The following is a 57,364-nucleotide window of genomic DNA, read 5'->3' as shown; positions in this document are numbered from 1 at the left end:
CGTTACCGCCTCCGACGACGACCCACTCGAGGCGACCGTCGTCAACGGAAACCAGCTTGCCATCGAGTACGACGGGCCCCCCGACGTCGAACCCGGTGACGAGATCGAACTCGAGGTTCGAACGAGCGACGGCGAGAAGATAGACGGCGGGACACTCCCTCTCGAAGCAGATATCCGGGCCGTCGACGGTCAGCTCGCCGTCTGGCACCCGCTGCTCGGCGGAGAGGAGTACGACGTGGACGTAGAGGGCGCCGATACTACCGAACGGCTCCGACCAGGCGTGTACGGACTCGATTCGCTGTCACCCGGCGACAGCGTTTCGATCACCGTGACCAACTCCGACGACGAAACCGTCGTCGAAGAGGACAATCTCGAGTACCCCGGTCCGTTCGCACTCACGGCGTCCGTCGACGGGAACACACTCGAGTTCCAGCAGGGTGTCGCCGGACTCGAGGTCACGTCTGTCGTCCCCGAACCGGTCGAGGGTCAGAACTACACGTACGCCGGCGGCGAGATCGGCGAGAACGGACAGCTCGAACTCGAGATCGAGGGAAAGGATGCCGGCGACGAACTTCTGCTACAGACTGCGGCGGGCGTCGCGACGGTCGAGACGTCCGAACTCGACGACGGACTGTCACTGCCGTCCATCGAGGAACTAGCGCTCGTCGCACCGTTGGTCCTCTCGCTGGTTATCGGAACCAGCCTGGGTGCCGTCGGCAGCAAATTCAGGGCTGCAACGGCAGTGAATCTCGCACTTTTCGCAGTCATCGGCCTCTGTCTGACGGCTGCGGCGACGATCAGTGTCTTCTACCTGAACGATATTTCACTGGATCCGATCAACGACTTCTCTATCGAGCACCTCCTCGGCGGGATCGCCGTCCTCCTCGGAACGATCGTCGCGCCAGCGACCTACCGGCGGTTCGGCTCGAGTCCGGAGCCCGAAGAGCCGGGATTCACGGCAACCGTCACGATCACCGACGGAACCCGGGATATCGACGAAGACGTGACAGTCAAGTACGAACACGCGAGCGATAGCAGCCTCGGCGGTAAGGAACGCGTCGAGAACGGAAGCGGACCGGTTCCGCTCCCGGAACGGGGCGTGTGGAAGCTGTGGGCGACGGACGGCTCCCATTCGTCCGAGCCCGTCGAAGTGAGTCACCGTAGCTCGTCCGCCACCCTCGCGATCACCTCTCCGACGACGGTTACTATCGTCGACGAGTCGACAACCCGCAAGTCGAAAAAACAGAAGACGATTCCCGAAGCAACCGTCGACGTCGTTGGCGAACCAGATACGGAACTAAAGCAACACGGCGACGGCACTGTCACGGTCGAGCCGACGGAGGACGGCTCGAGCGTCGAGGTCGAGGTCAGCCACGAGAAGTACGAGAGTCGAACGGAGACCGTTCGGTTCGGTCGTAACGAAGATTCGACGGTCGCACTCCCGTCCCGAACGGGGCGGGTTCGGGTCACTTCGCGGATCGACGGCGTTCCGAACGAATGGCTGTCACTCCGACTCGTCCCGAACGAGAACGAGCCGTTTCCGGATCATCGCGCCAACGATATTCCAGTCGAACCCGACAGCAACGGCGTCGTTGAAGGTGACGTACTGATCGGCAACTATCGGGCCGAGATTCCAGCACCGGACGGCTACCACGAGGTATTCGACGACGACGAAGCACCGCTCACAGTCACGGAAGACGATACCGTGGACGCGTCGGTAAACGCTCAGTTCACCTGGACGCTCTCGAGCGGGAAAGACGACCAGGCCGTCCGGATCGACCGCATCCGGCAGGATCTCGAGTCGCTGACCGTCCACTCCGGGCGCGATACGGCTATCCCGGCGTACTACGCGTCGGTCGTCGAATCGATGCTCGAGGCCGTCGAGTCGATTCCCGACTCCGGTCACCTGTTCGTGGACAGCGACGTCGACGTCGATCCGGACGTGCTCGCCAACGCGATTCTCGAGACCGCCGCGAGGACGACGGATGCGATCAACGATGCGATGACGACGAAGCGAACTATCGACCTCTTTGCTGCCTGTGCGGACATGCCCGATCCCGGCGTTCGCTGGCGCGGCGAGTACGAACTCGAGGAACTGTTCGAGCTGTTCGAGCGGCTCGAGGCGGAGCCGAAGGAGCAACGGAGAGAACTCAAAGAACGGTACAACGCAGTCGGAGAACGGATCGAAGACGCCCGGCAGGACGTCTCCGAGACCGCGCCGGCACGGGAGATGCACCAGCGTGCCTGGGAACTCTTCGACGATACCGACCGCGAACGCGAAGCGGTCGTGGCCCTTTATGCGTCCCTGGTGGTGTTCGATGCGGTCGAACGGCTGTTCGAGCACGACGCCCTCCGCGAGCGACTTTCACGGACGGTGTTCTGACGCATGGAAAGAAAGATCCCAGACAGCACTCGCATAGGATTGCTCGTCGTCATGGTCGTCGCAGTCGTCGTGACGGTACCGCTGTTCGCCACGGCCGTCGTCGCCGACGAACCGCGGACGGCCGACGACTACTTCGACGAGTTCCGCACGATGGAAGGTACCGACGCCTACGAGGAGTACGACGAGTTCGAGACGATCCGGACGTTCGCCGTCACCCAGGTCCAGGATACTGGATCGCTCGACGCCAGCGAGCGCGCGGAGTTCGAAGCCATCCACGAGACGATGATGGCATTCGAGCAGGCCTACGACTACGCCGAGGCCGGCGAGTACGAGCGGAGCCTCGAGTACGCCGAACGGACGGACGACCGAATCGACGACCTCGAGTCGACTCAGGCGACGCTCGCGGATCTCGCGCTGACGCGGTTCTACGAGGGACTGGCCGGCGGCCTCCACGACGAGGCTGACGCCGCCGAACGGACGCCCGACCGGATCGAGTACCTCTCGATGACCGCGACGGCCTACGAGCGAGCGAACATGCCCGACGAGGCGGCGGAGTTCAACGTTCAGGTCGAACAGGAGACCGCAGCCTACGAGTCGTCACTCGAGCAGATCGACGAGGCCGAAGAAGACGCCGAGGCGTTCCTCGACCGCTGTGCGGACTGTGAGAGCGTCGGGAACACCGTCGCCGGCGTCCCGGGTTCCCTCGAGACGTTCGAGAACTACCAGCAGGTTCGAACGGTCAGCGCCGAGATCAGTGCTGCCGAAAGCGAAGCGGCGGCACACGGCCTCGAGGACCGCGAGGAAGAGATCGCCGCGGTCGGGGGCGAGGTCTGGGGTACACAGCTGTCGCTCGCAGTCGCTTCGGTGACAGTGCTCGTCGGCTACGGGGTCGTCGTCGGCCTACTAGGAACGATTCTCCTGCGACGGATCTTCGCCTGGCAGCGGACCTACGAGCGGGCACAGGTCGGCTCGGTCGTAACGGTGGGTGATAGCGATGTCTAGGCGAGGACTCGTAGTGCTCGCGGTGTTGCTGGCGTTCGGGTTAGCGATAGTGCCGGCTGCACAGGCCACCGAGGTGACCAGTGGCCCATCGGACGTAGACGTGGTCGCTGGTGGTGATACCGAAACATCGCTTACGGTCGAGAACACTGGAGATAGCGAAGAGACGGTCAGTATCGATATTACGAGCACTCCGGATGGAGTGAGCGTGTCGCCCCATCAGGGTTCCGTCACAGTCGCTCCCGGTGAGGAAGAGAGTGTCGGGCTCACTGTCAGTGCGGGCACAGATGCGAAAACGGGTTCGGTAGATGGGGCAGCCGGTGGTGACGGATTCGGCTTCCACGTCGAAGTCCAGCCAGCAGCGGGCTTCGAGGAGGAGCCGCTGGATCTCGGTGACGTTCTCGTCGGCGACTCCGAGTCCGGAGAGGCCAGCATCGAACAGATCGGCAGCGAGGGTTCGATCGGCAACGTCGACGTCTCGGTCGTCAGTTCCGATTCCGACGGCACGCTCGAAATGAGCAGTTCGGGCTCGAGCGCCAGTTGGGAAGTGACCGCCGACGACGACGCCTCCCAACACGAGACGCTGTCGTGGACGGTCGAACTCGAGACGGAAGATGGCGTTACTCGCCAGACGACCGCTGAGGCTCGAGTCATCTACCCCGGTTACTTCGGCGAACTCGCGTTCGGCGATCCGATGGTCTTCGACGAACCGAAAGACCAGGGTGAGATCACCAAGACGATCGAACTGGCGGTTCCCAACGACGGCGACCAGCCGCTCGAGGTCAGCAGCGTGTCGGCATCGTCTTCCAGCTGGGACATCGACGTCGACGTCGATGACGACGACGTTCCCGACGAGATCGAGGGGCAGTCCACGGAAGTAGTCGACGTCGAAGTGACCGCGGATACCGAACTCTCGGAGGGCGAGTACGACTTCTCCGCGTCGGCGAGTTCGCCCGACGTCGACGGCACCAGCTACGACGAGGACATAGAGATCGTCCACGGCACCGAACTCGTCGTAAACGGCATCTCGTTCGGCGACGTTCCGACCGGGGAGTACGAGGAGGCGTCGACCACCCTCGAGGAGGAACTCGGCTACAACGACGTCGACGGCGTCGAGATGACCCTCGTGGACGGCCCCGACGACTGGCTCACCGTCCGGAGCGGACCCTCGGACCTGCAGGCTGGCGGGTCCGACACCGTCTCGTTCGCGCTCGAGTTCGACACCGAGGCGGAACTGGGAGAGACCTACGAGTGGACGTACAGAATCGAGGGCAACGACGACGAAAGAGAACGACTACGAGTCGTCGCGTCGCCGGTCCCACTCGATCTCGATCCGATCCAGAACGACCTCGCCGGTCACTCCGGCACCGTTCCCGACGGCACCCTCTCGATCGTCGAGACGATGGACGACGAGATGCGCGCGGGCGATGCGGACGGCGACGACGTCTCGACCGTGCTCGCCTTCGGGAGCGCGTCGGTGCTGTACCTCGAGGCGACCGACGACGCGACCGACCTGCTCGAAGAGGGCGAACACGACGAGGCTCAGGCAAGTATCGTCCAGGCCTCCGCCGCGTACAACACGATGGGGATGTACGCAGACCAGCTCGAGGGTAACCAGCTTCGCAGCGAAAGCAGGGACGTTCTCGGAGCCGCAGAGGAGGATCTCGAGACGCTGATCGACGAACAGGAAGCCCACTACGAGCAGCGCCTCGAGGACGGCGAGCTATCGCTGATCGAGGAGGCGACGATCCAGCGTGAACTGGCGCGGGTTGCTGTCCTCCAGGGCGACGAACAGCGCGCTGCGGAACTCGAGAGCGAGGCCGACGCAGCGTTCGAGGAGTACTCCGAGACGGTCGCCGAGGGTGCAGGTGCCGCGCAGGAGGCCGACGACGTCTGGGAGTCGATGGAGTCCGAGCAGTTCGTGACGGTGCTGGGCCAGCCGCTGCTGTTGAATCCGGCGGAGTACGATACGGTTACCGATAGAACGGCGGAGCTACACGACTCGTACGACGATGCAGTCGCGGCGTTCGAGAACGCGGGTGAATCGAACCGTGCCGAAACGGTGGCCGCCGAACACGAGGATCGCGCTACCGCGTTGAGTACGGCCCGAATCTCGCTGTTCCTCGCGATCGGCGTCTACGGAATCGTCGCGGCAGGGATCGTTACACGGACCGCTCGCCGGATGTACTGGTACGTCCAGGACGCTCACGAGTCCGTTACTGGCGACTTCCTGATGTAAGCGTCCCGTAATTTTCTTCGATTTCCCTCGAGGACAGCAACTCCTTACCGCGTACGGAACGGCGTCGCCAGTGACGGCGGGAGCGTCGGCACGGACGGCGTCGACGACGTCGACTCGTCGATCCGGTCGACCGACCACGCGGCCAGGTGATCGTCGGTCCAGTCGTCCTCGTCTGCGACTGCTGGCCCCGACGCACGAACGGTGTACTCTCGCTCGACGTCCTCGAGCGCGTACTCCACCGTCGCCTCGAACGTCGGGTCGTCGACACCTGCCTCGAGGTCGACGAAGTGTTCGATCCAGTCGCCTGCTTCGAGCACCTCACGGTGGGCCGCCGAGTAGAACGTCTCGTCGATGGGGTCGCCGGTCGCCGACACCGAGACGTTCGAAAGCGTTCGGTCGCTCCCATTTTCGAAGACGAGGACGACTGACCCGTACTCGCCTGCTGCCCGCGTCTCCGAGCCGATTTCGGTCGTGAGCAGCGCGTCTTCCGAACCCGACTCGGTAGCGGCCGATCCCGACTCGAGCGCGACGACCGCTGCCAGCGCATCGATCGTCTCCTCCTCGCCGTCGGCGTACCGGATCGGAAGCGACAGCGCGGCAGTGTCGCCCTCGAGCGCCCGGCGTCGATCCGCGTCGGGTCCGATAGACACGGTCGTCGTCTCGCCGGCAGCGAGCCGTTCGCCGACCGACTCGGCACCCTGTTCGGCGAGTTCGACGCCGAGTACTCGACAGTCCCGATCGGTTCGGTTCGCGAGGTCGGCGACGATCCGTCCGTCGGCCGGATCGACCGCCGCTCTGACGGCGACACCCGACCTGGCGACGTCGAGTCGGTGCTCGGAGAGTCGGTCGACGGTCCGCCCGTCTGCCTCGAGCGTCGCTCGCGGCAGGACGATCCCGTCGCTCGAAACGCCACTGACGATCCGCTCGAGCGCGGTCGACTCGCCGGGCGCTAGCGGGCCGACCTCGAGGCGGTCGCCGTCGACGGTGAGGGAGACGTCCGCCGCGGTGTCGCCCTCGTTTTCGACGACGAGTCGGTCGCGGACGGCGTGACCGAGTACTGGCGAGTCGTCGGAGACGCGTCGGTGTACGGCAAGTCCCGGGTCGGTTCCAGCGTCGGGCGACCCACGGTCGGCACGCGGAGCCGAGTCGTTCGCTGGCGACTCCCGCGTCTCGTCACGTTCGGTCCGGACTCGGTTCTGACTACGCGGGTCGCTCGAGTCCGCCGGCGTCGCGAACGGACCCGAACCGGACAGCCGTATCCGTTCGTCGACGTCGATGGCGTCGAAGCCGATGCGTGCGGTTCCGCCGTCGTACCGCGGGACGACCAGCAGAAGGTCCTCGCCGTCGATCGTCACCGGCGACTGGACGCGGTCGACACCGGGCACCTCGAGTACCAGCCGATCGGAGACGGCGACCTCACCCGCTACCGCGACCGTTGCACGCAAAACGTCGCCGTTCGCCTCGAGGTCGATCGTCGGTGCCGGCGGAAGCGAACACGTCGGGGCGTACTCCCGGCGACGGTCACCGCGTACCACCTCGAGCCCCACCGACACGCGTCGATCGGGCTCGTAGGGTTGCGGTACCGTCGTCGTCCACGTCTCGTCGGGTGCCATCTCGTCGGAACTGTCGCCCGTCTCGAGGAGCCGAACCGAGTCGAGTGCGACGTCACCGACGTTCTCGACGGTCACCGCGAGTTCGACGACCCCATCTTCGATTCCGATCGGCTCGAGGTCGGTCTCGACGGCCACTTCGCCGCTTGTGGCGTCCTCGAGCGCGATCGTCTCCCGGAGGGTGACCGAGCCGTCGACGGCGACCTCGAGGGCAGCGTGCCCCTCCGACTGCACGGCTGCGACCGGGAACTCGGCGAGTACGGTTTCGTCCGGAGCGACGGTGACGGTCCGGTCGCTCGGCGAGAGCGAACAACCCGCGGCGTCGACGGCGAGCGAGACTGTCCGTTCACGATCCGTCGGGTTCGTCACCTCGACGTCGATCGTTCCGCCCGCGCCGACGGTGTCGGTCGCGACCGCGAGGGAAAGTCGGTCCCCGCCGTGGACGTGGATCGATACCGTGCCGTCGTGGACCGAACAGACGGTCGTTCCGTCGGCCGTCGCGTAGACGTCACCGTCGGGGATATCGCCGACCGGTTCGGTCGTCCCCTCCGGATCGACCGCTCGGATTCCGTCGGCCGTCCGCACGAGGACCGCTCCCTCGCCGACGGGTGCGACGTGGGTCGCCTCGAGTTCGGTTCGCCACCGAAGTTCCCCGGTACCGGCCTGGATACCGACGACCTGATCGCTCTGGAGTGTCGCGACGATCGCGTCCTCACAGCGGCCGACGCTTCGGACGACCGCGGAGAGGTCGCGGTCGAAGTCCACCTCGCCGTCGGCGTCGACGTGCGTGAGAAACGACCAGGTCGCGATCAGAAATCCCGTGGGAACGGCGAGCAAGTCGTCGTCGGAACCGCCCGGCCGCGATCGCTCGACGTCGAACCGTTCGCGGCCGGTAGCGACGTCGACGGCGCGGAACCGGTCGGGGCCGAGGATACCACAGAGTCCGCGGTCGGTGATGGCCGCAATCGCGTGGGCGTCCTCGAGTTCCTGACTCCAGAGCCGGTCGCCGTCCCTGGAGTACGTCGTCAGTTCGGCCGGCGAGAGCACGAGTATTCGGTCGGCGACCGCGACGTCGACGACTCGCTCGCCGTGGTCGATTTCGACCGAACGGCTTCCGTCGACGACCTCGACGCAGTCCTCGAGACCGATCGCGATTATCTCGTCGCCGACGCCGACGGCCGCGACGCGCCCGCTCTCGAAGGAGCCGACCTGCCTGTAGCGATCAGCCATCGTCGCCACCACCGTCGTCGCTACAGTCACTGCCGTTTCCACCGCTACCGTCGTCGCCACCGTCACCGTCGCCGAAGTCGAAGCCGCCGTCGGTGTCGCCGTCGGCAGCGTCGGGTTCGTCCGTCTCGGCCCCACTGCCGGCGAGCAGCCGCTCGAGCGACGACGGCTCGTTGCCCAGTTGCATCCCCAGCCGGTCGGCCTGATCCTCGACGTATCGGCGCAGTTCCGGATACCCCTCGAGGTCGTCGATCTGGGTCCGGACGCTGGCGACGTACTGGCGGATCGTCTTCGGATCGGTCTCCTCGAGTCGCTCGAGGAAGTAGTCCGTATCGGGGTCGATGGGCTCTCTGTCGGGCTGGTAGACGCTCTCGACGAACTCCCGCTGGAGTTCGCTGCCGAGCACGCGGTCGGCGATTTCGGCCGGCGTGTACCCTTCCGAGGCACCGCCGAGGCGTTCGTAGTCGATCTCCTCGGTGGCGTTCATCTCGGAGAGGTGTTTGCGCCAGACTCCGGCCATCACCTCCCGGTCGGGCTGGGGGATGAACTGCTGGATCGGGAACCGTCTCGTCGCGGCCGGATCGATGGTGAAGGGCATGTTCGTCGCGCCGATCACGAGCAGGTTGTCCTCGATCTCGTTCATCTCCTGGAGGAAGGCGTTGGTCAGTGACCGCTCGTGACGCTGCAGCGAGTCGTCTCCGCGATCCGGGATGAGAGTGTCGACCTCGTCGAAAAAGAGGACGGCAAACCCCTCCTGTGCGATCCCGTGGGCCTTCTCGAAGATCGCCTCGACGCGTTTCTCGGACTCGCCGGAGTACTTCGAGAGGACGTCACTGCCCTTGATCTCTAAGAACTTCACCTCGCCGTAGCTGTCCTCGATGTTCGAGTTGTACTTGGCCTCGTAAGCGATCGCTTCGGAGATGAGCGTCTTCCCACAGCCCGGCGGCCCGTACAGCAGCATGCTGTTACCGCGGGAGGCGAACTCGTCGCCGTAGCGTTCGACCACCTCGTCGCGAACGTCGGGATCGAACAGCGCAAGCAGGTTTTCGGCCGTCCGCTTGACCTCCGGCAGCCCCGCGACGTCCTCTTCGAAGCTGACGGTCGGCTTCTTGGGCTCGAGAGTGACCTGGATCTCGTCCTCGTCCGCGCCCTCCTCACCGGGACCGGCACCGGGGCCGCCGCGACCTGCTGCGTTCCGCGTCGCGCGAAGTTCCCGGAGTTCGCCGGCGTCGATGAACTCGAACTCCGTCCCCTCGGTTACCCGGAGCGTGTTGTATCCAGTCGGCTCCATCGCGGCGACCTCGAACGTCGCCAGGTCGTCGCCTTTCGGGACGACTTCTTCCATCGGATGCAACAGGTAGTCGTTCTCCCGGAGGAACGGCGCGAGGTCGTCCGGCGAGATTTCGCTCGTGTGGATCTTCGCGGACGAACACTCCACGACGTCGCGCTTGCTCGCGTCGGAATCGACGAGAAAGTCCTTGCCCCGGTCGATTCCGCCGAACACCGTCGTGACGTTCTGGTGCATCCGGACCTTGTTCCCGATCCCGTCGACGATCGAGTCCTCGATCGGTTCGACGTAGAAGAAGGCCCGCCTCCCGTTGTGGCGTATTTCGACGGTCTCCGCGTTCGGTCCGACTTTCTTTGCCCCGATCTTGATTCGGGACGTCGGCTGATCTCGTTTCAGTATTGGCGTTAGATTATCCATCGTCGTTCCCTCGTAGCTGCGCTGTCGCGTTCTCGATCGTCGCTAGCAATTCCCCCTGACGCTGGTCCGTCCGGTTCGAGACGTACCTGGAATCGGCGTCGGCTCGCCTGACGACCAGCGAGAGCGTCTCGAGCATATCGACGACCGTCTCACAGCCCGTCGCGAGCGAGTGATCGATTCCAGCGACCCGGACACGCCGCGAAACCCGTCTGAAATCCTCGAGAACGCCCTCGAGACGGTCGAGGAGCGTCTCGACGACCGGCCACCAGTTTCGGGCGTACGGCGCGGTCGACGAGAGCGGCACCAGCACCCACGAACCGACGGTTTCGAGGCGGTCGTCGGCCGCGATCCGATCTGCGAGTGCCGGTTCGAAGTCGTCGATCCTCGCCCCGCCTCGCTCGTAACTGTGCTCGAGGACGCCGAGGACGAGATCGGTCGATCGCGCCCGATCGGTTTCGGCTGTCGTCGACGATCCGGCTGGAGAGGCGTCGAAATCGGCCCGTCTAATCGTCGTATCCCCCACCCGCGGCGGAAACGGAGCGCCAGTCCGGAGCAGTTCTGCGAGGTCGCCGAGCGTCGCCGTCGCGACGTCGATCCGCCGCGACGGTTCGGGCCCCGAAAACGTCCGCAGCGAGAGGAGACGCTCCCCCTGATCGTCGACCCGGCGGACACTCTGCAACAACGAATCGGCACGCATCCTACGACATCTCGAGGCCGCTGGTCTCCGTCTCCGCTTCCGTCTCTTCGACCTCCTCGCCGGCCGTCTGCTGGGCGGTCTCGCCGAGGGAGCCGATGTCGTTGAGGATGTCGTCCGCTATCGAGTCGAGTTCGTGGTCCTCCGTGTTCTCTAGCTCTTCCTCGAACCCACCCACGCCGGCGAGCTGGGTCGTGAGTTCGCCCATGTTGTCGACGATGTTCATCGCCTCGTCCGGGAACGTCTGTTTCTTCAGCGCCTGGGTCCGGACCTGCTCGCGTTTGTTTGCAAGCGTCGTCTTGGCCGACTCGAGCATCTCGATGTTGTCGGCGAGCCTGGCGGTCCCGCTCTCGACCTTGTCGGCCAGGTTCTCCTGGTCCGCCTCCTTCATCTTCTTGTGGTAGATCAGCTTCCGTTTGAGCTGCTGGAACCGCTCCTGCTCGTCTTTCGGGAGCGTCGAGGGGTCCTCCGGAACGCCGGGACCGTCGCCCAGACTCTTGAGTTCCTGAGCCGTCTCTTCCAGGTGCTCGTCGATCTTGCCCGAGTCCTGGTCGAGGTCGTCGATCCGGTTCTCGAGTTTCGCCTTCGCGCTGTCGACCCGGTCGATCGTCTCGGAGATCTTCTCGACGCAGGCGTCGATCGCGGCCGCCCAGTTGAGGATCATCCGGCCGTTTACCTCCTCGGCGTTCTCGCTCGGGTTACGAAGCATCACGACATCGCCGCCCTGTAGCTCGAGGATGTCCTCGTGAGCGAAGAACTCGAGCAGGGCTTCGGCCTGCTGGTCGCTGGTGACGATGTCGCCTTCCTCGTCGCTGGCTTCGGTCAGCGTCTCGATCGCCTGCCGGCGGTCGATCCGACCGTTGCCCTCCTTGAGTTCCATCGATCCCAGCAGATCGGTCTTGATGATCGCCCGGACCGCTCGTTCCCACTCGCCTTCGACGTCGTCGCCCTCGACCCACTCGGCCTCGAGACGCACCGGGTCGTCGGTCTGGTTGACCGGGTCGGCAATCACGTACTCCCGTCCGTCGCTTTCGATCCGTTCGAATTCGTATTTTTGAGGCATTGATTAGTACACCTGGTTGGTATCCGTGTTCACTCCGCCATCCCGCCGAACTCTTCGTCGTTGACGAGACTCCGGTACCGGCTTCGGACCGCGTCGCGAACGTGCTCGTTGACCGGTTCGGCGTTGCTGACCTGTAACTCCTCGAAGTGTTCCTCGGCCAGTTCGACCCACTCCGGCAGCGTCCCCGGAAGCTGGTCCTGTTCTGCTTTCATATCGGTGAGAATCCGTCTGGCGTGATCCTCGACGACGTCCTCGAACGGATCGACCATCTCGATCATCTCCCGACCCTCGTCGAGTCCGAGCCGTTCGACCAGCGTCGAACGGGTTTCCTCGAGGATCTCTCGGCGGACGCTACGGGCCTTCGAGAGGACGTCGAACCGGACGTCGATCTCGTTCTCGACGACCTGCTCGAACTCGTCGGTCCGGAGCACGTAACTCGACTCCTCGAACTCCGCCTCGATCGCTTCATCGATCTCTTCTGTGAGGTAGCGACCGTACTCGTCGATCGCCTCCTGGACGAGGTACTCCCCGTCGAGGTCGACGATGTACCCTTCGCGGTCGAGATACCGGATCACGTCGGACGTCGCGTCGACGTCGATGACCCGCTCGAGGTCGCTGTGAGCGATCTTGCCGTTCGAGGCCTCCCGCTCGAGACGGGAGTCGAGTCCGACGTCGTCGGCGTGTTCCTTGAGCTGTGGGCCGATCGTGTAGTAGTCGCGTTTGCCTGCCGTGATTCGGCGAACGTAGTCCCGATCGGCGAGTTCGTCCGCGAAGAATTCGATGTCGTCGATCGCGAGCGAGAACCGCGAGCGAAGCGTCTCGCCGGTAACGACCAGCCGCTGGCCGAACAGATTCGTCAACTCGCGAGTGATGTTCATGTTCCCCTTGACGCCGAACGGGTCGACGTAGAAGACGCCGTCCCGGAGCTGTTCGAGGTCGATGAACTCGTCTGCCGCCATCTCGGTCAGCGCCTTGCGCATGTCGCTTGCGGACAGCGACTTCGCGTTCGTAAGCCCCACGTCGGCGCTCTCGTAGGCGGACTTGATCTCCCCCTTCTGATCGGAGACGTAGATAAATCCGTAGTTGTCTTGAGCGATGTCCCGGCACACATCTTCCAGGACGTCGGTGTCGACCGGTAAGAGCGTCATTGTAGAGTGAGTTATATGCTCGCATACTAAACCTTGCGCTCACAGACTTCGTTTCCCGGTTACGGCCGCTATTTCAACCGTTCCTCCGGGAGTTACGTGTGAGCCAGTAGTGACAGCGGAGCTATGAATCGATCGGTAGCCGACCGTCACGTAGCCGCGTCCAGAACTCGCTCGCGCAACGCCACCGGCGAATCGACGACGACGTCGGCCGGCGAGCGGTCGATGTCGCCGTGGGCGTCGATCCGGTAGGCGACGACGTACGTTCCCGCTCGCGCGGCCGCCTCGATTCCGTTCTCGGAGTCCTCGACGACGACACACTCCTCGGCCGCGTACTCGAAGACGTTCAGGAGCGCAGCGGCGAGACCGTCCGGGACGTGATGTCGACCAATCTCGTGACCGTCTCGCCCGAGACCGAGGCGACGACGGCGCTCGACACGCTCCAGCGCGAGGGCATCGGTCGGATTCTCGTCACGGAGTCGGACGGCTCGCTGGCCGGCCTGATCTCGCGGGCCGATCTCATGACGATCCTCGAGATCGACCCGATCCGCGACCGCCCTGGCACGTTTGATCGAAGGCTGATTCGCTGGGGTTGCCCGTCCGGCGGGCGAACACGGGCTACCCGCACTTCGACAAGTCTCAAGCGAAACTGGAACGGTATATGACTCTCAGGCGAAAGAGGAAAGAAGACGCGAAATTATATCGGAAAATTATTAGCTGACTCTGAAGTAATGAGAAGTAATGGAGACGATTTTTAGAAGATCACTTCTTTGTGGTGGGCTTATGAGTCTATGTGCAGGGTGCATGCTGTCATCTAACAAGGCTATCGAACTTGGGACGGTCGTGCTAGAAAACCCAACCGATGAACCACAGCGTATCGAGCTCGAAGTGTTCGAAAACGGTACGAGAGTACACTCATCCATCCATGAATTAACAGAACCAGAAGGAGGCGATACCACTTACAGTCTCCCCGATTGTGACTGGTCAGCAAGCCGAAGTCAATTTGAGATTAAAGCCCGCCGAGAAAATAGTGAATGGGAGTCATTTGATGTCCCACATATCGACCACGAAAATTGTGTGGCGGTCCGTATCAGACCCTCACCCTCGTGGAGCAATGAAGATGTCGAATTTTCACCCCATCCATGTGACGAGATAGTCGAGTCAATGAACTGTGAACGGTAAACACACATCTTTCTCTTGAATTTGTATCTTTTCGATGGGTCGCGATGGATTCAGTTACCGCGGCTGCTGGCCTGCTCGACTGGCGCGCGTTCTTCCCGCACCTGAACAGCGGTGTCGTGCTCATCCTTGCGGTCGGCGTCCGCGGACTGTTGTTCTTCATGGACGGCTACGTCAGCGGAGAGCACAGAACGTGAACGGTGGGCTCGTACCGGCTCACCTCGATCCAATGCCAATTGATATCGACTCAGTCGGTCAGTTTCAGAATTGTCTCCCGAATTCCGTCCGGTGCGTCGACGACGGCATCCGCTGGCGAGCGGTCGATGTCGCCGTGGGCGTCGATCCGGTAGGCGACGACGTACGTCCCCGCTCGCGCGGCCGCCTCGATTCCGTTCTCGGAGTCCTCGACGACGACACACTCCTCGGCCGGAACCCCGACCTCCCCGGCCGCATACTCGAAGACGTCCGGCGCCGGTTTGCTCGCCGCCTCGATGTCGTCGGCGCTGATCACGTGATCGAACTCGTCCTCGAGGTCGAACCGCTCGAGTACCATGCCGATCCAGTCGTGGGGTGACGAGGAGACGACCGCCGTGGGAACGTCCCGCTCGTCGAGTCGCTCGAGCAGGTCGCGCGTCCCGTCCAGCAGCGCCACTCGCTCGGTGTAGATCTCCTCGGCGGCCTCGGTGAACCGCTCGACGAACTCCTCGCGCGTGATCGCGGTTCCGTACTCGGCCTCGAGATAGTCGTAGATATCGCGGTAGTTCATCCCGCTGAGTTCGGCGAGGTCGACGTCGTCGTCCGGGACTGCGGCCGGCAGGATCTCCTCGCGTTCGAACTGAACCCAGTAGTCTTCGCTGTCGACGAGAACGCCGTCCATGTCGAACAGGACTGCGGACATCGATCAGCCGAACACCTCGCCGCGTCGCTCGTGAACCATCCGCTCGGAGACCGCGTCCGCGACGTCCTCGCCGAACTCCCGTTCCAGAATCCACAGCGCCAGGTCGATCCCCGACGTGACGCCGCCCGCGGTGAGCACGTCGCCATCGTCGACAACACGTTCGTCGACCACGTTCGCGTCCGTGTCTGCGAGGTCGTCGACCGCGACGTGGTGGGTGGCGGCCGGTCGGCCCTCGAGCAGGCCCGCTTCCGAGAGGATCATCCCGCCGGTACAGACCGACGCGACGGTCGCGCCGGCCGTGTAACACTCGTCGACGGCCGCCGGAATCGAACCGTCCTCGACGACCGCCCGAACGCCACCCTCCGTCGTCCACCCACCGCCGGGGACGACGAGCAGGTCCGGTTCGCCCAGCGTCCCTTCGGGTTCGACGCGGAGTCCGTGACTCGCGGTGACGAGTCCGTCCTCGTCCGTGTCGCCCTCGAGGGTGACGAGTCGCGTCTCGAGGTCGGCACCCAGTTCGGCCCCGTTCTCGAGAACTTCGTATGGACCGATGGCGTCGAGTTCGTCGAAGCCGTCGAACAGTACGATCTCGGCAGTCGTCTCGCTCATAGTCGATGATCTCTCTCCCGGCGGACAAACCGCTTGTGCCTACCGACGTTCGGTGGCAGGCACGGGGCAGCGATCCGTCGCGTTAGGTTGGCCTACCGGCGGCGATAGCTGGCCCTAACGCCGGTAGTGACGGCCTTCGAATGGTTTCTCGCGATGAATAGTAACGATAGTCGAGTGAACTATATGTAGCGGATCGTCCATGGCATAGGCGTGACCCTCGAGACGCTGCTCCACCGGTCGCTGTCGGTACTGGGGTATCCGACCGCGGCCCACGAACTCGTCAACCGGTACTCGGAGTCGACCCGACTCGACGTCGATCCGACCGCCCGGATTTCGGTCGGCTGTCTGCTCCGGGGAGCGGTCGACCTGGGGCCGTACGTGCGGTTGAGCCGTGGCTGTGTCGTCGGGGGCGACGTCAGTATTGGGCGACGAACCAACCTCGAACCCGACTGCGACGTCGTCGGCGACGTCGAGTTCGGCAACTACTGTGCGATCGCCAGGGAGAGCACGTTCCAGCAGACCAACCACAAGACGACCCAGCCCTCCCAACAGATGAAGCTGTACAGCGAGGTGTTAGACAGCGAACTACCGCCGACCGACGACGGGCCGATCACGGTCGGCAACGACGTCTGGATCGGTGCCGGGACGACCGTCCTCACCGGCGTGACGATCGGCGACGGCGCGATCGTGGGTGCCGGTTCCGTCGTCACCGGCGACGTGGAGCCGTACTCCGTCGTTGCTGGCGTCCCGGCCGAACACATCAAGTGGCGATTCCCCGAAGCGGTCCGAGAGCGACTGCTCGAACTCGAGTGGTGGGAGTGGGACGAGGAGACGATCCTCGAGCACCGCGAGTTCTTCGAACGCGAACTCTCGGATCTCGACGCGGACGACCTCGACGCGATCGGCCCCATCGAAGAGACGGTCGAGAGCGAGCAGCAACCGGCAGTCACGTCGCCACCGATGGCCGAAGACGACTAGGCGTGCTCGAGGGCGATTTCCCGGACAGCGTCGAAGACGGCGTCGTTTCCGGCGGCGACGAACCACTCGTCACCGGCGGCCGTCCGGAGGCCACTCTCCGCCGAAAACAGCTCCCCGAGTAACTGTTCCTCCCGATCCGGCCGATAGCAGACGATGCCGTCGAGCCGACCGCGCGCGAGCAGCCCCCAGTGGACCGTCGGACTCCAGCTCTCGAGGCGACGTTTACACCGGTCCTCGATCGATCGGTTGATCGCTGCCGAGACCGCCGCGTGCTCGGGGTCTCGTTTCACGTCGTGGCCGATGACCGAGACGATCGTCGCGGCGGCCGGCTCGAGGTCGCTGTCGGCTGTAACCGGCTGACCGTCGTGACGGACGCCGCGACCGCGACGCCCGACGTAGAGGTCGTCGCTGACGGGGGCGTAGACGACGCCGAGGACGGGTTCAGGGTCGTTGTCGTCTTTCAGGTCGAGTACCGTGATCCCCGTCGCGAACGACGGCAGTCCGGCCTCGAAGTTGTTCGTTCCGTCGAGCGGATCGACGAGCCATCGGTATCGACCGCTTCCCTCGTGGATGCCGGACTCTTCGGCCTCGAGCGGGTGATCCGGGAACCGATCGCGGATCACCGCGAGGATACGCTCCTCGGCGGCCGTATCCGCGCTCGACTTGACGTCGTGTTCCCCGGCATCGGCGGTCGTGTTCCCGGATCGGTAGGCATCACGCAGGTACGTGCCGCCGGCTTTGCAGGCTTCGATGGCGGTCGTCTCGACTGCATCGAGAGCGGGCGTGGGCATGGTACATCGATCCGAGGCGAGGATAGTGTGGATTTCGAAACAGTTTCCGGATCGACGCGCTACCGAGAGATATGGACGACGCACAACGTCAGGTGGCGGAGTTCGTGGACGAGTACGACCTCGAGACGCCGCCCGCGTTCAGGTTACTCGATCTGGTCTCCGAGGTCGGCGAACTCGCCAAGGACGCGAACGTCTCGACCGGCTACGGCGACGACCCGGCCGACCTCGAGATCGCACCCGACGAGGTCGGCGACGCGCTGTTCGCCTTACTTGCCGTCGCGGACTCCCTCGAGATCGACGCGGAGGACGCACTCGAGGAAGCCCTCGAGAAGTACGAGAAACGACTGGATAACGGGGCAGACGCGCCCGGTTCGGGCGAGTAATCAGGGCGTGGCAGACGGCTCTACCTCGAGGACGGTCGCGGCAGCCTCGCGAACCGACTCGAGAGCGTCTTCGGGCGCGTAGACCCCGAGCCGCCAGATTTCGCGCGCACAAGCGTCCAGTCCCGCGACGAGTGAAGAGCGTTCCTCGAGTCGACGCAGGTCGCCGTCGACGACGATTCGAGCGCGGGATTCGGGCGAACTGGGTTCTCCCGGGCTGTCGAGAACGACGTGTTCGGGGTCGACGCCGGCTATCTCGGCGATCTCCCGCTCGAGGTCGCGCGTCCGGTCGTACTCGAGTCCCCTGAACTCGTCGGGGACCTCGCCGCGTCGCGCCCAGATCGCTCGCTTGTAGAGGTTCCGTTCGCGGATCCGGTCGGCGAACTCGGCCGTCGGTTCGTGCTCCTCGAGCGTCGCGAGCAGTTCCGAATCGGTCAGGCGCGCGAATCGTTCGGGGTCGACGTCCCCATCCGAGAGGAGTCGCTCGCTCGCCCGGTCGAGCATCGAGCCCGCGATCCGCGAGACGTGGTGGCGGTAGACGGTCGCGTTCATCAGCGTCCGGGCGATCAGCGCGCTCTCTGCCGTCGCGACGTTACCGTCCGCGAGCGCGAGTTCGCCGTCGACGATCTCGAGGGCGTACAGCAGGCGCGCGTGGTCGATCGTGCCGTAGGGGACGCCGGTGTGGTGGGCGTCCCGCACGAGGTAGTCCATCCGGTCGACGTCGAGCGTACCAGCGACGAGTTCGCCCAGCGGCCCGCGCCCGTCGACCGTCGCCGCGACCGCCTCGGGGTCGAGACCGTGGTCCTCGAGGACCGTTCCCAGTTCGGTCTCCTCGAGCAGCCAGCCGATCTCGTCGTGGTGACGCCCGAGGTGGCGTTCGATCGCCGCCTCGGTCTGGTGGCCGAACGGACCGTGGCCGACGTCGTGGACGAGCGCGGCGATACGGAGTCGCCGCGCGAGGTCGTCGTCGATCGGGAGCCGGTCGACGGCCTCGGACGCGAGGTGGTAGACGCCCAAACTGTGCTCGAACCGGGTGTGGTTCGCGGAGGGATAGACGAGCTGGACCGTACTCAGCTGGCGAACGTACCGGAGTCGCTGCATCGGCGCGGTATCGAGCAGCGCCTCCGCAGTGGGCTCGAGTTCGATGTAGTCGTGGACGCTGTCCTTGATCGTCGTCATGGCGTGTACACTCGCGAGCGGAACCTTAGCCGCGGTGGTCTCGGACGCCGTCGGTACCGACTCCCGTGGCAACCGTTACAGAAGGGTACGGTCGATCTGCCGATACGTTTCCTCGAGCGAACCCGAGTTGTCGATCACCGCGTGGTCGCGTTCGATCGGTTCGAACGACTCCCTGAGCTGCAGGTGTTGCTCGAACTCGGCGTCGCTGACGGTCTCCGTTCGGTTCTCGATGCGGTCCCGGACGACGTCGACGTCACAGGTCACGTGGACGTACTCCACGTCGGCCTCGAGGTCACTGGCGACCGCAGCCGCCCGGTCGCGGAACCGTTTCGTCCGGAACGTCGCGTCGAGGACGACGTCCCGTTCGGACTCGAGTTCGGATCGCGCGTGCGAGAGCAGTTCCTCGTAGGTTGCGACGGTCTCCTCGTCCGTGTACTCGGGGTCGGGAAACAGCCGTTTCCGAACCTCGTCGCTCCGGTATCGTTCGGCGGGCAACTGCTCTGCGGTGTAGGCGGACGCGACGGATTTGCCCACTCCCGGCAGTCCACAGTAGACGATCAGCGTTGGGCGAGACACGATCGTTCATGCACAGGAAGCGTACTAAACCGAACCGATTCCACGGCAAACGAGAGAAAAAACAGCGAGGTCGTTACCGCAGGAGCGAGTCGGCCATCCGGTTCGGGAACCCGGCGATGAGTTCCTGAATGCTCTGTTTCTCCTCGTCGGATCGAAGCCGGGCGCGTAGCCGCTGGCTGAACAGTTCGACGAGGAAGATGAGCACGAAGATGACGAACAGCGTCGCCATCATGTTGTCGAACGCCATCATCGCCTCCTGCGAGGCGACGACCGCACCGAGTCCACCGGCACCGATGACGCCGACGGTCACGGCCGACCGGACGTTGATCTCGAAGATGTACAGCGTCCAGGCGATAAACGAGGTCTTCACCTGACTCAACATCCCGAAGAAGACGAGCTGGGGCTTGTTCGCACCAGTCGTCTGCATCGCCTCGATCGGGCCCTCCTCGAGTTCCTCGAGTTCTTCGACGAACAGGCGGCCGAGGTTCCCGATCGTGTTGAGCGCGATCGCGAGCGTCGCTGCAGCGGCACCGAGGCCGACGAGCGCGACGAAGATGAGCGCCCAGATGATCGCCGGAATCGCGCGGATAAAGGACATGATCCCCCGGAAGATGAAGTTGATCGGGAACGGCGTCACCCGCTCGGAGCCGAGCACGCTGAACAGTAACGCGAGCGGGAAGCCGAGGATAGTCCCGACGAGCCCCATCGCGAGCGTCGTCCCGGCCTCACCGAAGAGCGTGAACATGCCAAGCTCTTCGAAGAAGAACGCGTAAATATCGCCGAGATACGGCGGGAACTGGAAGATCAGGCTACCGACCTCGGGATCGTAGATCAGATCGTTCGCCTGAACGAACTCCCAGTAACTGCCGAGGTCGAGGAACGGAACGCCGACATCCGGGAGCGGGATTGTGACGTCGAGAAACGGGATGCCGATATCCGGGAGCGATGCGGAGTACTCCGTCACCGGAAAGTAATCGCTCATCCGTCCGGCGAAGTGACTCCACGTGAAGTGCGTTCGCTCGGAGAAGAATTCCGTCGCGACGAGTCCTTGCAGAGTGACAAACGTAAGCGAGATGATTCCCACGAGCCAGCCGAGTGCTCGTCGACGTCGCGTCTGCCGGATGTTCTCGAACTGTTCGTTTATCTGTGGACTCGCGGACTCGAGTGGCGGCGATTCGTCCACACCGCCGTCGGTCGCCGTCGGCGAGGCGTCGTTCGTCCGTTCGGTCCGTCCCGCCGAGTCGTCGTCGGTCGAATCACTCACAGTGTAGCCCCCGTCTCCTGGTTCTCGGTTGTCGATTCCCGGGCTGGCGTCCCGTCACCGTCGTCAGTAACGAACATTCCTTCCGTGTCGATGTCGCCGTAGATTTCGTCGATCACGTCGATCGTGAGGTCCTCACGGTAGCCGTCGAAGACCTTCTCCCCATTGTGCAGTCCGATGAAGCGCTGTCCGTACTTGCGGGCGATGTTGACCTGGTGGAGGCTCGTAAACGTCGTCAGCCCCCGGTCGTTCGAGGCACGCCGCAAGTACCCCATGACGTCCTGTGCGCTTCCCGGATCGAGGCTCGCGACCGGTTCGTCGGCCAGCAACACGTCGGGCAACTGCGTCAGCGCACGGGCGATCCCGACGCGCTGTTGCTGTCCGCCGCTCATCCGGCGAGCCTTCTGTTCGGCTTCGTCCAGCAAGCCGACCGTCTCGAGCGCCTCGAGTGCACGTTGTTTCTCGTCTTCGTCCTGTAACTGGAGGACGCTCTCGACGAAGCCGCTACGGTGGATGCCACCCGAGAGCGCGTTCGAGTAGGCCGTCATGTCGCCGATGATGTTGTGGCGCTGGAAGATCATCGCCACCTCCGGTCGCGTACTCGTCATCGGTTCGCCATCGATCAGTACCTGTCCTTCGGTCGGTTCCGTCAGGGCGGACATACATCGCAAGAGCGTCGATTTACCCGATCCGGAGACGCCGAGGATGATGACGAACTCACCTTCCGGGACCTCAAAGGAGATATTGTCGAGTGCGACAGTATCTCCGTACGTTTTTCTAAGATTGTCGACGACTATTTTGCTCATCAGTTGCCTGAATTTATAATGGGTTAGTTAGCTTATCCCAGTCGGTCGAGTTCGATATCGAGGCCCTCGGCGAAGTCGTTGATCGGCTGGTAGTCGTCGTGGTCGGCTTCGACGATGTCCGTGAACCAGAGGGTGTGGTCGTCGAAGTCACTCCAGTCGTCCTGCTGGTCCTCGTCGAGATCGTACTCGTCCGGATCCGCCGACACGTCTGGATCGTTGTAATCCTCGAGGAGGCCGTCGGGCAGGTCGAGGTTGAGTTGGTCGGCCAGGTCGAAGGCGTCGTGGTCGAGTTCCTCGGTCTCGAGGTCACGCATGAACTCCTCGATGTCGTACCGAAGGTCCTCGTCCCACGCGGTGTTGACGACGATCGGTGCGCGGGGGATCGGTGGCGACGCATCGAGCAGTCGAAGCTCCGGCTCCCGCGATCCGGCGTTGGGCATCTCCGCCGAGATTTCGGCGACTTCCGGGAAGTTCTCCTCGATCTGCTCCGCAGGGACGTGCGGGAGCGATGCGAAGCCGCCCGCGCCTGCCGCCATGATCGTGTCGTCGTTGATCAGTTCCTCGACTGCGAGGTCGTGTGCGACGCCGCTTCGCCACTCGAAGTCCTCGGCACTCCCACCATCGGCAGCGTTCCCGATGTCGAGGCCGTTTTCCTGCAGCAGCCACAGCGGTGCGACCCCACCGGAGACCGAGCCAGCGTCGGCCGTCGCGACCGCTTCACCCTCGAGGTCCGAGATCTCAGTAATCCCGCTGTCGGCCGTCGTGACGAGCGTACCGAAGTACTGCTCTGCGCCGTGCTGTTCTCGCATCCCGACGACGTCGATCTCGTCGGGGCCGAGGGTCGGAACTGCAATCGGCGACGTGTCGGCGAAGACTCGGTCACCCTCGCCGGCACGGTCGAGGTCCTGCAGCGTGTGCGAGTAACTCTGTGTCGGCTGCCCTTCGATTTCGACGTCGAACTCGTCTTCGATCCGCTGGAACAGCGGCTGATACTGGATCTGGATGTCGATCGTCTCCTCTGCTGGGTTCATTACCCACCGGATAGTCTCGACATCGTCGTCGCTACTTTCATCCCCGTTGTCCTCACTGCGACCCAGACACCCTGCCAGCGCGATCGTCCCTACTGCACCAGTTTTGGTCAAGAAACTACGCCGTGAATTGGCTGCGTTGCCGCTATCTTGGGACATCTGGGAGTTGATACTTAGGGCTCCATCAAATAATTTCTGATTACGATATATAGATCGCGGTTCACGAGAACGTTTCACTATGTATCTGTGTGGCTTACTGGGCAAAAACCGCCCGAAGTAGGGACGGTCTCGGTAGTCAGCCACCAGTATATCAAAGTCCAGAAAGGTCATCGGACCGAGTGGTGTTCGCTCCTCGAGAGCGACCGATTCGACGCCCGGACGTGAATGGATGTGACGCAACACCTCCACCGGGTCACCGCAGGAACGACTACCGCAAGGCGAGTTCACTCGCCCGCCGAAGATACAGGCCTTCGTCGCCACCCGACTCGAGGTCGTCGTGCTCGCACTCGAGTCCCGGGCTCTCGTGGTTCGCCGGGAAGTGGATCGACAGTTCGTACCGTGCGATATCGCCGTCGACGGCGTCGACCAGTCGTTCGTCTTCGACCGTCAACTCAAGGTCGAACGCCTCGCGGACGGCCGCCTGAAACCGCTTTTCCGCGCGAGTGTAGCCCGGAAGCGACTGCTTGACGGGAGCTGGAACGTCCGAGAAGTAGGCCTCGCTCGCGTCGTGGAGCAGTCCCCACCGCTGTGCTTCGCGGGTGCCGCCGCGCGCTTCGACCTCGCGGCTGACGTGGACCGCGTGGCGAGCGACGCTGTAGAACTCCTTCCCCTGACCCGTGAACCGACTCAGGTTCGAGAGCGCGTGCGCAACGTCCGTGAGTGCGATCCGTTTGGGATCCGGATCGAGCGGCGTGATCCGCTCGCCCGAGCGCGTATCGATCGTCCCGTGGCCACCGTTCGTCTCCGCGAGCACCTCCTGAAGTCGGTTCGCCACTGCCTCGAACCGAGTCCGGTGTGGGTCGTCGCCCTCGCGAACGACCTGTTTCATCGTCGCTACCTCGTCCTCGAGCGCCTCGAGCGTCTCGAGCGTCTCGAGGGCTCGAGACGAATCGACGCCGCTACCGTCGTCTCGATCGGTCATACTGACAGTCACCGAAAACAGCGGGAAAGAGATTGCGTCTCCAGCCGTCCTCGAGTTTAAATACCAGACCGCGGCCACCACCGGCATGATCGACGACTCGATCCGCGTCCTCGCGGGCGACTGCACGGTGATCACCGAAACGGGCGACCGAGAGGAGTACCGCGGGCGAATGACGACGATCGTCAAACCCGACAACACCGTCCTCGTCCACGACACGGACGGCTACCAGCCGGTCGCGTGGCTGACCAGGGCCGACAGCGTCTCGAGCGATCGCTCAGACGGATTCACCCTCGTCGCGAAGAAGGACTCCCAGCGGCTACGCATCGCGGCTCACGACCAGGACGGTTTCGCGAACTATCCAGCCTCGGCAGCAGGACCGCTCGTGGGTACCTGTCCGGACTGCAGCGGCGCGCTCGTCCGGTCGAAGGGCGTCCACTGCGTCGATTGCGGCGATCGGTACGGCGTACCGGCCGACGCCACGATCCGCGACGACGCAGCGAACTGCGAGTGTGGGCTCCCGCGGATGCGCGTCGAGCGCGGTCTGGCGTTCAACGTCTGTCTGGACCGGGACTGTGAGTCGCTGGACGAGGCAGTCACCGAGGCGTTCGACCGCGAGTGGAACTGTCCCGAACCGGACTGCGACGGCGACCTGCGGATCCTCAGACGCGGCGGGCTCATCGCCGGCTGCGAACACTACCCCGACTGCGACACCGGCTTTGCGATCCCGGCCGGCGTCGTCGACGGCGAGTGCGGCTGTGGCCTGCCGACGTTCGACACCGGCGGCGAGACGAGGTGTCTCGACGCGACCTGCGAACAGGTCCGTCAGCGCCGGGTCGATCCCGAGCCCGGTGCGGCCAGCGACGACTAACCGAAGCCATGCTATCCCACCCACCGCCAGCACTTGGCCGACCACCCGCCAGGGTGGGACTGAAAGGGGCTGGCGTTCTCGGAGAAGCACGACGACGCTAGCACTGGAGGGAGCGAGTGAAACGAGCAACCGAAGCGCGCAGCGAGGCGCGCGAGTCGAGAACGCCAGGGGCTTTCGGGGTGTTCCTCGCTCGAACAACTCGAGCAATACCGGCGAAGTCGAATAGCGAGCGATCCATAGCCACTTAGTCCCCCACGGCCAAGGCCCGCACATGTCTCTCGAGGGGCGGTTCGACGAGGAGACGGGCGTCGTCACCGTCGGTCACGACGCACGCCAGCGCTATCACGACTCGCGGGGGTACGGCTATCCGGTTTCGGGCAACGAAATCGCTCTCTCGCCGGTCGAGGCGGCACATCTGCTGTACAGGGGTGACCTCGAGGCGATCGTCGACGACGATGGCGACCGCCTGGATTTCCAGTCGTTCGTCGCGCAGGAACCGGGCGAGGAGTTCGGCGTCCGCTTTCTGGTCTACTCGGACCTGCGCGAGCGGGGGTTCTACCTCTCGCCGGCCGAAGAGCCGTGGATCGACGAGCCGCCAGCGGGTGAGGTCGACTTCGCGGTCTTCCCACGGGGAAAGGGTCCTGGCGACGGCGAAATCGCCTACGCCTTGCGGGTGATCGGCGAGCGGACGGACGTCCCCGCCACGGAGCTGTCGGCCGGCGTCCTCGCGGTGGTCGACGAGGAAAGCGAGATCACGTACTTCGAAGTCGATCGCCGGAATCCCACGGGTTCCTCGAATCCCGACGTCGCCCTCCCCGACCGCTGTGACGCCGACCTGCTCGAGGACCGGGTCGTCGTCTGGGACCCACCCGTAGCGCTCTACGAGCGGACGTTCTACGGCCAGCCGCTCGAGGGCCGGGAGTACGACGAGCCGACGCTGCAGTGTTCGCTGCTCGAGGCGGCCTACCTCGCCGAAGAGGGGGCGATCGACCTCGAGCCGTCGACGGTGCGCGAACGCGGCCGCGAGGTCGAGGGCGAGCGATTCGACCGGCGGCTGACGGTCTACACGGAACTGCGCGAGCGCGACGTCGTCCCGAAGACGGGGTACAAGTTCGGCGCGGACTTCCGGACCTACGCCGACGTCGACTCCGTGGACGATCTGAGCCACTCCGAACTCCTGGTCCGGGTGCATCCCGCAGAACACGTCTTCGAACCCCGCGATATCGCACTCGACGTTCGGCTCGCCCACGGCGTCCGCAAGACGATGGTGTTCGCGCTGGTCGACGACGACGAAACGATCGAGTGGTGGTCGCTCGAGCGGTTGACCCCCTGACAGTTTTGGGCGTGTCCGCCGGTCGGAACTGTAAAAACCTCCGCGTGTGATAGGTCAGGGTATGCAACTCGAGGTGATCGGCGTCGGTGGGGCAGGGTGTCGGATCGCCGATGCGATCGTGGCGAGAGAGTCGGAGCAGTACCGGTTCGTCGGCGACGCCTTCGCGTTCGACACCGACGTCGAGAGCGCGGCGACGCTCGAAGCGATTCCCGAAGAGTACCGCCACCGGTTCGGCGATACGATCGACGAGGGGCTCAACGGCAACCTCGATCGTGGACTCGAGGTCGGCGAGGAGTACGTCGACGAACTCGGTCGCGTGCTCGATCAGGGACGGCCGTCGACGGCCGACGCCTTCCTCCTGACCGTCGGACTCGGCGGTGCGACGGGGAGCGGAGCGGTTCCGCACCTGATCCCGCGGCTGCAGACGGTGTACGACAAGCCGGTGTACGTCCTCGCGACGCTGCCGGCGAAGTCCGAACTGAGCGCGGACGACACCGTCGGCATCGAACGACCGGCGGCAGCGGGCTCTTCCGTCGAGGTCGACGTCGGCGAGACCAGACCGCTCGCGGAAGAGAACGCGGTCCGTACCCTCAAACTGCTCGATGGCCTCGCGAACGCGGTCATCTGTTTCGACAACGAGTCGTGGCTTCACACCGACGAGAACCTCGTCGAAGCACGGGATCGGCTCAACCGCGACCTCGCGACGCGGGTCGAGGCGCTGTTCGGCGCCGGCGCCGCAGGTGACGGCGACGTGGCCGAAACCGTCATCGACGCGAGCGACCTCGCACGGATTCTCGATTCTACCGACGAGACCGTCGTCGCGACGCTGGGATACGGACATCAGAACGTCGAGACCGACGACGGCGGCTCCCGGTTCGGCCTCGGCCTCATCCCCACGGAATCGTCGGTCGACACCACCGAGGCGGTCAGCGCCGTCGAGACGACGATCAACAAGGCGCTTCACGGAAAACTCACCCTCGAGTGCGAGCGCGCGAACGTCAACCGGGCGATGGTCGTCGTCGGCGGCCCACCGGACTGGCTCAACCGCAAGGCGATCGCCGACGGCCGGCGAACCGTCCAATCCGCGACCGGATCGGCGGAAATCCTCGGCGGCGACGCACCGCGTCCCGACAGCGACCACGTCTTTACCGTCGTCTTGCTCGCCGGCCTCGAGTCGGTCGATCGGCTCGAGTCGTTGTGGCGCTCGCGGCGGTGAACGCGCTGACGTCGACCGACGCGGATTCTAATTCTACCGAACATATCCGCCTCGATATCATTTGTCGGGGCCGTCCAGGGCGGGAAACCGTATACAACTGTTCTGGTTCTGGTATGTCATTTATGGGTGTCTTTATGGGAAACGAGTTAGTAGAAGTCGGCGAACGAACGTGGTCCCGGAGTAGTATCAATGGGAGAGAAAGACTCGAGGCGAGCGGAACGTACGATCCGGCCGGACTGGGGGCAGTTCGCCCTCGTCGTGGTCGCTATCGTGGTGCTGGCGCTGTCGGCAGTGGTGATACCGGCACTGGGTGGCGTCACGTTCGCCGGGCCGGGGCAGCTATCGGCAGGTGACGGCGAACACGACGTTCCCCAGCTCGGGGACGGAGCGAGCGGCGGGCAAACGCTCGATGGCGCGGTCGGACACTCGTCCGATCGCTCTACGATCGGTGGCTCCGTCGAACTCTCGACCGAGGTACAGTTTACCGTCAGGGCAGAGCAGGGGACGTACTGGCGAACGGGCGTCTACGATCGGTTCACCGGCGACGAGTGGGTTCGAACCGGCGAGCGAAGCCCGTACGACGGCTCGATCGCGGAGCCACGGGGCGAGCGGCTGACCCAGGTCGTCACTGCCGAGACCGACCTCGGACTCATGCCGGCGGCAGCCGAGCCAGTCTTCGTCGACGACGAGCAGGCTCGCCACACGGAGGTTTCCGGACACGGCCAGCCACATCCCACGTCGCCGATTCGTGAGGGCGACAGCTACGTCGTCGAGAGTACGGTCCACGAGCCAAGCCCCGAGGAACTCCGGACGGCAGGCACCGACTATCCCGACTCGATCGACGAGTTCGACTACCGGCAGGTCCCCGACGACACCTCGAGCGAGTTCGTCGAGCGAACCGAAGCGATCACCGAAGACGCCGACACGCCATACGAGAAGGCGACAGCGATCGAGACCCACCTCCGATCCTCGAAAGACTACTCGCTCGACGTCGACCAACCCGAGGGCAACGTCGCCGAGGAGTTCCTACTCGAGATGGACGAGGGCTACTGCGTCTACTTCGCGACGACGATGACACAGATGCTTCGGACCGAAGACGTTCCGGCCCGGTACGTGACCGGCTACACGACCGGCGAACGGGTCGACGACGAGTACGTCGTCCGCGGGACGAACGCCCACGCCTGGGTCGAGGTCTACTTCCCGGACCACGGCTGGGTGACTTTCGAGCCGACGGCCGGTGACGACCGCGACGACGCCCACTCGGAGCGACTCGAGGAGATGGACGAAGACGAGTTCGAAGACGAACACTTCGAGGAAGAGTCCGACGACGGCCACGACGACGAAGAGAGCGAGGACGAACACGACGAAGAAAGCGAAGACGACCGGGAAGACGAGGACGACCGCGACGAATCCGAAGACGACCGGGAGGACGACCACGAGCAAGAAGACGAACCCGAAGACGAGCAGGAAAGCGACGACGAAGAGACCGAAGATGCCGACGAAGAGGAAACGACGGACGAGGAACTCGAGACGGAGACGACCTACGACATCGCCCTGGACGACCCGTCGCCGACACCGGGCTCCGAGGTCGAAGTCACCGTCACGAACCGCAACACCGGCGAGCCAGTCGAAGGCGCAGTCGTCTACTTCGACGACGATCGAATCGGGACGACGGACGTGGACGGAACCGTGACGGGAACCGTCCCCTACACGGAATCGTTCACCGTTCAGGTCGAACCGACGACGACGACGACACAGGGTTCGCTCGCTCGAGGTGGGCCCGGAGCGGGCCTCGTCAGCACGGCGACGACACAGGCTGCGGGCAGCGAGAGCGCGGGGACAGAGACGACCGTCGAGACGAACGCCGAAACCACACTCGAGGCACCGGAGACGGCCGTTCCCGGAGCAGAGGTTACGATCACGGCGACGGTCGGCGATAGCTCGCTCGTCGACGGGACGGTGCTCGTCGACGGCGAGGAGCGGACGACGACCGACGACACCGGGACGGCACGAGTCACGATGCCGGAGACGGGCGGAAACGCGACGGTCAGCGTCGAGCGCGGTGAAATCGGCGCCGAACGAACGATCGCGATCGCCGACGGCGAGATCGACGTCGACAGTCTCGTGCCGCTACCGGGACGGACGGTCGACCTCGAGTTGACACACGGCGGCGATCCAGTCGACGGCGCGACGATCCTCGTCGACGGCGAAGAGGCGGCGACGACGGCGAACGGGACCGCGACAGTCGGGTTACCGATCGCGAACGAGGCGACGATCGCGGGACAGTTCGACGGCGCGGCCGCCGAGACGACCGTCGACGGGCTCTACCGCAACGCCGGACTGCTCGCGGTCGCGCTCGTCGGCGGAACAGGACTCGCCGGCAGAGTCCTCGGTCGACGATACGAAATCACGCGAGAGACGCTCCGATCCCTGCCCGCGATCGCCAGACGACTCCCTCGGCGTGCGATCGAACTGGCGCAGACGCTCGGACGGACGGTCGTCGACGCGGTCGTCCGCGTCGCCGAACGCCTCGAGCGGGTCGGCGACTGGTGTCGGTCCGTGGCGAGGCGGTTCACCGACGAGGGGCTGGCCGCACTTGCGGCGTTACACCCGCTCCGGCTGGCTGCCCTCGGTCTCGACGCGATCTATGCGATAGTAGACGCCTCGAGAAAGCGGGCGAACGCGCTCGCGGCGCTGCTCGGCAGGGGTCAGCCGGGACCCGCGGACGGGGGTGGCGGCGACTCCCAGGTCGTGCTCACGCTGCGGGACCTCTGGCGGGCGTTCGTCCAGTTCGTCCAGCCGCCGAACGTCCGGACGAAGACGCCAGGTGAGATCGGCCGGTACGCGGTCGAGCGCGGGTTCCCGGAGCCGGCCGTCCGGACCGTGGTCGACGCCTTCCGGGACACCGAGTATGGACAGTCGACGCCCTCGACGGATCGAGTCGAGCAGGTCGGTACGGCGCTGCAGTCGGTGGCAGCGGACTCGGAGCAGTCGGGACGGGAGGTCGTCGAACGGGTCGGCGACGACTCGGCGCGGCTGATCGGCGAGACGACGCCCGTAGCGGACGACGACGAGAGCGACGACGACGCGGAAGCGACTCAAGAGCCACCGGCCGCGACCGACGGAAACGAAGCCGATGACCGAGACGAGACGGAAGACGAGGGGACGACGGATGGGTGACTGGTCCAAACTGAACGCGTTACTCGCGGTCGTGTCGGTGGTCGCACTCGTTTTCGGCGCCGTGATCGTGACCGTCCCCTCCGCGCTTCCGCCGGCAATCGCGGACGAAATCACGGCGTTCGAGCAGTCGATCGACACCCGGACCGTACTGATCGGAATTACGGTCGTCGTCTTCCTGTTCGGGCTGTGGCGGACGTACTTCTCCGGGGCGAGCGACGTTCGCGATTCCGGTGTCGGTCGGACACGAGCGGCAGTCGACGAATCCACCGACGCCGCCGTGATCGGAGCGCGAACGAGCGAACGCGCCGATCGGACGATCGCGGCGCTGAAAGGCGGCCAGTCGGTCGACACGGACCCGCTCGTCGAGGACCTCCGCGCGTCGCTTCGAGCCATCGAGACCGCGAGAGGCTACTCGGGTGTCCGCCGCGAAAACCGCATTCGACGGGGCAAGTGGACCGACGACCGCATCGCGGCTACGTTCCTCGGCGACGAAACCGCCGGCAGCCTCTCGCTCTGGCACCGACTCCGGATGTGGCTGTTCCCCGGCCGGACGTTCGAACGGCGACTCGAGCGAACCCTCGAGGAACTCGAGCGGTACGCGACCGCAGACGTGACGGAGAGCGAACGGAGGACGGACACAGACGCCGCGGAGGGAGACGATGCGTAGGGGACGCGTCTCGCGGTGGCACTCCGGCGTCGTCGCCTCGATCGTGCTCGTCGCCACCGGTGCGTTCCTGGGGATCCAGTCGCTGCTGCTCGCGTCGATCGTTCCCGTGACGTATCTCGGCTACGCCGCGCTGTCGTCGGCGCCGGACCCCGAGACGACGCTGACCGTCGAACGCGACTGTACGCCACGGATGCCGTTGCCCGGCGAACGCGTCGAGGTCACGCTCACCGTCGAAAACGACTCGAGTCGGACCCTGCCAGATGTCCGGATCGCCGACCACGTTCCCGACGGCCTCGAGGTCGTCGAGGGGTCCCCGGAACGTGCGGTCACCCTGCGTGCGGGCGACCGGACGGAACTGACCTACGCCGTCCGTCCACAGCGAGGGACGTACGCCTTCGACGCACCGTGGATTCGGCTCCGAAGTCTGAGCGCAACCGCAGTTGCGACGGCGTCACCGACGGTACGCGGCGACGACGCTCTCGAGTGTACGATCCCGTTGAACGGGTTCCCGATCGATCGGCAGACGATTCCGCTCGCTGGCACCGTCGCGAGCGACAGTGGCGGGCCGGGTTACGAGTTCCACTCGACGCGGGAGTACCAGCAGGGCGATCCGCTGAGTCGGGTCGACTGGCGACGGTACGCCCGGACGGGCGAACTCGGGACTGTCCTCTATCGCGAACAGGAGTCGGCCAAGATCGTCGTGATCGTCGACGGGCGCGCCGTCACGCAGGTCACGCCGGAACCCGGCCGGCCGGACGGGACGACTCTCGCAGCGTATACGGGAATCGTGACGAGTTCGGCGCTCGCAGACGTCGGCCACAGCGTCGGAATGATCGGCTTCGGAATCGAGGGCGAGATCCCCGGCGTCTACACCGGCCCGCCAGCCTACGTCGAACCCGGTGCCGGCGCCGACGTCGGCGGACGTATCTCGCGAGTGTGTGACGCCATCGCCGCTCGCGGGAGCGACGGAGCCTCGAGCGACGACGCACGAACGCCGAGTCGGACGAATCAGCCGGGTCACAACCGGTCGGCGCTCCGGTCCGACAGCGGGAAAGCCGCGGCACACCTCGAGACGTTGCTTCCGGGCGATGCACAGCTCGTGGTCTGTACGCCCGCAGTCGACGACGCGATCGTCGATCTCGCGATCGCGTTGCGCCGGCGCGGATTCCGGACGACGATGGTCTCGCCGGACGTGACCGACGGCGACGAGGTCGGGGCACGACTGGCCGGCGTCGAACGACACGCCCGGCTGGAACGACTGCGCCGACTCGAGGTTCCGGTGGTCGACTGGAACACGTCGGAGCCGCTCGTGACTGCACTGAGTCAGGGACTGGGCGAGGTGATCCGGTGATGACAGCGACGACGAAACGCTCGGAACGTGACGACCAGCCGAACGGAACCATCAGCGCACCCGTGACGGCGATCGTAACGATGCTCGCAACCGCCGTCGGCGCGGTGGCGCTTGCAGTCGGCGTCGACGCACTGGAACCGGCCGCCGTCGCCGCCGTCGCGGGCTGTCTGTTGACGGCGACGGTGACCGCGACGAAACGCCGAACGCCCGGCGGACGGGCCGTCGGAAGCGTCCTCGTGGTGTTCGCCGCGACCGCCATGACGGGAGCGATCGGTTTCGCGGCCGTAAGCGGACCCATAGACGTCAGCGCGATCTTCCGCGTCGGCGTCGCCCTCTCGGTCGGCCTCGCGGCGTTCGGAGCGACGGCGACGCTCACCGGTGCGGTCGGCGACGGCGCGGTCCGCTCTGCGGTTCCCGTCGCCGTCTTCACTGCCGTTCCGATCGCGGTCGCTGCCGCGGTGTACGCCGTTCCGGTTCGCGCCACCTGGGACGGAGTGACTCGAGCCGGATGGACCGCAGAGGGACGCGTCGCTGTCGAACGGTTCCTCTCGCCGGACGGGACGGCAGTCGGCGTCGTGACGTTCCTGGCCCTGTTCGTGGGGCTGCTGTGGACCGCGTACGTCGTCCTCCCGCGACTGCCAATTCCTCAGTTGTTACCCCGTGACCGGCGGGAACCGGCCCAGCAACGCATTCGACGGCTCGCACTCCGAACGGGAATCGCCGGGATGTTCGTCCTGCTCGCAGGCACCGCCGCGACAGGCGTCCTGTTCGTCCCGGCACTATCACAGCTACCGTACGTGGAATCGGTGATTCCAGTCCTCGAGTCCGTACTCGTCCCGGTCGCGATGGCACCCGCAGTCAGAATCGGCGTCGTCGGAGCGATCGTGACGCTGTGGCTGGTGTGGCTGCTGTCGAGGCTCCCCGGACTGCGCCGACTTCGCCACGGCGTCCTCGTGTCCTGGGGGCCGGTATTCACGGGCGGCGTCCTCGTCGCGTCACTCGTCGCCAGCGGCTACCCGACCGTCTTCGAGGAGCGGATTCGACCGGAACTCGAGGCGATGGCAGCCGACGGCCCGTTCGTCGTCCCCCAACTCGGGGAGGTGCCTCTGGAGGAGCTACTCGAGGTCGCCTCTCCGCCGGAGGGGATCGTGATCGCGAGCGTCGTGATCGTGGGCATCGTCGGCAGCGTCGTCGCCCTGTTGCTCGGTATCTGGGCGACCGGACTCGTGCGACTCCTGCCAACGCGGGGCGCTCCCGGCGCGCTCGGTGCCGGTGCCCTCGTCGGTGGCACCATCGTCGCCGCGGCCGGCGGTGCGTCGCCGTTCGTCGTCTGCATCGCGGTCGCGGCCGCGGTCGTCGCCTGGGATGCAGCCGTCTACGGCGTCTCGATCACCGAGGAACTCGGTCGAGACACGAACGCTCGCATGCCCGCGTTGGCGCATACCACCGGCACTGTCCTGGTCGGAGCCGTCGGAGTCGGCGTCGCACTCGCCGTCCCGCGACTCGTCGGGGCGTTCGCGGTTCGAACCGGGATCACCGTCGCTCTCAGCCTGACCGTTGCACTGCTCGCCGTCTTCGTCGCGCTCAAACGCCGGGCGAACGCGAGCCGAACGGTCGACGCCGGCGGTCTCGAGTCCGACGAGCCCTCGACTATCGACGAATCGCAACCGGCCGGCGACAGCGACGACGCGACTCCGGAGCACCCCACGGCATCGGACAGCGAGGATGGCGTCCAGTCGTCGCTCGAGACCGACGCGGCGTCTCTCGACCTCGAGGCGGAGACCGTCCCGACCGTCGTCTCGAACGAAGCGGAGACGCTCCGTGTCGGCGGCTTCGAAACGATCGGCGATCTGCAGTCAGCGAGCGCGAGCGAGATCGCATCGGAAACGCGAGTCACGAACGCGAAAGCGAGGCTGATCGTCTCCGCTGTCGACGACGAATACGGCGAAGAAGAGTGACGGCTCTCGGAGTCCGACTCCGTTACGCCGGCGGATCGACCGCCGGGACCTCCGTCCGGCGCAGAACGTCGTCGACGACCGTCGCGCCGTCGACGCCCTCGATCTTCGCGTCCGTCGTCAACACGATCCGGTGTTGCATAACTGGTTTCGCGATCCGTTTGACGTCGTCCGGTGCGACGTACTCGCGACCGGAAATCGTCGCTCTGGCGCGGGCAGCCTCGTAGTACCGCTGGATCCCTCGAGGCGAGATACCGACGTCGACGCGGTCGTCCTCGCGCGTCGCTCGTGCGAGGTCGACGAGGTACTCCCTGACCGGCTCTGCCATCGTGATCCGTTCGGGGACGGTCTGGAGATTCCGGACGCCGGCGGTGTCGAGTACGGCGTCGACCGTCGGCATCTTCGTGTCGCGCTGGCTCCGACGCTCGATCAACTCGAGTTCCCCCGCTCTATCCGGATACCCGATCGACGTCTTGACCATGAAGCGGTCGCGCTGGGCTTCGGGCAACTCGAAGGTCCCCTCCTGTTCGACCGGGTTCTGCGTCGCGATCACCAGGAACGGATCGGGAAGCTGTCGGGTCGTCCCGCCGACGCTGACCTGTCCCTCGTCCATCGCCTCGAGCAGGGCCGCCTGGGTCTTCGGCGGCGCACGGTTGATCTCGTCGGCCAGCACCACGTTCGCGAACACTGGCCCCTTTTTGAACTCGAACTCGCCGGTTCGCTCGTTGAACACGTGCGAGCCGGTGATGTCGTTGGGGAGCAGATCCGGCGTGAACTGGATGCGGGAGAACTCGAGACCAAGCGCCTGGGCGAGTGTCAGCGCCGTCAGGGTCTTGCCAGTTCCGGGGACGTCCTCGAGGAGGACGTGGCCGCGCGCGAGCGTCGCAGTCAGAACCTGTTCCAGAAACACGCGGTCCGTGATGACCGCGTCGTCGATACGGGAGATAACCTCGTCACACCGCTCGCTCGCCGACGTGACGGTGAGATCGTCTTGCATCGAACGTCACTGTCCACCGGACCACCAAGAACGTACTGGCATTCGTTACGGAATTGAATCGACGGCGTCGCGTAACTCGTCGGTATCGATCCACTCGTGTGCGCGATCCCCCGTCAGGAGTAGTTCGACGTACGAGGCGGCCATTCCGTTCGCGTATCGCTCACGTTCGGTCTCTTCGTCCGGATACCGCCGTTTCAACACCCACGTTTTGGCTCGGTAGGACGGCGCGAACAGCAATCCGAGTTCCCAGACGTAGCCGCCGTCGAAGTCCTCGATGACGGCGACGATATGCGTCGCACGTCCACAGAGAATATCGAACACTCGCGTCCAGAGACGGATCTCCTCGGGCGTGAGACCGAACTCCTCGAGTTGCATCGCGACCGCGGGGGGATCGGTCCGTGCGTCGAGGCGATCGTAGACGATCCTGCGTCGCGACGCGGCCCCGGTTTCACCGCCAGCCCCGACGACCAGATATCGGCGGTCGTATCCCTCGATTCGGTTCAGTCGCTCACCGTTGACCAGGTCCTTGATCCGCTGGTGTTCGCTCGGGGAGAGACGAACGCTCTCCATCTCGTCGAGGAGGGCGTCTTCGTCCGGAACCCGACCATGTCGGGGATCGTCGTCTTCGACGTTTTCGCCACCACGTTCCATTACGCGACGTTCGTTCTGGAATCAACATCAATTATGTGTTCGGCGGCCAACCGTTTGCAGTACCAGTTGTGGTACTAACCTCAGTCAGATGCGAGTGTTTATGGAAGATGAGGACGAAAGGGACTGTATGAGACCCGAAACGGCGGTGGCCACCGGCTCGCAGGGATCCCGGAACCCGTCCGACGAGGGGTTCGACGCGTGGCGGGCGCTTCAGAAGGCGACCGACAAGAAGCGAGCCGACCTCCTCGCGGACGTCGTCGGACATCCGAAAGGGATGCCGAGCGTCGAAGAACTGGATTACATGAATCCGCCGCTCAGCGAGGATGCGATCCGCCGGCACCTCAGGACGCTGGCTGACGTCGGTGTCGTTCGAGAACGCGAGTTCGAACCGGGCGACCGGCTCCGGGACTACCCCTACAAGTTCTACGAACTCACCGACGACGCTCGCGACCTGTTCGACCGCAACGGACTGTTCCCCGAGGAGGCCTGGCAACGCCAGTATCAGGCCGTCGAGAAGACGGCTCGAATCCGGGACCTCGAGGAGATGCCGCGTCCGGACGCCTGAGAGTGGTCGTCGAAACGCTGTCGAGAATCCCGACGAACGAAGCCGAAGGCTTTTGCGCGCTGGCGCGCCAAAACCGTGGTAATGACCGGAGACGACCCGCTCGAGGAGTCCGAGCCAGGAGAACCGATCGCGGACGGTGGTGAGCGATCTTCGTCGGAGCTTCGTTCCGACGGTGGGGCAGCAGGTGCTGACGAAGTCGCACTGGATCCGTGGGGCTCCTCGTCCGTCTCCGACTATCGCAAGCTATTCGAGGAGTTCGGCATCGAAGAGTTCGACGAGGTGCTCGAGGAGGTTCCGAATCCCCATTACCTGATGCGACGGGGCGTCATTTTCGGCCACCGTGACTATCGCCCGGTCGCCGAGGCGATGCGCGAAGACGAGCCTGCGGCCGTTCTCTCGGGATTCATGCCGACCGGCGACCCACACATCGGCCACAAACTCGTCTTCGACGAGATCGTCTGGCATCAACAGCAGGGTGCCGACGCCTACGCGCTGATCGCCGACTTAGAGGCCAACGCCGCCCGCGGGATGACCTGGGAGGAGATCGACGAACACGCACGTAGCTACCTCCTCTCGCTGCTCGCGCTAGGGTTCGACCCCGAGGAAGGGACGCTCTACCGCCAGTCGACGAACCGCGAGGTCCAGGACCTCGCGTTCGACCTCGGCGCGGAAGCTAACTTCTCGGAGTTCCAGTCGATCTACGGCTTCGACGGCGAGACCGACGTCTCCCACATGCAGTCGGTCGTCACCCAGATGGCCGACATCCTCTACCCGCAACTCGAGGAGCCAAAGCCGACCGTCATCCCAGTCGGCCCCGACCAGGACCCCCACGTTCGGCTGGCACGGGACCTCGCCGAACGGATGCGCTTCTTCAAGGTCAGCGAGGCGTACGCCAGCTTCGAACTCGAGCCCGAGGAACGCGACATCGTCGCGGACTTCTACAAGCGGCTCGATCCCGCCGAGTTCGACGACGACATGCTCCGGTGTACGCACGTCGCCGAAGCTATCGCGGAGACGCCGCTCGAGGAACTCGCGGTCGACGCGAGCACGCTCGACGACCTCCTGACGAAACTCGAGGAAGGCGGCATGGAGCCCGTCCGTCCCCGGACGCGCTTCTTCGATCGACGGGCGACCGACGAGGCGTTCGACGCCCTGATCGACGCGATCGACGGCGAAAAGCGCGTCTACGAGAACCACGTCGACGCCTTCGAGATCGACCTTGCGGAGGCCGAGGAACTCGCCCGCGAGGTCGAGGTCGACAACGGCGGCTACGGCTTCCAGCCGCCGTCGTCGATCTACCACCGGTTCATGACCGGTCTCACCGGCGGCAAGATGTCCTCGTCGATTCCGGCGAGCCACATCTCGCTGCTCGACGACCCCGAGGACGGCTACAATAAGGTGAAGTCGGCGACCACCGGCGGCCGCGAAACCGCCGAAGAACAGCGCGAGAAAGGCGGGAAGGCAGACGAGTGTCCCGTCTACGAACTGTACGCCTACCTGCTCGCCGGCGACGACGACGAGTTCGCCAAACGCGTCTACGACGAGTGCGTCGGCGGCGAACGCCTCTGTGGCGACTGCAAAGAACAGGCCGCACAGCTGATGAAGGAGTTCCTCGAGGACCACCAGGAAAAACGCGAGGAAGTCGAGGAGTTACTCGAGGACGCGGATATCGAACTCGAGTCGCCGCGTCGTCGCTGAGTTCGACAGACTTGGTCGTCGGTCATCGAGTCCAGTTTTCCGAAGCTATTTTCGGTTCGACGGTATAGTCAGTGGCTACTGAATTACGGTCTGCGTCGACAGTCCGAAGACAGTCGAACGCGCTGAACGTGGAGCAGATTGGACTCGACGGTAACGACAATGCCTCCCGACGATCGAACCGGTCGACAGAACGACCGAAAAGAGGAGCTGGTTTCGTGCACAGAGAAATCCGTGTCCGAGTGGGGACGCGTCGACATCCCACCGCACGATATCGTCCGGCAGCCAGGAAAAGACGAACGAAAGGCCTGGAATAGCGACTATCTCGGCGAACACATCGAGACCGAACCATCAGTATCGTTCGAGTCACTACCGGTCACCAAAGACGCGATCCGGATTCCAGAACTCCAGCAGGGAAGCAATCACACCTATTTCGTCGAGATTCTAGAAACAGAAGAAGAGCTAGCCGAAGTCGTCGCTCTCGAGTTACTTCCGAACGAACTTCCAGCGGAAGTACCGGAGCAATGCCGCGAGCGGTTCGACGGCCTCCGGGACCGATACCGGAAGATCGATTTCGACGACACCGTACTCGTGTTCGTCGCCTCCGGTCGTGGCTCGAGTTCGATCGAGCAACGATGGGCACGGGTTGAAGCGGCCAACGACGGACTCCATCTCCACGGCTACTACAGCCAACCGGAAATCGTGACGTCCGACGGCACGTTTTGGGCGAGCCTGCTAGCTATCGACCGGACAGGCATCGAGAATCAGGGCGCTCGAGTGAGTCTCACTGTAGACGAGTGCAACCGCGTTCATTTCGAATCGACAGAGGGCTTCGTCACCCTGATTCCGGCTCTCGTCGGGAACGACTGGGTGAAAACCGCGACGCTCGAGGTTCGAATCATCTCCGCGGACGGTCACGAACGAGTTTCGGACTCGGTCTCGGTTGGGTCAGATTTGCAGTGGTGGAGAACCCTAGGTCTGTTCGGCGAGTACGGTGAATCGTATACGGTCGAGGCGAGGGTGGAAGGCTTCGGTATGGAGACGACCGAAACGTATCACGCGGACGCCCCTCTCGGAATCTGGCTCACGGAAGACGGCAAACTCACCATCGAATCCACGGCAGGGAGGAGGTAGTAGCCCGTTCGCTAGCCGTTCAGTTGATTCAGGCTGTCTCGTGCGCGTCGTCACTGACTCGCTGACATCGATCGATCCACAGCTCTTGGTAGGCGTTCGGACTGACGACCCGACCGTGTAGATCATCGATCGTCTCGATACCGGCGTCCTCACACCACTCGAGACACCGCAGATACACCTCGAAGTCGTACTCCTCGCGGACCGACTCGTCGTGTTCGATCCGGAGCGTCTCTGCTCCCGCGAGAGAGGCGGCGAACGCCCGGGTGTGGCCGTCAGCGAGGTACCACTCGCCGTCGTGTTCGAACGCCGGCAACGGCTCGTAGTTCGGCTCGTCGAAATCGAACCACTCGAGAACGCCCGCGAGTTTCTCGCTCGAGAGGTACAGTTGCGTCGGGCGGACGTCCGAGAGCGGAAGCCGTCGAGCCATGTCGATACCGTTCTCGACTGCGAGTCGATAGGTTTTCCGCAAGAAAATAAAAAACAGTGAAGCTACCGCGAGGCGTACAAGTAGATCCCGTACAGTAGCCCGCAGATCGCGGGGATCGGGACGTGGGTGGCTGAGAGTCTGCCGCCGGTCAGCATGCCGGGGTATGGCCATGCGGCGAGAAGCAGTCCGAGCCCTGTGTAGGCGAGAACGAGTCGTGGCCGCGACTGACGGTAGTGGCGCGCGACAAGGACCAGGACGAGACTGTACAGCACGAAGACGGCGAACGTAAACACCCCCAGCAGGAAAATCGGGATCGCGGCGAATCCGGTTTGGCTGTTGTATTCGACCGCCGCGACGTACCGGTCGTCTTCGTGTTCGACCAGTGTGTACTCGATAGTCGTCTTCGAATCGGGATGGACGGTTACGGTATCCGGAAGCGACGGCGGTTCCTCGTAGGCGGTGCAGACGAGCATGTCGTCGCGACAGATATCGATCTCGAGGCGCTGCCAGCCGTCGCTCGAGTCGGCAGCCTCGGCCGTCGCTTCGTGGAATGCACGCTGGGTAGTCGCTGGAAGTTCACTGACTGGCGTCGGTTCGGAGAAGGAGACGTCGTCGGCCGTCTCCTCGAACGCGTCGGTTGACTCGTGTGCGACGGCGTAATCGGGGGAATTGTACTGGTAGGGTGTTTGCGGGTGAAACGTTGGGCCGGCCAGCATGATACCCGGGAGGACGACGGCGACGACGAGGGCGGCAATCAGGAGGGTGCGTTCGTTCACTGGTGGTCGGTCTCCGCTACCGACCAAGTGTTTTCTGATTGGAGTGTTTACTTAGGAATATATTGTACTCCGACAAACGAGGGTGTTTTTTGCTTCTCACGCGCCCTGCAGATGCACCACCATGCAACGAGAGCGGCGAGGAGGGCGTCTGACCGGAAGCCAACTGGGAAGGGACGTAACGATCGGACGAGGTGGGTGATCAGTACCGCCCGATATCGTCGCCGAACTCCTCGTTCAGGTACGCACCGAGCGCACCACCGGCGGCCGCGAAGACGAGTGCGTAGATGCCTACGAAGACGGCTCCAAAGAGGATCATACTGCCCATCATCGGTGCACCCACGAACCCCAAGAAGAGCCCTCCGAGAACGAGAAACAGGACGAAGCCGAGAACGCCGTAGACGAGACCGGCAACGACGCCGGCGACGAACCCGCTGCCGACGTCCGGCCCCTCGAGATACCCCGCGAGGATACCGCCGAGCAGCGACGAGAAAGGGATAAACGAGAGAACGAGTGCAGCGACCCCACCGATGAGGCCGTTGACGATCGTGGAGCGAGACGAGGACCGGTCTTTCGAGCGGGCGTGTGCCATACCCCGCCTTTGGAGTCAGTCCACTAATCATTTCGGTTCGCTATCACGTCGGCAGTGGCTCGAGCGAGTGACAGTCACCCCACCGGTAGCTATCGGCCGCTGTCACTATATGGCAATAGTTCGTTCGGGCCATCAATGAGTGATACTGACGACAACGAGGCTGTCCCGGACGAGCTACCCGACGATCCGGACGAACTCTATTCTATCGCCACGGACGACTCGGAGTTTCCGTACCGACGGGAGGCCGCGATAAAGGAACTCGCCACCTACGACGATACGGCCGACCTGCTGACCGAACTGGCGGACGGGGAGGCACTGACGGTCATCGAGCAGACGCTGGCGACGTCGAAACTCGACGAGCAAGAATCGTAAGGAAACGTAACGTCGAACAGGGAGGGTCAACAGGGAACTGGAGCGTGTGACACTGCTTCGTTTTCCGTGTTGACCCTAGAGAAAAAGGTCCCTCTGACGGATTATAGTTTGTGGCCCGCAGAGACGGGCTCGAACGGCCGGATTCGATCGAGTGGGACGAAAACTGACGACCGTCACCGATTCACAATGTTTTTGCGATCCCCTCTCCATCGAACGCGTATGGCATCCGAATCCCGCGGCCGTGAAAGCGTCGTCAGCCAGCCACAGCAGACGCGTTCGGGATTCGGCTTCTTTTTCCTGTAGTTCCGAACGGTGGACCCACGGCAGCCGTAGTTGGACGCCGTGGCGAAACCGTTCGTCCCGCGCCGACGGGAGTCGGCGTCGGCCCGATGCGAGTCGGAACCGCTAACTGACCGCCACGCAGCCATACGAACAAGCGAATGCAACTCCCAGAATCACAGGTCGCGGTCCTAGAGGCCGCGAGCGCGGACGAGGCAACGTCCGTCGACGCCCTCGCCGAGGCGACCGACCTTCCACCCGAGACCGTCACCGGGGCGGCGTTCGAACTCGAGGAGGAAGGACTGGTCACCGTCGAGGAACGCGTCGACGAAACGATCGAACTCACCGAAGAAGGCCAGGAGTACGCCGACGGCGAACTGCCCGAGGTGAAACTCTACGAGACTGCTCTCGAGGCCGGTGCCGACACCGACGCGGTCTCGATGGGACAGGTCATCGGCGGGTCGGGTCTCGAGGGCGACGCGGTCGACATCGCGCTCTCGAACTACGCCCGGAAGGGCTATGGCTCGATCGACAGCGGCGAGATCACCGCCGATCCGGACGCCGATCCCGCGGCCGACGCGGAAGCCAGCACGCTCGAGACGCTCGCCGACGACCCGGACGCCGACTCCGTCGACGACGACACGCTCGAGAGCCTCGAACGCCGCGGACTGGTCGAGGTCGTCGAGACGACGACTCGCGAGGTGACGGTGACCGAGCAGGGCGTTACGGAACTGATGGCCGGCGTGGAGACCGCCGAGACGGTCGGGCAGGTGACGCCGGAACTGCTGACGGGCGGCGACTGGCAGGACGTCGAGTTCGCCGACTACAACGTCGAAGCCGACGCCGAGCGATTCGAGGGCGGCAACGTCCACATCCTGCGCCAGACGGCAGAGCGTGTGAAAGACGTCCTCGTCGGCATGGGCTTCCAGGAGATGGAAGGCCCGCACGTCGACGCTGACTTCTGGATCAACGACTGCCTGTTCATGCCTCAGGACCACCCCGCACGGACCCACTGGGACCGGTTCGCGCTCGAGGAGCCGACGCACATCGACGACCTGCCCGAGGGACTCGTCGCGGACGTCGAACGCGCCCACCGCGAGGGCGTCGGCGCGGACGGTGAGGGGTATCACTCGCCGTGGGACGAGGACTTCGCGCGTGCACTCGCGCTACGAGGCCACACGACCTCGCTGTCGACGCGCTATCTGTCGGGCGAGGAGATCGGCGAGATCGAACCGCCGGCACGGTACTTCAGCGTCGAGAAGGTGTATCGCAACGACACGCTCGACCCGACCCACCTGCTCGAGTTCTTCCAGATCGAGGGCTGGGTGATGGCCGAGGATCTCTCGGTGCGCGACCTGATGGGCACCTTCGAGGAGTTCTACGCCCAGTTCGGCATCGAGGATATCCAGTTCAAACCCCACTACAATCCCTACACGGAGCCGTCGTTCGAACTGTTCGGCACCCACCCGACGACCGGCGAACTCGTCGAAATCGGCAACTCGGGTATCTTCCGCGAGGAGATGCTCGAGCCGCTGGGCGTCGAGTGCGACGTGATGGCCTGGGGACTCGCCCTCGAGCGCCTGCTCATGCTGATGTACGGCTTCGAGGACATCCGAGACATTCACGGGACGCTGTGTGACCTGGAACTGCTGCGGAATACGGAGGTGACCTACTGATGCCCACGGTCGACATCGACCCCGACGAACTGCGCGAACTGACCGGCAAGGACGAGAAGGGCGACGAAGAACTGAAAGAGGACCTGTTCGGCCTCGGTCTCGAATTCGAGGGGCGGACGGAAGACGGCGAGTTCGAACTCGAGTTCGCGCCCGACCGCCTCGACCGGCTCTCCGTAGAGGGCGTCGCACGCTCGCTCTCCTACCAGTACGGCGACTCGCGAGGCGTTCACGTCCCCTCGACGAACAAGCCTGACTGGACGATCCAGGTCGACGAATCGGTCCCCGAGGAGCGACCCTACGTCACGGGCGCGGTAATCCGAGACGTCGATCTCGACGAGGAGAGTTTGGACTCCCTCATCCAGTTGCAGGAGAAACTCCACGCGACGATGGGGCGCAAGCGCGCCAAGGGTGCGATCGGGATCCACGACCTGACGATGTTGAAAGGCAGGGCTGCCACCGAAGGGAATCCCACCATCGATTACGTCGGCGTCGAACCCGATGGCGACCGGTTCGTCCCCCTCGATTCCGACGCGGAGCTGACGCCCGCGGAGGTGCTCGAGGAACACCCCACCGGCGAGACTTACGCCGACCTCGTCAGTGAGTACGAGCGCTACCCCGCGATCTACGACGATATCGGGCTGTTCTCGTTCCCGCCGGTGATCAACGGTCGGCGCACGGAGGTTTCGACCGACTCCCGAGACCTCTTCGTCGAGATGACCGGCACCGACCAGTGGACGATCGACAGGATGCTCAACATCGTCTGCTACGCGCTCGCTGCGCGCGGAGCGACCCTCGAGGAAGTCACCATCGAGTATCCGGATCACGAGATCGTTCGCCCCGACCTCTCGACGAAGGAAAAGACGGTCGCACACGACCGGATCGAGACGATCCTGGGGATCGAACTCGCACCCGACGAGGTAATCGATCTGGCGGAGCGGTCGGGACTCGAGGCCGCAAAAGAGGAGGGCGACGACGGCGACCTCGTCTACGAGGTCACGATCCCACCGTATCGCGTCGACGTGCTCCACCCGCTGGACGTCATCGACGACCTCGGGCGAGCGTACGGCTTCAACGAACTCGAGCCGAAGTACCCCGACGTCGGCACCGTCGGTGGCCGCCACGAACGCTCGCGTCTCGAGCGGTCGGTCCGCGAGCAACTCGTCGGCCTGGGCTTCGAGGATCTGTTGAACTTCCACATGATCAGTGAGGAGGAGAACTACGAACGCGTAGACGTAGAACCCGACGCTGACGTCTACGGCGGCGGCAAACCCGCGACGATCAAGGGTCCCTACAGCGAGGACTTCACGATGTTGCGGACGTGGGTCACACCCTCGCTGCTGATGGTCCTCGAGCGCAACACTCACCGTGCGTACCCGCAGGACCTCGCGGAGATCGGGTTCACCGCTGAGGTCGACGAGAGCGAGAACACTGGCATCGCCGAACGCCGCCGCGTCGGAGCCGTCCTCGCGAGCCACGAAGCCGGCTACGAGGACGCCAAAGCTCGCCTGCAGGCGCTCTGTCGCCGGTTCGACGTCGACCTCGAGACCCCGCCCACGGAACACCCGACCTTCATTTCGGGTCGAACGGCGAGCGTCGTCATCGACGGCGAGGAGGTCGGCGTGATCGGCGAAGTACATCCGAAGGTGCTCGTCGAGCACGACCTCGAGGTGCCCGTGTCCGGGTTCGAGTTCGACCTCGCGGCGCTGCAGTAATCGAAAAAGACAGCTTCAGTCGTGAGAAAGACGACTGCTGATCGAATTTTCCTCGGGTTTTCCCAGACTCTAGTTGGCTTCGTGGCTATTCGTACCGTGAGCGAGCCCGTAGGGCGAGCGAACGGGCCGACGACTGACTCGGAGCGAACGGAGTGAGCGAAGAGGAAAGAGGAGTGCTTTTAATCGAATTTTTGCCGAGTGACGAGCGGCCGGGAGCGCCAGCAGCGCTCCCGGAACGCTCAGAACGCAGCGCAAAACTTCGTTCTTAGAACTCGTGTTCTACTTCTTCCTCGTCGGCTTTCTGGATGATGATCTTGCCGTCCCGTACTCGGACGAAGACCTCGTCACCGATATCCATGCCCGCGACCGCGAGTTCGTCCTCGTGGAGGTTGAGGTGGACGTTGTGGTAGTTACCGTCTTCGTCTTTCGCACCGCTCGGACTCAGCTTCTTTTTCCGGACCATCGCGGGATTCTATGACGAACTTCGCCGTAGGATATACTTAAGTGTTTTCTACCTGCCAGCGATCGGTCACGGCCGGTTGACTCTACGTCATCGGCGAACGCGGTCGAATCGCCGGGAGAACGGATACTGCGGAAAGCTGGCGTACCGAACCCACTTAAAAATACCGGCGCAGTCGGTCGATTCTCGGGGATATCTTTATGTCATACCATGTACTGAATTGACACGGAGGAGAACTATGGTACGCGAAGACGGGAAACGAAACTTTGCACTGCGCGAATCGAACGGGGAAGAAGACAGCGTCTTCTCGGGGAACACACCACGTCAGGCAGCGCTCAAGGCCGCTCGACGACTCGAGCCGGGCTCGAGCGAAGACGAGGCCGACCGCGTCGAACTCCGACTCCGCGAGAAGGGAACGGACAAGGTTCACATCTACGACGGCTGGGCCTGGGAGGAGACGGCGCCCGACGACAAGCCCGACTGGATGCCCGAGGAGATCACGGAGGCGAACGTCTCCAAGAAAGGTATCGAACACCTCGACGAGTGAAGCAGGAACGGTATTTTCTCGCCAGAATCCTGGCGTAGAGACAGCCATCTGTCGAGCAGGGCAGTAACGTCTGGAGAGTCGCTACGCCCCGTTCGCACGGGGCGATGGATCCGTGACGATCTCGAACCGCGCTCCGCCCAGATCGCCGTCCGTGACCGAGATGTCCCAGCCGTGAGCCGCGACGACGGTGTCGACGATCGATAACCCGAGTCCGGTACCGCCGCCGTCGGTGTACCCCTCTTCGAAAATCCGCTCTCGATTCTCGGGCGCGATTCCGGTCCCGTCGTCCTCGACGGCGAACCCCGTCTCGAACCCCTCGACGCGTACCGTGACGCCCGGTTCGTTGTGTTCGACGGCGTTTCTGACGAGATTCTCGAGTCCCTGTCGGAGTCGATTCTGATCCGCTTCGAGCGTCGAAAGTCCCTCGGTTTCGAGCGTCGCGTCGGGGGTCGCAACCGTCTTCCAGGCGTCTTCGACGAGCGTCTCGAGGTCGACGCGCTCGAGGTCTCCGAGGACGTCGCCCTCACGCGCGAGTAATAGCAGGTCGTCGATCAGCGTCTCCATCCGGTCGACCGCCTCGAGGACGTTCTCGGCGTAGGTCGGATCGTCGGTTTCGGCGATCAGTTCCGCGCTGCCGGCGATGACGTTCAGCGGGTTCCGGAGGTCGTGACTAACGACGGAGGCGAACCGTTCCAGCCGTTCGTTCCGCCGGACGAGTGCCCGTCGTTGCCGGCGACGCTCGAGCGTGTAGCCGACGAGTTTCCCGAACGTCCGGAGCTGTTTCCGGAGGTGTCGGGGCCAGGTTCGTCGCTGGCTCTGACCGACGACGAACACGCCGGTTAGCTCCCAGTCGACGACGATCGGTACCGCGAGCAACGCCTCGAGATCGCGGCGCTCGAGATACGGGTGCGTGGCGTTGGCGTCGGTTTCGGCGTCCTCGAGGCCGCCGACGAACCCGTCCGGAACGTCGGTGGAAGGGGCCCAGGGATCGTCGGATGGAACGACACAGTCGTCGAACCCACGCAGCGAGTCCTCGAATCCCGGAAACGACTTCGCGGGGAGTCGCTCAGGCCCGACCACGGCCGACCGAGAGTCCGTCACCCAGCCGTGTGTCGGCTCGAGCAAGTCGGTCTCGTCGTCGTACCCGAAGACGAGACAGCGGTCGGCGTCGAGGCGTGTCCCGACTTGCTCGAGTCCCCACTCGATCTCGACGTCGAGTTCGTCGTCCGCGGCGACGAGCAACGATCGTGCGGTCGTGAGGACGGTCTCGCCGACGTCGGAGATGGTCTCCTCGTAGCAGTCGTCGATCCGGTTCCGGACTCGAGTCGGTAGCGGATCGTCCGTCGCTCGCCGGCCGCGATAGACGAGGTCGTCGACGCCGGTTCGAAACACCGACCACTCGCGGTCGTGGTCCTCGGACAGCGAGACGAGCAGGAAAACCGGGAGGTCGGGCCACTGCGTAGTGAGTTCCTCGATGACCGATCGGTCGTACCCCTCCGCAATTACCAGACAGTCGACCGTAACGTCGACCGCCTCGAGCAGCGACTGGTTCCCGAGCGTCGTCACTCGATACGGTGGCTCGAGCGCGTCGACGATTCGTTTCCGCATCCGTTCGCCATCCGCAGTCCCGGCGTACAGCACGTGAAACGATCTGTGATCCCCGCCTGCTGGCACTGGTCCCCACCTCCGATCGCAACCGCGTAGTTCCGACAATGTTGGACAGTTGAAACATATAGCTTGTGGCAACCGTCACCCTCGAGCGGGAATTGCCGAACCCAACGTGTTTTTGGCGGTCTCCCTGCAATGGATGGGCAATGACTGCAGTCACGCTCGGCCCAGCGGGAACCTACTCACACCGGGCAGCGACCGCCGTCGCCGACGAAGACGAGATCGAGTTTCGACAGTCGGTGACTGCGATCGTCGACGCCGTCGCCAGCGGCGAGTACGACCGCGGCGTCGTCCCCATCGAGAACAGCATCGAAGGCTCCGTAACCGAGAGTCTGGACGCCCTCGCGGAGTACGACGTCGCCGTCGTCCGCGAAATCGTCACCCCGATCAGACACGCCTTACTCGCCCAGGGCGAGGGGTTCGATACGATCGCCAGCCACTCCCAGGCGCTCGCGCAGTGTCGGTCCTACCTCGAGCGGGAGTACCCCAATGCGGCGCTGGAAGCAGTCGCGAGCACGGCACAGGGCGTCGAGTTCGCGCGCGACGATCCCTCCGTTGCGGGGATCGGTCATCCAGCAAACGCCGGCAACGGAACCGATCTCGAGGTACTCGCGGAGGACATTCAGGATCAGGACTCGAACGCGACGCGGTTCTTTGCGGTCGCGCCCGCGGAAGAGCGTTCGAAAGGCGGCGGCAAGACCTCGCTAGTCGTCTACCCGAACGCGAACTACCCCGGTCTGTTGCTCGAGTTACTCGAGCCGTTCGCCGACCGAGACATCAACCTGACCCGCGTCGAGTCCCGACCCAGCGGTCAGCGACTCGGCGACTACGTCTTCCACGTCGACATCGAGGCCGGCCTCTACGAGGCACGGACGGGGGAAGCACTCGAGGACATCGAGGAGTTAGCGGAGAACGGCTGGGTGCGACGGCTAGGCTCGTACGATACGGAACACGTCGTCGAGTAGGACTGTGAGTCGTCGCGAAAAAGTCGCTCGTCTCGCCGTCAGTCGCCAGTAGTCTGGGTTTCGGCCGGTTCCGTGGGAACGGAGGCATCCTCATCGAACGAGAGCAGCCCAGTCGATACGTCCTCGAGTGCGTCGGCGTTCCGGAGGACGAGCGCGCCGAAGCCGACTACGAGGATGATCTCGACGTAGACCAGAACGACCCCCCCAACGAAATCGTCGACCAGTTGGAAGGCAGCGATAAGCCCGTTCGCAACGAGTCCCATCCACGCAAGGACGACCAGATTCGCGAGTTTGCTGTACAGGAGCGACCGTGCGGGAGATTGTTCGTTTGCCGCCCGCTCGAATGGCCCGTACAACAGGAAGATGCCGACCACGAGCAACACGAACGGGGTAAGCGATGCAAGTATCATGGCGATTCCATCGAGGAAGCCGGCGAAGTACGTCACCCACACGCGCGTCAGGACCACGCCGAGTAGCCCCAGAATCAGCTGCTTGCTGGCACCGGCGATCGCGCCGATGACGAGCACGAACGGGATCCACATCGCCGTGTATCCCAGGAAGCGGATCGGGTCCTCGCCGATCCCGAGCACCTGTTGGAGCGGTGCCGTCGCCAGATAGACGACGGCCATCGCACCGGCTGCCGTCGCGACCGCGTACCCGAACTGTCGACTCGTGGCCGGGAGGAGACGCGTCCAGCCGACGAATATCAGGGTGATCAACCCGAGAATGACGCCCGTGAGTTGCATCAGGTGCGCCGAGAGGAATTCGATCACGCACAACCACCCCTGGTCCCGTCAGCCATCCACGTGATCTGCTGGCTGCTATCGTCGACCCGCCCGATTTCGGCCAGTACGCAGCCGACCGCTGTGATGGTTTTTTCACTATACTGGTTGCGAATCCGATCCGGAATGAACGTTTCGAGCACCATCGTGTATCCTGTCCAAGCGTCCTCGCCATCAGCGACGGCGAGTTTTGGCTAGGCGAGGAACTATTCGGAGAACAGATAATTGTTATCGCCAATCGTGTGAGAAACTCTACAGGCTTCTCGAGTCGTATTCGGCCCGAAAATCCCGAATGAATCTCGATAGGGAAGAGACGTGTAATCCAGAAATATAAATCCTATATCATATATTCGAACACTCGGTCCACCAGCGGGCATTCTCCAGTCAAGGTCGTCGCCGAGTCACTACCACGCGTATGGTACTCGAGACAGGCGAGGGCATATCGACGGTCATCCCACGAGATCAGGCGGCGAGACGGTTACATCGAGGATATCGAAAACCTGGTCGAGAACGGTCGGTGCGACGGATGGAGTCGTACGATACGAAAACACGTCGAGTAACGGTCTACACGCGCCGAATTCGGTTCGTCCCTTCCGACTGCGACGGTTCGACCAAACACAGTTAGCAAGATTACTTTTAAAACCGCGACCGCTGTTGCAGTATAATGGCAACAACGGACAACGTGCCGAATCCGGAACAGTACGGATGGGACTTCGAAAAACGCGGCAGCGTCGGGGTCTGGTTCATGAAAGGCTGGCAGGGGTTCGCCGACGAGGACCTCGAGGCAGCCAGCGAGCACTACCGGGAGCGTGGGAGCAAACGCGACGTCGAAGCGACCCTCGCCGTCTTCGGCGACGCGACGAACCTTCCCAAAGAGACCCAGGAGTACATGGGTAAAGAGTGGTCCGCCAACGGCGAGTACACCGGCGTCGAGAAGATCGGCTTCGTCTCGAGTGGCATCACGGCGATGGCGGTGAAATCTCAGATCGACGTCGACGGGGCCACAATCGAGAGCTTCGACGACCTCGAAGAGGCGCTCGAGTGGGCCAGAACGTGAATCCCGTCGCGGTCGCACCGAAAGCCGTTTCCGCGCGTTCGCAGTACGGTCACTCATGACACTCGAGGAGGGTGCGAACGCACCGACGGTCACCGCACGGAACCAGGACGGCGAGACGATCACGCTCGAGTTCGAGGAGCCGACCGTGCTCTACTTCTACCCGCGTGACGACACGCCGGGCTGTACGATCGAGGCGAACCAGTTCCAGCGCGAACGCGAGACCTACCGCGACGCCGGCGTCGCAATCTACGGCGTCTCGACCGACGACGTCGACTCCCACCAGGACTTCTGCGAGCAGGAGGGACTCGAGTTCGACCTGCTGGCCGATCCCGACGAGGAGATCGCGGACGCCTTCGACGTCGAGAAACGCGAGACCGACGCGGGGCCCGCACCGACCGAGCGAACGACCTTTTTCCTCGCCGACGGCGAGGTCGAGGCAGTCTACGAGGACGTCGATCCCGACGGCCACGCCCGGGACGTGTTGCTCGAGGCGATGGACGAGGGGATCGTGACGCTTCCCGAATAACGGTTCTGTCCTTCTGGCGCGGGCAGATTTATCCCACTCGAGAGCGTACGGTCGTGTATGCGACGCAACCCGTTCGACGAAATCGAGGAGATGCTCGACCGCGTCAGCCGACAGGTCGAGGAGGGGATGACCGGCGGCGGCCTGCAGGTCCCGGGGTCGGTCCCGGTCGACGTCGCCGACACCGACGAGGAGTACGTCGTCACCGCCGACCTGCCGGGCTACGAGACCGACGACATCGACCTGACGCTCTCGGAGGGCACCCTGCGTCTCGACGCGAGCCGCGAGGACGACCTCGAGTTCGCCGAGGGCGAGTACATCCGTCGCGAGCGGACGCGCAAGACGGCCAGTCGCCGGATTCGCCTGCCCGAACCGGTCGAGGAAGAGGAGGTTTCGGCGGGCTACGAGAACGGCGTGCTCACGGTTCGACTGCCGAAAGTCGAGGAGAGCGACGAGTCGAAAGCGATCGACATCGAGTAATCCGACTGTTTTGCGGTTCTCGAGAACGGAATCGAGTGCGATGTACCGCGAAGTGGCCAGCAACGGCCACTGGATGGAAAGCTATACGACGCCGTCGCGTCCACACGTATACAAATGAGTGACGCCGGTTACGACCACGCGGCAGTCGAGCGGCGCTGGCAAGAGGCGTGGGACGACGCGGACGCCTATCGAACGCCCGACGACGTCGAGGACCCGACGTACGTCCTCGGGATGTATCCGTACCCGTCGGGCAAGCTCCACATGGGCCACGTCCGCAACTACACGATCACGGATGCCTACGCCCGGTATCGACGCATGCAGGGCGACGACGTCCTCCACCCGATGGGGTGGGACGCCTTCGGACTCCCCGCCGAGAACGCAGCTAAGGACCGCGACACCAACCCGCGAGACTGGACGTTCGACTGCATCGACACGATGCGCGACCAGATGGACGCGATGGGATTCGGGTACGACTGGGACCGCGAGGTCGCCACCTGCACGCCCGAGTATTACCAGTGGAACCAGTGGCTCTTCTCTCGGTTCCACGACGAAGACCTCGTCGAACGCCGCGACGCCGAGGTCAACTGGTGTCCCGAGTGCGAGACCGTCCTCGCCGACGAGCAGGTCGAAGGCGAGGCGGAACTCTGCTGGCGCTGTGACACCCCCGTCGAACAGCGCGAACTCGAGCAGTGGTTCCTGAAGATCACCGAGTACGCAGACGAACTGCTCGAGGACATCGACGACCTCGAGGGGTGGCCGAACTCGGTGCGCCAGATGCAGCGCAACTGGATCGGCCGGCAGTACGGGACGGAACTGGACTTCGAGGTCGAAGGGCACGGCCCCGTTCGAGCCTTTACGACGCGCGTCGACACCATCTACGGCGCGACGTTCTTCGCGCTCGCACCGGACCACCCGATCAGCGAGGAACTCGCCGAGGAAGACGAGGACGTCCGCCACTTCATCGAACACGAGGCTGATCCGGAGGGTGACGAACCCAACGGTGTCGCAACCGATCTGACCGCGACCAACCCCGCCACGGGCGAGGAGATCCCGGTCTACGTCGCCGACTTCGTTCTCTCGGACGTCGGGACGGGCGCGCTGATGGCCGTCCCCGGCCACGACGAGCGCGACCACGCCTTCGCCGAGAAGATGGGTGAGGAGATCGTGCCTGTCATCGCGCCCGAACCCGAGGAGGGCGAAGAACCCGAAGCGCCGGACGTGAGCGAGGAGGCGTTCACCGACGACGGCGTGCTCGTGAATTCGGGCGACTACTCCGGATTGGACAGCGAAACGGCCCGCGAGCGCCTGACGGAGGACATAGAGAGCGCCGAGCACGCGAAACAGTACCAGCTTCGCGACTGGGGGATCTCCCGCCAGCGCTACTGGGGAACCCCGATCCCAGTCGTCCACTGTCACGACGACTGTGGGGCCGTGCTGGTACCCGAAGAGGACCTGCCCGTCGAACTGCCGGAGTTCATCAACACCACCGGGAATCCGCTGGACGCCGCCGAGGAGTGGAAGCAGACGACCTGCCCCGAGTGTGGTGGCGATGCCACGCGCGAAACGGACACGATGGACACCTTCGTCGACTCCTCGTGGTACTTCCTGCGGTACGTCTCGCCCGGACTCGAGGAGACCCCATTCGACCTCGAGCGTGCGAACGACTGGATGCCGGTCGACCAGTACGTCGGCGGCATCGAGCACGCCGTAATGCACCTGCTGTATTCGAGGTTCTTCACGAAGGTGTTGGCCGACCACGAGGGCTTGGAACACCGCGAGCCGTTCACGAACCTGCTGGCCCAGGGAATGGTCCAGCTAGAGGGCGAGAAGATGTCGAAGTCGAAGGGGAACGTCGTCTCACCCCAGCGGATCGTCGAGGAGTACGGTGCCGACACCGCCCGGCTCTTCATGATGCAGGCCGCCCAGCCCGAGCGCGACTTCGACTGGAGCGAGGAGGGCGTCCGTTCGACGAACGCCTTCCTCGCGCGGCTGAAGGAGATGGTCGAAGAGTACACCACGAACGGGCCGGACGGCGCAAACGACGCCGTCGCCAGCTACGTCGATGCCGAAATCGACGCGACGATCGCCATCGCCGACGCGGAGTACGACGACCTCACCTTCAACAAGGCGCTGCGGGAAACCCAGGACCTGACGCGGACGCTGCGACAGTACGCCGACTACACCGAACCCCACGCCGACACCTACGAGCGCGGCCTGTCCGCGGTCGTCCGGCTGCTGGCTCCCGTCGCCCCCCACCTCGCCGAAGAGCTGTGGAACGAACTGGGCAACGACGGCTTCGTCGTCGACGCCCCGTGGCCAGAGGCCGAGGTCGACCGCGGCCACGTCCGGAAACGCCGCCAACTCGTCGAGAACACTCGCGAGGACGTCCGCGACATCGTCGAGGTCGCCGGCATCGAGGATCCGAAGGCGATCGACGTCGTCGTCTCCCCGGAGTGGAAGTACGACGCCCTCGAGATCGCGATCGAGAGCGACGCCGACAACTTGATCGGCGAACTCATGCAGGAGTCACACATCCGCGAACAGGGCGACGCAGCGGCCGACTACGGCCAAGACCTGCAGGTCGAGCGCGAGGCCCTCGAGCGAACGCTCGGCCCCGACGAGGAGTACACGGCGCTCGAATCGGCCGCGTGGCTGCTCGAGCGCGAGTTCGAGGCCGACGTTCGAGTCGTCGAGGCCGACGAGGTCGACGAGAGCGTGCTGAAAAACGCCGAACCTGGTCGGCCGGCGATCGAGATCGAGGACTGATACGGTCTGCTGTGCCGATTTATCCGCACAACCGCTGACGGATCGCGGTCGTGCCGGCAATGACTTACAGCGGTCCGTCCGACAACGAGGTGGACGTCACTCGGCAGATTCGCTCGCCGCGTCCGCCTCTTCCGTTTCCGACGTGGCTTTCCGCCGATTCCGGACCCCGACGAGCGCGAGCAGTACCAGGAGCGTGCCGATTCCCCGGACCGCAGTGACGACCCCGTCACGCCACTCGAGTGTGTCCGCGTCCTCGTAGGCGACCTCCACGCCCGTCTCGAGGTACTGCTTCGGGAACAGCGCCGCGAGACCGCCGGCGAGACCCGCGACGTTCAACAGCCAGGCGTAGCTCTTCCCGCCAGCAGCGCTCGCCAGCGCGTAGAGGATTCCCTCCGCCCGGATACCGGAGACGAGCCACGGTTTCGGCGTCGCGTCGTCAGAGTTCTCGAACGCAACTTCTTCGTAGGTTTCGCGTACGCCGTCCGGGAACAGTGCAATCACCACTCCGAGTAGTCCGAACAGGAGTCGTACCATGGTCGAACGTTCCCGTTCAGTGACCGTAAGCGTACGGTCAGTTCTCGAGAGGCGGTAGCGATCCAGCCCCTCGTTTCCGGTGGAACAGGTACTCGAGGCCGCCGATCAGAACGGCTCCAACCAGCAGGAGCGAGCCGCCCCAGAGGTACAGCGTCAGCGGCGTCGGGACGAGTCCGAATCCGGGTCCCGCCGGCGGCAACGTCTCGAGGGAGAGTTGCCACGTCCGGTAGGTCGCCCAGCCGAACGCGACGAGGACGAACCCGGCCGGTGTGACGAGTCGGAGCCGCCAGGCGAGGACGACCGGGACCGCGCCGAGCAGGATCAGCCCGCCTGCGATGACCGTCAGCGCTACAAGTCCCGCTGGATCGGCGTGAGCGAGTTCGCTCGGCCGGGGCAGGAAGAGGCGGTTCTCGAGCGTGGCCGTCAGCCAGTTGACCACCAGCAGGTGAACGAGGCCGACTACGAGCGCGACCGCCTCGACTCGAGTCGGCCGAAGCCGGCGGTCGCTCCGTCGGGCGGCGTACTCGAGCGGAACCGCGAGTACGAGTGTCGGGAGTCCGACGACGGCGGTGCCGACGAGCGTCGAGACAACGTTTGGCAACTCGCCGAACCCGAGGGGCGGCCACGCTACAGCACCGACTAGAGCGACGAGCCCGAGAGCGAAGGCGATCCGGCACTCGAGTGTCCACGCGACACCAAGAATCACACCGACGAGCCCGAAGAGGCCGACAAATCTGGCCCACAGTCCGGCGTCGAACGATCGCCACCACGGAATCGCCGACGGTTCGGGAAGAGCAACGAAGACGGCGGCGACGACGAGCGGAAGTCCCACGGCACCCGTGAATCCGGCTCGAAGGAGGGCATCGAAATCGACGTCGGAGGGAGACCGTTTGGACATATTCACCCCACCAGCCGAAGCCAGCCCGCGACGATCACGACCACAAACAGCGGATGTGCCACGAGCAGTGCGATAGTTCGCCTCGAGAGCGGTTCTCCAATCCCTCGCCACGAAGCAACGGTGCGCCCGACGAGATACGCGATCGAGCCGAGCGGCGCGGCGACGATGGCGACGGCGACAGGGCCAAGGGCGAACAGGATCGGATCGATCCCGCCGCGGGTGAACTCGCCCGCGACGAGGTAGCCCCAGATGCCGACGAACGGAGCGCTCGCGGCCGCCCAGCTCACGGCCAGCCCATCGTTCGCGTAGGCAATCACGCCAGCAGCGACGACGCCGAGCGGGATCACCAGTTGCACGAGCAGCCAGGCCGCGAGCGACAGTCTGTGACCCGTCCCGGCGGCCACGAGGTCGAGCGCGAGGAAGGTCACGAGACCACCGACGAGGATCGAGACGGCGTACCGGCGCGTCGATTCACTACTGCGACCGAGGAGCAGCCGTACCCGCCCGGTACGGCGGTCGTCGGCGAGCCGGTCGAAGACGCCGACGCGATCGGCTGCCAAGACGACGAGCACGCCGACGAGGAAAGTCGCGACCGCGGCTGCCGTTCCAGAGGTCGCCGCCATCACTTCGGTCCGCGCGGCGTCGTCGCCGAGCATCCCGATCCGTTCGGGACCGCGATCGACGACGGCGACGACCATCGCGAACAGCCCTGCGAGCACGATCGGCGCAAACAGCCGATCGACAGCCTCCGCCAGCCGATCCACCAGACCGGGTTCTCCCGCCGCGACCACGACCGCACGCTTCGACGGCTCGTAGACAGTCACCTCCCGGCCGTTCTCGCCGTATCGGGTCTCGACCGCCTCGAGCAGGTCCGCGGACTCGAGTTTGTCGACGTGGTAGCCGACGTTCTGGACGCTCGTCTCGAGTTCCTCGGCCAGTTCCGATCGAGTTCGGCCCTCCTCGTAGCAGGCCTGGAGAACGGCGCGAGAGGTCTCGGAGCCGAGCGCGTCGAACAACTGGTCTGCATCCTCGCCCTCTAATCCGACGACGGTCGGGTCGTCGGGTTCGTCGCGGAGACGCTGCACGAGTCGGCCGGCGAGATCCATGCTCGGAACCTGGGACGCGAGATCAAAAGAGTGTCCGGGTACTTAAACAATGATTTGAGCTGAGTTGAACCAGGCTCGACGATGCGAGATACCAGAACTAGCGGAACTATTTTCCGAGTAGAACACTCTACTAGCGATATGAGCACCTCGGTCAAGGTGACGGACGCAACGAAATCCCAACTCGAGGAGTTACAGGCCGAGATCAGACTCGAGACTGGGAAAAACGTGACTCAACAGGAACTCC

The 57,364-nt window shown here is 64.3% G+C and carries 52 protein-coding genes and 1 pseudogene (2 of these 53 running past the window's edge); 27 read left to right on the top strand and 26 right to left on the bottom strand.

The annotated features are described in order from the left end of the window. The 3 genes in view from BLR35_RS19660 to BLR35_RS19650 are tightly spaced (at most 3 nt apart) and all read left to right on the top strand, a layout consistent with a single transcriptional unit that may run on beyond the window. Positions 1 to 2,383, top strand: partial view of a COG1361 family protein gene (locus BLR35_RS19660; RefSeq protein WP_090385975.1) — the 3' portion only. Its footprint begins 305 nt before the window's first position; only the last 2,383 of its 2,688 coding nucleotides appear in the window; its start codon lies off the left edge, out of view; its stop codon occupies positions 2,381 to 2,383. Positions 2,384 to 2,386: 3 nt separating this feature from the next. Beyond that, positions 2,387 to 3,385, top strand: a complete 999-nt coding sequence (locus BLR35_RS19655; RefSeq protein ID WP_244510292.1) for a hypothetical protein — start codon at positions 2,387 to 2,389, stop codon at positions 3,383 to 3,385. Next, complete coding sequence (locus BLR35_RS19650; protein WP_090385972.1) at positions 3,378 to 5,621, top strand: COG1470 family protein; 2,244 nt, start codon at positions 3,378 to 3,380, stop codon at positions 5,619 to 5,621. The genes BLR35_RS19655 and BLR35_RS19650 overlap by 8 nt, the downstream gene beginning before the upstream one ends. Positions 5,622 to 5,665: 44 nt before the next feature. On the opposite strand, the gene BLR35_RS19645 is transcribed toward BLR35_RS19650, so the two are convergent. From BLR35_RS19645 to BLR35_RS21060, 6 genes and pseudogenes are all read right to left on the bottom strand, one after another. After that, on the bottom strand, positions 5,666 to 8,461 hold the full coding sequence (locus BLR35_RS19645) for a hypothetical protein (RefSeq protein ID WP_090386050.1): 2,796 nt from the start codon (positions 8,459 to 8,461) through the stop codon (positions 5,666 to 5,668). Then, complete coding sequence (locus BLR35_RS19640) at positions 8,454 to 10,163, bottom strand: ATP-binding protein (RefSeq protein WP_090385969.1); 1,710 nt, start codon at positions 10,161 to 10,163, stop codon at positions 8,454 to 8,456. The genes BLR35_RS19645 and BLR35_RS19640 overlap by 8 nt, the downstream gene beginning before the upstream one ends. Then, positions 10,156 to 10,860, bottom strand: a complete 705-nt coding sequence (locus BLR35_RS19635; protein ID WP_090385966.1) for a hypothetical protein — start codon at positions 10,858 to 10,860, stop codon at positions 10,156 to 10,158. The genes BLR35_RS19640 and BLR35_RS19635 overlap by 8 nt, the downstream gene beginning before the upstream one ends. Before the next feature lies 1 nt (position 10,861). Continuing rightward, on the bottom strand, positions 10,862 to 11,920 hold the full coding sequence (locus tag BLR35_RS19630; RefSeq protein WP_090385963.1) for a hypothetical protein: 1,059 nt from the start codon (positions 11,918 to 11,920) through the stop codon (positions 10,862 to 10,864). A gap of 29 nt (positions 11,921 to 11,949) precedes the next feature. After that, positions 11,950 to 13,068, bottom strand: a complete 1,119-nt coding sequence (locus BLR35_RS19625; protein ID WP_090385960.1) for a hypothetical protein — start codon at positions 13,066 to 13,068, stop codon at positions 11,950 to 11,952. Positions 13,069 to 13,214: 146 nt separating this feature from the next. Further along, a pseudogene (locus BLR35_RS21060) lies at positions 13,215 to 13,412 on the bottom strand (HAD family hydrolase); the annotation flags it as partial. A gap of 33 nt (positions 13,413 to 13,445) precedes the next feature. On the opposite strand from BLR35_RS21060, the gene BLR35_RS19615 reads away from it, so the two are divergent. After that, the gene (locus BLR35_RS19615) at positions 13,446 to 13,730 is read left to right on the top strand and encodes a CBS domain-containing protein (protein ID WP_090386047.1); all 285 of its coding nucleotides are present in this window, start codon (positions 13,446 to 13,448) and stop codon (positions 13,728 to 13,730) included. A 561-nt stretch (positions 13,731 to 14,291) separates the two neighbouring features. After that, positions 14,292 to 14,441: a hypothetical protein gene (locus tag BLR35_RS20840; RefSeq protein ID WP_170831080.1), complete on the top strand. Its 150-nt coding sequence runs from the start codon at positions 14,292 to 14,294 to the stop codon at positions 14,439 to 14,441. 50 nt (positions 14,442 to 14,491) lie between these two features. Here BLR35_RS20840 and BLR35_RS19610 read toward each other — a convergent pair whose 3' ends face one another. Next, the gene (locus BLR35_RS19610) at positions 14,492 to 15,142 is read right to left on the bottom strand and encodes an HAD family hydrolase (protein ID WP_090385958.1); all 651 of its coding nucleotides are present in this window, start codon (positions 15,140 to 15,142) and stop codon (positions 14,492 to 14,494) included. Positions 15,143 to 15,145: 3 nt separating this feature from the next. After that, entirely contained in the window at positions 15,146 to 15,751 is a 606-nt protein-coding gene (locus tag BLR35_RS19605; protein WP_090385955.1) for a DJ-1/PfpI family protein, read from the bottom strand. Between the two features lie 210 nt (positions 15,752 to 15,961). On the opposite strand from BLR35_RS19605, the gene BLR35_RS19600 reads away from it, so the two are divergent. Continuing rightward, positions 15,962 to 16,729 carry a xenobiotic acyltransferase family protein gene (locus tag BLR35_RS19600; protein ID WP_090385953.1) on the top strand — a complete coding sequence of 256 codons (768 nt, stop codon included), beginning with the start codon at positions 15,962 to 15,964 and terminating at the stop codon, positions 16,727 to 16,729. Here the strand turns inward: BLR35_RS19600 and BLR35_RS19595 are convergent. Continuing rightward, positions 16,726 to 17,520, bottom strand: a complete 795-nt coding sequence (locus tag BLR35_RS19595) for an inositol monophosphatase family protein (protein ID WP_090385950.1) — start codon at positions 17,518 to 17,520, stop codon at positions 16,726 to 16,728. The genes BLR35_RS19600 and BLR35_RS19595 overlap by 4 nt on opposite strands. 71 nt (positions 17,521 to 17,591) lie before the next feature. Here BLR35_RS19595 and BLR35_RS19590 point away from each other — a divergent pair, with 71 nt between their 5' ends. Further along, entirely contained in the window at positions 17,592 to 17,903 is a 312-nt protein-coding gene (locus BLR35_RS19590) for a MazG nucleotide pyrophosphohydrolase domain-containing protein (RefSeq protein ID WP_090385947.1), read from the top strand. Here the strand turns inward: BLR35_RS19590 and BLR35_RS19585 are convergent, their stop codons facing one another. The 6 genes from BLR35_RS19585 to BLR35_RS19560 all read right to left on the bottom strand — a co-directional run bounded on the left by BLR35_RS19585 (position 17,904) and on the right by BLR35_RS19560 (position 23,891). Continuing rightward, positions 17,904 to 19,079, bottom strand: coding sequence for an HD domain-containing protein (locus BLR35_RS19585; RefSeq protein WP_090386044.1), 1,176 nt, complete (start codon positions 19,077 to 19,079; stop codon positions 17,904 to 17,906). A gap of 75 nt (positions 19,080 to 19,154) precedes the next feature. Further along, positions 19,155 to 19,655 (bottom strand): P-loop nucleotide/nucleoside kinase family protein, encoded by a 501-nt coding sequence (locus tag BLR35_RS19580; RefSeq protein ID WP_090385945.1) that lies wholly within the window; start codon positions 19,653 to 19,655, stop codon positions 19,155 to 19,157. Positions 19,656 to 19,728: 73 nt separating this feature from the next. Beyond that, a complete protein-coding gene (gene phnE / locus BLR35_RS19575) occupies positions 19,729 to 20,838 on the bottom strand; it encodes a phosphonate ABC transporter, permease protein PhnE (protein WP_394328370.1) in 1,110 nt (369 codons plus the stop codon). Between the two features lie 77 nt (positions 20,839 to 20,915). Continuing rightward, positions 20,916 to 21,722: a phosphonate ABC transporter ATP-binding protein gene (locus BLR35_RS19570; RefSeq protein WP_090385939.1), complete on the bottom strand. Its 807-nt coding sequence runs from the start codon at positions 21,720 to 21,722 to the stop codon at positions 20,916 to 20,918. Positions 21,723 to 21,754: 32 nt separating this feature from the next. Further along, positions 21,755 to 22,753, bottom strand: a complete 999-nt coding sequence (locus BLR35_RS19565) for a PhnD/SsuA/transferrin family substrate-binding protein (RefSeq protein WP_090385937.1) — start codon at positions 22,751 to 22,753, stop codon at positions 21,755 to 21,757. A gap of 424 nt (positions 22,754 to 23,177) precedes the next feature. Continuing rightward, the gene (locus tag BLR35_RS19560; protein ID WP_090385935.1) at positions 23,178 to 23,891 is read right to left on the bottom strand and encodes a hypothetical protein; all 714 of its coding nucleotides are present in this window, start codon (positions 23,889 to 23,891) and stop codon (positions 23,178 to 23,180) included. Between the two features lie 85 nt (positions 23,892 to 23,976). Between BLR35_RS19560 and BLR35_RS19555 the strand changes: the two genes are divergently transcribed. From BLR35_RS19555 to BLR35_RS19525, 7 genes are all read left to right on the top strand, one after another. Continuing rightward, complete coding sequence (locus BLR35_RS19555) at positions 23,977 to 24,759, top strand: endonuclease NucS domain-containing protein (RefSeq protein WP_090385932.1); 783 nt, start codon at positions 23,977 to 23,979, stop codon at positions 24,757 to 24,759. Between the two features lie 271 nt (positions 24,760 to 25,030). Continuing rightward, on the top strand, positions 25,031 to 26,092 hold the full coding sequence (gene endA, locus BLR35_RS19550) for a tRNA-intron lyase (RefSeq protein ID WP_090385929.1): 1,062 nt from the start codon (positions 25,031 to 25,033) through the stop codon (positions 26,090 to 26,092). Between the two features lie 61 nt (positions 26,093 to 26,153). Beyond that, entirely contained in the window at positions 26,154 to 27,308 is a 1,155-nt protein-coding gene (locus tag BLR35_RS19545) for a tubulin/FtsZ family protein (RefSeq protein ID WP_090385925.1), read from the top strand. Between the two features lie 189 nt (positions 27,309 to 27,497). After that, on the top strand, positions 27,498 to 30,488 hold the full coding sequence (locus tag BLR35_RS21220) for a transglutaminase TgpA family protein (protein WP_090385922.1): 2,991 nt from the start codon (positions 27,498 to 27,500) through the stop codon (positions 30,486 to 30,488). Further along, the gene (locus BLR35_RS19535; RefSeq protein ID WP_090385919.1) at positions 30,481 to 31,155 is read left to right on the top strand and encodes a DUF7269 family protein; all 675 of its coding nucleotides are present in this window, start codon (positions 30,481 to 30,483) and stop codon (positions 31,153 to 31,155) included. Before BLR35_RS21220 ends, BLR35_RS19535 begins: the two co-directional genes overlap by 8 nt. Continuing rightward, positions 31,148 to 32,506, top strand: a complete 1,359-nt coding sequence (locus BLR35_RS19530; RefSeq protein ID WP_090385916.1) for a DUF58 domain-containing protein — start codon at positions 31,148 to 31,150, stop codon at positions 32,504 to 32,506. Before BLR35_RS19535 ends, BLR35_RS19530 begins: the two co-directional genes overlap by 8 nt. Continuing rightward, positions 32,506 to 34,464 (top strand): DUF7519 family protein, encoded by a 1,959-nt coding sequence (locus tag BLR35_RS19525; protein WP_211704985.1) that lies wholly within the window; start codon positions 32,506 to 32,508, stop codon positions 34,462 to 34,464. The genes BLR35_RS19530 and BLR35_RS19525 overlap by 1 nt, the downstream gene beginning before the upstream one ends. A 22-nt stretch (positions 34,465 to 34,486) precedes the next feature. On the opposite strand, the gene BLR35_RS19520 is transcribed toward BLR35_RS19525, so the two are convergent. Both BLR35_RS19520 and BLR35_RS19515 read right to left on the bottom strand, forming a co-directional pair. Further along, entirely contained in the window at positions 34,487 to 35,458 is a 972-nt protein-coding gene (locus BLR35_RS19520) for an AAA family ATPase (RefSeq protein ID WP_090385913.1), read from the bottom strand. Positions 35,459 to 35,503: 45 nt separating this feature from the next. Then, the gene (locus BLR35_RS19515) at positions 35,504 to 36,109 is read right to left on the bottom strand and encodes a DUF8170 family protein (protein WP_090385910.1); all 606 of its coding nucleotides are present in this window, start codon (positions 36,107 to 36,109) and stop codon (positions 35,504 to 35,506) included. Between the two features lie 127 nt (positions 36,110 to 36,236). On the opposite strand from BLR35_RS19515, the gene BLR35_RS19510 reads away from it, so the two are divergent. From BLR35_RS19510 to BLR35_RS19500, 3 genes are all read left to right on the top strand, one after another. Then, positions 36,237 to 36,674 (top strand): helix-turn-helix domain-containing protein, encoded by a 438-nt coding sequence (locus BLR35_RS19510; protein ID WP_090385908.1) that lies wholly within the window; start codon positions 36,237 to 36,239, stop codon positions 36,672 to 36,674. 81 nt (positions 36,675 to 36,755) lie between these two features. Beyond that, a complete protein-coding gene (locus tag BLR35_RS19505; protein ID WP_090385905.1) occupies positions 36,756 to 38,372 on the top strand; it encodes a tryptophan--tRNA ligase in 1,617 nt (538 codons plus the stop codon). 231 nt (positions 38,373 to 38,603) lie between these two features. Continuing rightward, a complete protein-coding gene (locus tag BLR35_RS19500) occupies positions 38,604 to 39,503 on the top strand; it encodes a hypothetical protein (protein ID WP_139169333.1) in 900 nt (299 codons plus the stop codon). A gap of 28 nt (positions 39,504 to 39,531) precedes the next feature. Here the strand turns inward: BLR35_RS19500 and BLR35_RS19495 are convergent, their stop codons facing one another. The 3 genes from BLR35_RS19495 to BLR35_RS19485 form a co-directional block, all read right to left on the bottom strand. Next, positions 39,532 to 39,930: a histone acetyltransferase gene (locus tag BLR35_RS19495; RefSeq protein ID WP_090385900.1), complete on the bottom strand. Its 399-nt coding sequence runs from the start codon at positions 39,928 to 39,930 to the stop codon at positions 39,532 to 39,534. A gap of 62 nt (positions 39,931 to 39,992) precedes the next feature. Further along, positions 39,993 to 40,706, bottom strand: coding sequence for a hypothetical protein (locus tag BLR35_RS19490; protein WP_090385897.1), 714 nt, complete (start codon positions 40,704 to 40,706; stop codon positions 39,993 to 39,995). A gap of 199 nt (positions 40,707 to 40,905) precedes the next feature. Next, positions 40,906 to 41,295, bottom strand: coding sequence for a DUF5518 domain-containing protein (locus tag BLR35_RS19485; protein ID WP_170831079.1), 390 nt, complete (start codon positions 41,293 to 41,295; stop codon positions 40,906 to 40,908). A gap of 135 nt (positions 41,296 to 41,430) precedes the next feature. Between BLR35_RS19485 and BLR35_RS19480 the strand changes: the two genes are divergently transcribed. The 3 genes from BLR35_RS19480 to pheT all read left to right on the top strand — a co-directional run bounded on the left by BLR35_RS19480 (position 41,431) and on the right by pheT (position 45,334). Further along, the gene (locus tag BLR35_RS19480; RefSeq protein ID WP_090385894.1) at positions 41,431 to 41,667 is read left to right on the top strand and encodes a hypothetical protein; all 237 of its coding nucleotides are present in this window, start codon (positions 41,431 to 41,433) and stop codon (positions 41,665 to 41,667) included. A gap of 440 nt (positions 41,668 to 42,107) precedes the next feature. Next, positions 42,108 to 43,622: a phenylalanine--tRNA ligase subunit alpha gene (pheS, locus tag BLR35_RS19475; RefSeq protein ID WP_090385892.1), complete on the top strand. Its 1,515-nt coding sequence runs from the start codon at positions 42,108 to 42,110 to the stop codon at positions 43,620 to 43,622. Further along, positions 43,622 to 45,334, top strand: a complete 1,713-nt coding sequence (gene pheT, locus BLR35_RS19470; RefSeq protein WP_090385889.1) for a phenylalanine--tRNA ligase subunit beta — start codon at positions 43,622 to 43,624, stop codon at positions 45,332 to 45,334. The genes pheS and pheT overlap by 1 nt, the downstream gene beginning before the upstream one ends. Positions 45,335 to 45,599: 265 nt before the next feature. Here pheT and BLR35_RS19465 read toward each other — a convergent pair whose 3' ends face one another. Next, positions 45,600 to 45,797: a hypothetical protein gene (locus tag BLR35_RS19465; protein ID WP_006674053.1), complete on the bottom strand. Its 198-nt coding sequence runs from the start codon at positions 45,795 to 45,797 to the stop codon at positions 45,600 to 45,602. Positions 45,798 to 46,032: 235 nt separating this feature from the next. Here BLR35_RS19465 and BLR35_RS19460 point away from each other — a divergent pair, with 235 nt between their 5' ends. After that, entirely contained in the window at positions 46,033 to 46,341 is a 309-nt protein-coding gene (locus BLR35_RS19460; protein ID WP_090385888.1) for a non-histone chromosomal MC1 family protein, read from the top strand. A gap of 81 nt (positions 46,342 to 46,422) precedes the next feature. On the opposite strand, the gene BLR35_RS19455 is transcribed toward BLR35_RS19460, so the two are convergent. Further along, on the bottom strand, positions 46,423 to 48,015 hold the full coding sequence (locus BLR35_RS19455; protein ID WP_244510291.1) for a GAF domain-containing sensor histidine kinase: 1,593 nt from the start codon (positions 48,013 to 48,015) through the stop codon (positions 46,423 to 46,425). 140 nt (positions 48,016 to 48,155) lie between these two features. Here BLR35_RS19455 and pheA point away from each other — a divergent pair, with 140 nt between their 5' ends. Continuing rightward, positions 48,156 to 48,974: a prephenate dehydratase gene (pheA, locus tag BLR35_RS19450; RefSeq protein ID WP_090385885.1), complete on the top strand. Its 819-nt coding sequence runs from the start codon at positions 48,156 to 48,158 to the stop codon at positions 48,972 to 48,974. A gap of 38 nt (positions 48,975 to 49,012) precedes the next feature. Here the strand turns inward: pheA and BLR35_RS19445 are convergent, their stop codons facing one another. Next, positions 49,013 to 49,747, bottom strand: coding sequence for a bacteriorhodopsin (locus BLR35_RS19445; RefSeq protein ID WP_139169332.1), 735 nt, complete (start codon positions 49,745 to 49,747; stop codon positions 49,013 to 49,015). A gap of 673 nt (positions 49,748 to 50,420) precedes the next feature. Here BLR35_RS19445 and BLR35_RS19440 point away from each other — a divergent pair. The 4 genes from BLR35_RS19440 (at position 50,421) to leuS (ending at position 54,582) form a co-directional block, all read left to right on the top strand. Beyond that, positions 50,421 to 50,813 (top strand): hypothetical protein, encoded by a 393-nt coding sequence (locus tag BLR35_RS19440; protein ID WP_170831078.1) that lies wholly within the window; start codon positions 50,421 to 50,423, stop codon positions 50,811 to 50,813. A 55-nt stretch (positions 50,814 to 50,868) separates the two neighbouring features. Beyond that, positions 50,869 to 51,339 carry a peroxiredoxin gene (locus BLR35_RS19435; RefSeq protein WP_090385878.1) on the top strand — a complete coding sequence of 157 codons (471 nt, stop codon included), beginning with the start codon at positions 50,869 to 50,871 and terminating at the stop codon, positions 51,337 to 51,339. A 57-nt stretch (positions 51,340 to 51,396) separates the two neighbouring features. Continuing rightward, complete coding sequence (locus BLR35_RS19430) at positions 51,397 to 51,816, top strand: Hsp20/alpha crystallin family protein (protein WP_090385876.1); 420 nt, start codon at positions 51,397 to 51,399, stop codon at positions 51,814 to 51,816. A gap of 114 nt (positions 51,817 to 51,930) precedes the next feature. After that, positions 51,931 to 54,582: a leucine--tRNA ligase gene (gene leuS, locus BLR35_RS19425; protein WP_090385873.1), complete on the top strand. Its 2,652-nt coding sequence runs from the start codon at positions 51,931 to 51,933 to the stop codon at positions 54,580 to 54,582. 96 nt (positions 54,583 to 54,678) lie between these two features. Here leuS and BLR35_RS19420 read toward each other — a convergent pair whose 3' ends face one another. The 3 genes from BLR35_RS19420 to BLR35_RS19410 are packed head-to-tail and all read right to left on the bottom strand — an operon-like array spanning position 54,679 to position 57,120. Then, complete coding sequence (locus BLR35_RS19420) at positions 54,679 to 55,116, bottom strand: hypothetical protein (RefSeq protein WP_090385871.1); 438 nt, start codon at positions 55,114 to 55,116, stop codon at positions 54,679 to 54,681. Positions 55,117 to 55,153: 37 nt separating this feature from the next. Then, positions 55,154 to 56,014, bottom strand: coding sequence for a hypothetical protein (locus tag BLR35_RS19415; protein WP_090385870.1), 861 nt, complete (start codon positions 56,012 to 56,014; stop codon positions 55,154 to 55,156). Positions 56,015 to 56,016: 2 nt separating this feature from the next. Further along, positions 56,017 to 57,120: an ArsR/SmtB family transcription factor gene (locus BLR35_RS19410; RefSeq protein ID WP_090385867.1), complete on the bottom strand. Its 1,104-nt coding sequence runs from the start codon at positions 57,118 to 57,120 to the stop codon at positions 56,017 to 56,019. Positions 57,121 to 57,258: 138 nt separating this feature from the next. Between BLR35_RS19410 and BLR35_RS19405 the strand changes: the two genes are divergently transcribed. Continuing rightward, positions 57,259 to 57,364, top strand: the 5' end (the start) of a protein-coding gene (locus BLR35_RS19405) for a hypothetical protein (RefSeq protein ID WP_090385864.1). 173 nt of this gene lie beyond the right edge of the window; only the first 106 of its 279 coding nucleotides appear in the window; it begins with the start codon at positions 57,259 to 57,261; its stop codon lies off the right edge, out of view.

Source organism: Natronobacterium texcoconense, assembly GCF_900104065.1.
Classification (GTDB): Archaea; Halobacteriota; Halobacteria; order Halobacteriales; family Natrialbaceae; genus Natronobacterium; species Natronobacterium texcoconense.
The sequence above is the reverse complement of the archived record's forward strand: the minus strand, read 5'-3'. Positions and strand labels throughout refer to the sequence as shown.

Bases quoted from the DNA above. Each gene is read 5' to 3' on its own strand.
- BLR35_RS19410 (WP_090385867.1), bottom strand. From the start codon at position 57,120: ATGGATCTCGCCGGCCGACTCGTGCAGCGTCTCCGCGACGAACCCGAC.
- BLR35_RS20840 (WP_170831080.1), top strand. From the start codon at position 14,292: ATGGATTCAGTTACCGCGGCTGCTGGCCTGCTCGACTGGCGCGCGTTC.
- BLR35_RS19590 (WP_090385947.1), top strand. From the start codon at position 17,592: ATGGACGACGCACAACGTCAGGTGGCGGAGTTCGTGGACGAGTACGAC.
- BLR35_RS19515 (WP_090385910.1), bottom strand. From the start codon at position 36,109: ATGGAACGTGGTGGCGAAAACGTCGAAGACGACGATCCCCGACATGGT.
- BLR35_RS19635 (WP_090385966.1), bottom strand. From the start codon at position 10,860: ATGCGTGCCGATTCGTTGTTGCAGAGTGTCCGCCGGGTCGACGATCAG.
- BLR35_RS19520 (WP_090385913.1), bottom strand. From the start codon at position 35,458: ATGCAAGACGATCTCACCGTCACGTCGGCGAGCGAGCGGTGTGACGAG.
- BLR35_RS19570 (WP_090385939.1), bottom strand. From the start codon at position 21,722: ATGAGCAAAATAGTCGTCGACAATCTTAGAAAAACGTACGGAGATACT.
- pheT (WP_090385889.1), top strand. From the start codon at position 43,622: ATGCCCACGGTCGACATCGACCCCGACGAACTGCGCGAACTGACCGGC.
- pheA (WP_090385885.1), top strand. From the start codon at position 48,156: ATGACTGCAGTCACGCTCGGCCCAGCGGGAACCTACTCACACCGGGCA.
- BLR35_RS19430 (WP_090385876.1), top strand. From the start codon at position 51,397: ATGCGACGCAACCCGTTCGACGAAATCGAGGAGATGCTCGACCGCGTC.
- BLR35_RS19645 (WP_090386050.1), bottom strand. From the start codon at position 8,461: ATGGCTGATCGCTACAGGCAGGTCGGCTCCTTCGAGAGCGGGCGCGTC.
- endA (WP_090385929.1), top strand. From the start codon at position 25,031: ATGTCTCTCGAGGGGCGGTTCGACGAGGAGACGGGCGTCGTCACCGTC.
- BLR35_RS19535 (WP_090385919.1), top strand. From the start codon at position 30,481: ATGGGTGACTGGTCCAAACTGAACGCGTTACTCGCGGTCGTGTCGGTG.
- BLR35_RS19630 (WP_090385963.1), bottom strand. From the start codon at position 11,920: ATGCCTCAAAAATACGAATTCGAACGGATCGAAAGCGACGGACGGGAG.
- BLR35_RS19640 (WP_090385969.1), bottom strand. From the start codon at position 10,163: ATGGATAATCTAACGCCAATACTGAAACGAGATCAGCCGACGTCCCGA.
- BLR35_RS19525 (WP_211704985.1), top strand. From the start codon at position 32,506: ATGACAGCGACGACGAAACGCTCGGAACGTGACGACCAGCCGAACGGA.
- BLR35_RS19605 (WP_090385955.1), bottom strand. From the start codon at position 15,751: ATGAGCGAGACGACTGCCGAGATCGTACTGTTCGACGGCTTCGACGAA.
- BLR35_RS19595 (WP_090385950.1), bottom strand. From the start codon at position 17,520: ATGCCCACGCCCGCTCTCGATGCAGTCGAGACGACCGCCATCGAAGCC.
- BLR35_RS19615 (WP_090386047.1), top strand. From the start codon at position 13,446: ATGTCGACCAATCTCGTGACCGTCTCGCCCGAGACCGAGGCGACGACG.
- pheS (WP_090385892.1), top strand. From the start codon at position 42,108: ATGCAACTCCCAGAATCACAGGTCGCGGTCCTAGAGGCCGCGAGCGCG.
- BLR35_RS19625 (WP_090385960.1), bottom strand. From the start codon at position 13,068: ATGACGCTCTTACCGGTCGACACCGACGTCCTGGAAGATGTGTGCCGG.
- BLR35_RS19510 (WP_090385908.1), top strand. From the start codon at position 36,237: ATGAGACCCGAAACGGCGGTGGCCACCGGCTCGCAGGGATCCCGGAAC.
- BLR35_RS19435 (WP_090385878.1), top strand. From the start codon at position 50,869: ATGACACTCGAGGAGGGTGCGAACGCACCGACGGTCACCGCACGGAAC.
- BLR35_RS19460 (WP_090385888.1), top strand. From the start codon at position 46,033: ATGGTACGCGAAGACGGGAAACGAAACTTTGCACTGCGCGAATCGAAC.
- BLR35_RS19495 (WP_090385900.1), bottom strand. From the start codon at position 39,930: ATGGCTCGACGGCTTCCGCTCTCGGACGTCCGCCCGACGCAACTGTAC.
- BLR35_RS19545 (WP_090385925.1), top strand. From the start codon at position 26,154: ATGCAACTCGAGGTGATCGGCGTCGGTGGGGCAGGGTGTCGGATCGCC.
- BLR35_RS19440 (WP_170831078.1), top strand. From the start codon at position 50,421: ATGGCAACAACGGACAACGTGCCGAATCCGGAACAGTACGGATGGGAC.
- BLR35_RS19655 (WP_244510292.1), top strand. From the start codon at position 2,387: ATGGAAAGAAAGATCCCAGACAGCACTCGCATAGGATTGCTCGTCGTC.
- BLR35_RS19505 (WP_090385905.1), top strand. From the start codon at position 36,756: ATGACCGGAGACGACCCGCTCGAGGAGTCCGAGCCAGGAGAACCGATC.
- BLR35_RS19585 (WP_090386044.1), bottom strand. From the start codon at position 19,079: ATGACGACGATCAAGGACAGCGTCCACGACTACATCGAACTCGAGCCC.
- BLR35_RS19565 (WP_090385937.1), bottom strand. From the start codon at position 22,753: ATGAACCCAGCAGAGGAGACGATCGACATCCAGATCCAGTATCAGCCG.
- BLR35_RS19420 (WP_090385871.1), bottom strand. From the start codon at position 55,116: ATGGTACGACTCCTGTTCGGACTACTCGGAGTGGTGATTGCACTGTTC.
- BLR35_RS19480 (WP_090385894.1), top strand. From the start codon at position 41,431: ATGAGTGATACTGACGACAACGAGGCTGTCCCGGACGAGCTACCCGAC.
- BLR35_RS19415 (WP_090385870.1), bottom strand. From the start codon at position 56,014: ATGTCCAAACGGTCTCCCTCCGACGTCGATTTCGATGCCCTCCTTCGA.
- BLR35_RS19560 (WP_090385935.1), bottom strand. From the start codon at position 23,891: ATGACCGATCGAGACGACGGTAGCGGCGTCGATTCGTCTCGAGCCCTC.
- BLR35_RS19485 (WP_170831079.1), bottom strand. From the start codon at position 41,295: ATGGCACACGCCCGCTCGAAAGACCGGTCCTCGTCTCGCTCCACGATC.
- leuS (WP_090385873.1), top strand. From the start codon at position 51,931: ATGAGTGACGCCGGTTACGACCACGCGGCAGTCGAGCGGCGCTGGCAA.
- BLR35_RS21220 (WP_090385922.1), top strand. From the start codon at position 27,498: ATGGGAGAGAAAGACTCGAGGCGAGCGGAACGTACGATCCGGCCGGAC.
- BLR35_RS19610 (WP_090385958.1), bottom strand. From the start codon at position 15,142: ATGTCCGCAGTCCTGTTCGACATGGACGGCGTTCTCGTCGACAGCGAA.
- BLR35_RS19650 (WP_090385972.1), top strand. From the start codon at position 3,378: ATGTCTAGGCGAGGACTCGTAGTGCTCGCGGTGTTGCTGGCGTTCGGG.
- BLR35_RS19530 (WP_090385916.1), top strand. From the start codon at position 31,148: ATGCGTAGGGGACGCGTCTCGCGGTGGCACTCCGGCGTCGTCGCCTCG.
- BLR35_RS19555 (WP_090385932.1), top strand. From the start codon at position 23,977: ATGATCGACGACTCGATCCGCGTCCTCGCGGGCGACTGCACGGTGATC.
- BLR35_RS19465 (WP_006674053.1), bottom strand. From the start codon at position 45,797: ATGGTCCGGAAAAAGAAGCTGAGTCCGAGCGGTGCGAAAGACGAAGAC.